The sequence below is a fragment of the Paenirhodobacter ferrireducens genome (assembly GCF_004022265.1).
In the GTDB taxonomy this organism is placed as follows: Bacteria; Pseudomonadota; Alphaproteobacteria; order Rhodobacterales; family Rhodobacteraceae; genus Rhodobacter; species Rhodobacter ferrireducens.
The window spans coordinates 1-54,028 of the sequence record NZ_SAVB01000019.1 but is presented as its reverse complement, the minus strand read 5'-3'; the positions used below and the strand labels follow the sequence as shown (position 1 = coordinate 54,028).

At 67.2% G+C, this 54,028-nt stretch carries 56 protein-coding genes and 4 pseudogenes (1 of these 60 cut by a window edge); 33 read left to right on the top strand and 27 right to left on the bottom strand.

From position 1 onward, the window contains the following. The 19 genes from mltG to cysE all read left to right on the top strand — a co-directional run. A protein-coding gene (mltG, locus tag EOW65_RS13665; protein WP_128150329.1) for an endolytic transglycosylase MltG crosses the window boundary here: on the top strand, nt 1–656 show its 3' portion. 511 nt of this gene lie to the left of the window's left edge; 656 of the gene's 1,167 nt are visible here — the last part of the coding sequence; its start codon lies off the left edge, out of view; its stop codon occupies nt 654–656. A gap of 199 nt (nt 657–855) precedes the next feature. Then, the gene (locus EOW65_RS20300) at nt 856–1,182 is read left to right on the top strand and encodes a hypothetical protein (RefSeq protein WP_240664686.1); all 327 of its coding nucleotides are present in this window, start codon (nt 856–858) and stop codon (nt 1,180–1,182) included. Further along, on the top strand, nt 1,175–2,476 hold the full coding sequence (locus EOW65_RS13655) for a DNA-packaging protein (protein WP_128150327.1): 1,302 nt from the start codon (nt 1,175–1,177) through the stop codon (nt 2,474–2,476). Before EOW65_RS20300 ends, EOW65_RS13655 begins: the two co-directional genes overlap by 8 nt. Before the next feature lie 170 nt (nt 2,477–2,646). Further along, the gene (locus tag EOW65_RS13650; protein ID WP_128150325.1) at nt 2,647–3,825 is read left to right on the top strand and encodes a phage portal protein; all 1,179 of its coding nucleotides are present in this window, start codon (nt 2,647–2,649) and stop codon (nt 3,823–3,825) included. Between the two features lies 1 nt (nt 3,826). Further along, nucleotides 3,827–4,060 (top strand): GTA head formation protein, RCAP_rcc01685 family, encoded by a 234-nt coding sequence (locus tag EOW65_RS13645; protein WP_128150323.1) that lies wholly within the window; start codon nt 3,827–3,829, stop codon nt 4,058–4,060. A 10-nt stretch (nt 4,061–4,070) separates the two neighbouring features. Then, on the top strand, nt 4,071–4,628 hold the full coding sequence (locus EOW65_RS13640) for an HK97 family phage prohead protease (RefSeq protein WP_128150321.1): 558 nt from the start codon (nt 4,071–4,073) through the stop codon (nt 4,626–4,628). Nucleotides 4,629–4,657: 29 nt separating this feature from the next. Next, complete coding sequence (locus EOW65_RS13635) at nt 4,658–5,854, top strand: phage major capsid protein (protein WP_128150319.1); 1,197 nt, start codon at nt 4,658–4,660, stop codon at nt 5,852–5,854. A 182-nt stretch (nt 5,855–6,036) separates the two neighbouring features. After that, entirely contained in the window at nt 6,037–6,630 is a 594-nt protein-coding gene (locus EOW65_RS13630; RefSeq protein WP_128150317.1) for a head-tail connector protein, read from the top strand. Beyond that, nucleotides 6,627–6,965, top strand: coding sequence for a head-tail adaptor protein (locus EOW65_RS13625; protein WP_128150315.1), 339 nt, complete (start codon nt 6,627–6,629; stop codon nt 6,963–6,965). The genes EOW65_RS13630 and EOW65_RS13625 overlap by 4 nt, the downstream gene beginning before the upstream one ends. After that, complete coding sequence (locus tag EOW65_RS13620) at nt 6,962–7,369, top strand: DUF3168 domain-containing protein (protein WP_128150313.1); 408 nt, start codon at nt 6,962–6,964, stop codon at nt 7,367–7,369. Before EOW65_RS13625 ends, EOW65_RS13620 begins: the two co-directional genes overlap by 4 nt. A gap of 45 nt (nt 7,370–7,414) precedes the next feature. Next, nucleotides 7,415–7,828 (top strand): phage major tail protein, TP901-1 family, encoded by a 414-nt coding sequence (locus EOW65_RS13615; protein WP_128150311.1) that lies wholly within the window; start codon nt 7,415–7,417, stop codon nt 7,826–7,828. Beyond that, a complete protein-coding gene (locus EOW65_RS13610; protein ID WP_128150309.1) occupies nt 7,828–8,148 on the top strand; it encodes a gene transfer agent family protein in 321 nt (106 codons plus the stop codon). The genes EOW65_RS13615 and EOW65_RS13610 overlap by 1 nt, the downstream gene beginning before the upstream one ends. Continuing rightward, nucleotides 8,145–8,375 (top strand): rcc01693 family protein, encoded by a 231-nt coding sequence (locus EOW65_RS13605; RefSeq protein WP_276319604.1) that lies wholly within the window; start codon nt 8,145–8,147, stop codon nt 8,373–8,375. The genes EOW65_RS13610 and EOW65_RS13605 overlap by 4 nt, the downstream gene beginning before the upstream one ends. After that, the gene (locus EOW65_RS13600; RefSeq protein ID WP_128150307.1) at nt 8,362–9,012 is read left to right on the top strand and encodes a phage tail tape measure protein; all 651 of its coding nucleotides are present in this window, start codon (nt 8,362–8,364) and stop codon (nt 9,010–9,012) included. The genes EOW65_RS13605 and EOW65_RS13600 overlap by 14 nt, the downstream gene beginning before the upstream one ends. Before the next feature lie 11 nt (nt 9,013–9,023). Next, on the top strand, nt 9,024–9,656 hold the full coding sequence (locus tag EOW65_RS13595) for a DUF2460 domain-containing protein (RefSeq protein ID WP_128150305.1): 633 nt from the start codon (nt 9,024–9,026) through the stop codon (nt 9,654–9,656). Then, a complete protein-coding gene (locus tag EOW65_RS13590; protein WP_128150303.1) occupies nt 9,656–10,546 on the top strand; it encodes a DUF2163 domain-containing protein in 891 nt (296 codons plus the stop codon). The genes EOW65_RS13595 and EOW65_RS13590 overlap by 1 nt, the downstream gene beginning before the upstream one ends. Next, nucleotides 10,543–10,998, top strand: coding sequence for a C40 family peptidase (locus EOW65_RS13585; protein WP_128150301.1), 456 nt, complete (start codon nt 10,543–10,545; stop codon nt 10,996–10,998). Before EOW65_RS13590 ends, EOW65_RS13585 begins: the two co-directional genes overlap by 4 nt. Next, on the top strand, nt 10,998–14,915 hold the full coding sequence (locus EOW65_RS13580; RefSeq protein ID WP_128150300.1) for a baseplate multidomain protein megatron: 3,918 nt from the start codon (nt 10,998–11,000) through the stop codon (nt 14,913–14,915). The genes EOW65_RS13585 and EOW65_RS13580 overlap by 1 nt, the downstream gene beginning before the upstream one ends. 87 nt (nt 14,916–15,002) lie before the next feature. Next, nucleotides 15,003–15,821: a serine O-acetyltransferase gene (cysE, locus tag EOW65_RS13575; RefSeq protein ID WP_128150297.1), complete on the top strand. Its 819-nt coding sequence runs from the start codon at nt 15,003–15,005 to the stop codon at nt 15,819–15,821. Nucleotides 15,822–15,862: 41 nt separating this feature from the next. Here the strand turns inward: cysE and EOW65_RS13570 are convergent, their stop codons facing one another. From EOW65_RS13570 to EOW65_RS13535, 8 genes are all read right to left on the bottom strand, one after another. Beyond that, nucleotides 15,863–16,198: a carboxymuconolactone decarboxylase family protein gene (locus tag EOW65_RS13570; RefSeq protein WP_128150295.1), complete on the bottom strand. Its 336-nt coding sequence runs from the start codon at nt 16,196–16,198 to the stop codon at nt 15,863–15,865. A 125-nt stretch (nt 16,199–16,323) separates the two neighbouring features. Beyond that, nucleotides 16,324–17,604 (bottom strand): pyruvate dehydrogenase complex dihydrolipoamide acetyltransferase, encoded by a 1,281-nt coding sequence (locus EOW65_RS13565; RefSeq protein WP_128150294.1) that lies wholly within the window; start codon nt 17,602–17,604, stop codon nt 16,324–16,326. Further along, nucleotides 17,594–17,965 carry a hypothetical protein gene (locus tag EOW65_RS13560; protein WP_128150292.1) on the bottom strand — a complete coding sequence of 124 codons (372 nt, stop codon included), beginning with the start codon at nt 17,963–17,965 and terminating at the stop codon, nt 17,594–17,596. Before EOW65_RS13560 ends, EOW65_RS13565 begins: the two co-directional genes overlap by 11 nt. A gap of 17 nt (nt 17,966–17,982) precedes the next feature. Beyond that, nucleotides 17,983–19,350 (bottom strand): pyruvate dehydrogenase complex E1 component subunit beta, encoded by a 1,368-nt coding sequence (locus tag EOW65_RS13555; RefSeq protein ID WP_128150290.1) that lies wholly within the window; start codon nt 19,348–19,350, stop codon nt 17,983–17,985. 12 nt (nt 19,351–19,362) lie between these two features. Continuing rightward, nucleotides 19,363–20,367 (bottom strand): pyruvate dehydrogenase (acetyl-transferring) E1 component subunit alpha, encoded by a 1,005-nt coding sequence (pdhA, locus tag EOW65_RS13550; protein ID WP_128150288.1) that lies wholly within the window; start codon nt 20,365–20,367, stop codon nt 19,363–19,365. Nucleotides 20,368–20,502: 135 nt separating this feature from the next. Beyond that, nucleotides 20,503–20,799, bottom strand: a complete 297-nt coding sequence (locus tag EOW65_RS13545) for an FtsB family cell division protein (RefSeq protein WP_128150286.1) — start codon at nt 20,797–20,799, stop codon at nt 20,503–20,505. A gap of 220 nt (nt 20,800–21,019) precedes the next feature. Beyond that, complete coding sequence (locus EOW65_RS13540; protein WP_128150284.1) at nt 21,020–21,910, bottom strand: fructose bisphosphate aldolase; 891 nt, start codon at nt 21,908–21,910, stop codon at nt 21,020–21,022. 136 nt (nt 21,911–22,046) lie between these two features. Beyond that, complete coding sequence (locus EOW65_RS13535) at nt 22,047–23,237, bottom strand: phosphoglycerate kinase (protein ID WP_128150283.1); 1,191 nt, start codon at nt 23,235–23,237, stop codon at nt 22,047–22,049. Between the two features lie 162 nt (nt 23,238–23,399). On the opposite strand from EOW65_RS13535, the gene EOW65_RS13530 reads away from it, so the two are divergent. After that, nucleotides 23,400–23,912 (top strand): peptidylprolyl isomerase, encoded by a 513-nt coding sequence (locus tag EOW65_RS13530; protein WP_121534173.1) that lies wholly within the window; start codon nt 23,400–23,402, stop codon nt 23,910–23,912. Beyond that, nucleotides 23,899–24,486 carry a peptidylprolyl isomerase gene (locus tag EOW65_RS13525; RefSeq protein ID WP_128150281.1) on the top strand — a complete coding sequence of 196 codons (588 nt, stop codon included), beginning with the start codon at nt 23,899–23,901 and terminating at the stop codon, nt 24,484–24,486. Before EOW65_RS13530 ends, EOW65_RS13525 begins: the two co-directional genes overlap by 14 nt. A gap of 138 nt (nt 24,487–24,624) precedes the next feature. Here EOW65_RS13525 and tyrS read toward each other — a convergent pair whose 3' ends face one another. After that, entirely contained in the window at nt 24,625–25,875 is a 1,251-nt protein-coding gene (tyrS, locus tag EOW65_RS13520) for a tyrosine--tRNA ligase (RefSeq protein WP_128150279.1), read from the bottom strand. Nucleotides 25,876–25,936: 61 nt separating this feature from the next. On the opposite strand from tyrS, the gene EOW65_RS13515 reads away from it, so the two are divergent. Both EOW65_RS13515 and EOW65_RS13510 read left to right on the top strand, forming a co-directional pair. After that, nucleotides 25,937–27,046, top strand: a complete 1,110-nt coding sequence (locus EOW65_RS13515) for an anhydro-N-acetylmuramic acid kinase (protein ID WP_128150277.1) — start codon at nt 25,937–25,939, stop codon at nt 27,044–27,046. Nucleotides 27,047–27,166: 120 nt separating this feature from the next. Beyond that, nucleotides 27,167–27,610, top strand: coding sequence for a DUF4405 domain-containing protein (locus EOW65_RS13510; RefSeq protein WP_128150275.1), 444 nt, complete (start codon nt 27,167–27,169; stop codon nt 27,608–27,610). Here the strand turns inward: EOW65_RS13510 and EOW65_RS13505 are convergent, their stop codons facing one another. From EOW65_RS13505 to EOW65_RS13480, 6 genes are all read right to left on the bottom strand, one after another. Next, a complete protein-coding gene (locus EOW65_RS13505; protein ID WP_128150273.1) occupies nt 27,611–28,039 on the bottom strand; it encodes a cupin domain-containing protein in 429 nt (142 codons plus the stop codon). It abuts the gene before it with no gap. A gap of 126 nt (nt 28,040–28,165) precedes the next feature. Further along, nucleotides 28,166–29,440: a phosphopyruvate hydratase gene (gene eno, locus EOW65_RS13500; protein WP_128150271.1), complete on the bottom strand. Its 1,275-nt coding sequence runs from the start codon at nt 29,438–29,440 to the stop codon at nt 28,166–28,168. A gap of 87 nt (nt 29,441–29,527) precedes the next feature. Then, complete coding sequence (locus EOW65_RS13495; protein WP_128150269.1) at nt 29,528–30,424, bottom strand: DMT family transporter; 897 nt, start codon at nt 30,422–30,424, stop codon at nt 29,528–29,530. A gap of 105 nt (nt 30,425–30,529) precedes the next feature. Then, nucleotides 30,530–31,231 carry an endonuclease/exonuclease/phosphatase family protein gene (locus tag EOW65_RS13490; RefSeq protein WP_128150267.1) on the bottom strand — a complete coding sequence of 234 codons (702 nt, stop codon included), beginning with the start codon at nt 31,229–31,231 and terminating at the stop codon, nt 30,530–30,532. 38 nt (nt 31,232–31,269) lie between these two features. Further along, entirely contained in the window at nt 31,270–32,697 is a 1,428-nt protein-coding gene (locus EOW65_RS13485; RefSeq protein ID WP_128150264.1) for a protein adenylyltransferase SelO, read from the bottom strand. A gap of 106 nt (nt 32,698–32,803) precedes the next feature. Beyond that, on the bottom strand, nt 32,804–33,739 hold the full coding sequence (locus tag EOW65_RS13480) for a nucleoside hydrolase (protein ID WP_128150262.1): 936 nt from the start codon (nt 33,737–33,739) through the stop codon (nt 32,804–32,806). 156 nt (nt 33,740–33,895) lie between these two features. Here EOW65_RS13480 and EOW65_RS13475 point away from each other — a divergent pair, with 156 nt between their 5' ends. Beyond that, entirely contained in the window at nt 33,896–34,675 is a 780-nt protein-coding gene (locus EOW65_RS13475; RefSeq protein WP_128150260.1) for a hypothetical protein, read from the top strand. Between the two features lie 51 nt (nt 34,676–34,726). Here EOW65_RS13475 and EOW65_RS13470 read toward each other — a convergent pair whose 3' ends face one another. Continuing rightward, a complete protein-coding gene (locus tag EOW65_RS13470) occupies nt 34,727–35,731 on the bottom strand; it encodes a Fe(3+) ABC transporter substrate-binding protein (RefSeq protein WP_128150258.1) in 1,005 nt (334 codons plus the stop codon). Nucleotides 35,732–35,903: 172 nt separating this feature from the next. Continuing rightward, nucleotides 35,904–37,760, bottom strand: coding sequence for an ABC-F family ATP-binding cassette domain-containing protein (locus tag EOW65_RS13465; RefSeq protein ID WP_128150444.1), 1,857 nt, complete (start codon nt 37,758–37,760; stop codon nt 35,904–35,906). 212 nt (nt 37,761–37,972) lie between these two features. Here EOW65_RS13465 and ndk point away from each other — a divergent pair, with 212 nt between their 5' ends. Further along, a complete protein-coding gene (ndk, locus tag EOW65_RS13460) occupies nt 37,973–38,395 on the top strand; it encodes a nucleoside-diphosphate kinase (RefSeq protein WP_121534187.1) in 423 nt (140 codons plus the stop codon). A 22-nt stretch (nt 38,396–38,417) separates the two neighbouring features. Here ndk and EOW65_RS13455 read toward each other — a convergent pair whose 3' ends face one another. From EOW65_RS13455 to EOW65_RS13440, 5 genes and pseudogenes are all read right to left on the bottom strand, one after another. After that, nucleotides 38,418–38,774 (bottom strand): TfoX/Sxy family DNA transformation protein, encoded by a 357-nt coding sequence (locus EOW65_RS13455; protein WP_128150256.1) that lies wholly within the window; start codon nt 38,772–38,774, stop codon nt 38,418–38,420. A gap of 125 nt (nt 38,775–38,899) precedes the next feature. Next, nucleotides 38,900–39,034: a hypothetical protein gene (locus tag EOW65_RS20400; protein WP_276319603.1), complete on the bottom strand. Its 135-nt coding sequence runs from the start codon at nt 39,032–39,034 to the stop codon at nt 38,900–38,902. Nucleotides 39,035–39,167: 133 nt separating this feature from the next. Continuing rightward, nucleotides 39,168–39,671 carry an RrF2 family transcriptional regulator gene (locus EOW65_RS13450; protein WP_128150254.1) on the bottom strand — a complete coding sequence of 168 codons (504 nt, stop codon included), beginning with the start codon at nt 39,669–39,671 and terminating at the stop codon, nt 39,168–39,170. 333 nt (nt 39,672–40,004) lie between these two features. Then, nucleotides 40,005–41,105, bottom strand: a complete 1,101-nt coding sequence (locus EOW65_RS13445; protein ID WP_128150252.1) for a hypothetical protein — start codon at nt 41,103–41,105, stop codon at nt 40,005–40,007. A gap of 64 nt (nt 41,106–41,169) precedes the next feature. Next, nucleotides 41,170–41,310: pseudogene (locus tag EOW65_RS13440) on the bottom strand (transposase); the annotation flags it as partial. Between the two features lie 96 nt (nt 41,311–41,406). Between EOW65_RS13440 and EOW65_RS20295 the strand changes: the two are divergent. From EOW65_RS20295 to EOW65_RS13435, 4 genes and pseudogenes are all read left to right on the top strand, one after another. Further along, nucleotides 41,407–41,865: pseudogene (locus EOW65_RS20295) on the top strand (IS3 family transposase); the annotation flags it as partial. Next, a pseudogene (locus EOW65_RS20290) lies at nt 41,864–41,984 on the top strand (IS3 family transposase); the annotation flags it as partial. The pseudogenes EOW65_RS20295 and EOW65_RS20290, both read left to right, overlap by 2 nt. Continuing rightward, nucleotides 41,980–42,081 (top strand): annotated as a pseudogene (locus EOW65_RS20490) (IS481 family transposase); the annotation flags it as partial. The pseudogenes EOW65_RS20290 and EOW65_RS20490, both read left to right, overlap by 5 nt. A 62-nt stretch (nt 42,082–42,143) precedes the next feature. Further along, nucleotides 42,144–42,665, top strand: a complete 522-nt coding sequence (locus EOW65_RS13435) for a Hint domain-containing protein (RefSeq protein ID WP_128150250.1) — start codon at nt 42,144–42,146, stop codon at nt 42,663–42,665. Here the strand turns inward: EOW65_RS13435 and EOW65_RS13430 are convergent. Both EOW65_RS13430 and EOW65_RS20280 read right to left on the bottom strand, forming a co-directional pair. Next, nucleotides 42,662–43,516, bottom strand: coding sequence for an NAD(P)H-hydrate dehydratase (locus EOW65_RS13430; protein WP_128150248.1), 855 nt, complete (start codon nt 43,514–43,516; stop codon nt 42,662–42,664). The genes EOW65_RS13435 and EOW65_RS13430 overlap by 4 nt on opposite strands. Nucleotides 43,517–43,577: 61 nt before the next feature. Next, entirely contained in the window at nt 43,578–44,213 is a 636-nt protein-coding gene (locus EOW65_RS20280) for an NAD(P)H-hydrate epimerase (RefSeq protein ID WP_164880101.1), read from the bottom strand. A 200-nt stretch (nt 44,214–44,413) separates the two neighbouring features. Between EOW65_RS20280 and EOW65_RS13420 the strand changes: the two genes are divergently transcribed. The 4 genes from EOW65_RS13420 (at nt 44,414) to EOW65_RS13405 (ending at nt 47,559) form a co-directional block, all read left to right on the top strand. Next, a complete protein-coding gene (locus EOW65_RS13420) occupies nt 44,414–44,752 on the top strand; it encodes a P-II family nitrogen regulator (RefSeq protein WP_113901462.1) in 339 nt (112 codons plus the stop codon). Between the two features lie 55 nt (nt 44,753–44,807). After that, nucleotides 44,808–46,217 carry a type I glutamate--ammonia ligase gene (gene glnA, locus EOW65_RS13415; RefSeq protein WP_128150244.1) on the top strand — a complete coding sequence of 470 codons (1,410 nt, stop codon included), beginning with the start codon at nt 44,808–44,810 and terminating at the stop codon, nt 46,215–46,217. Between the two features lie 108 nt (nt 46,218–46,325). After that, the gene (locus EOW65_RS13410; protein ID WP_128150242.1) at nt 46,326–46,850 is read left to right on the top strand and encodes a hypothetical protein; all 525 of its coding nucleotides are present in this window, start codon (nt 46,326–46,328) and stop codon (nt 46,848–46,850) included. Nucleotides 46,851–46,983: 133 nt separating this feature from the next. Continuing rightward, nucleotides 46,984–47,559, top strand: a complete 576-nt coding sequence (locus EOW65_RS13405) for a YceI family protein (RefSeq protein ID WP_121534667.1) — start codon at nt 46,984–46,986, stop codon at nt 47,557–47,559. Nucleotides 47,560–47,990: 431 nt separating this feature from the next. Here the strand turns inward: EOW65_RS13405 and EOW65_RS13400 are convergent, their stop codons facing one another. Genes EOW65_RS13400 through EOW65_RS13390 form a run of 3 tightly spaced genes read right to left on the bottom strand, consistent with a single transcriptional unit; the run spans nt 47,991 to nt 53,674 of the window. Continuing rightward, a complete protein-coding gene (locus tag EOW65_RS13400; RefSeq protein WP_128150240.1) occupies nt 47,991–50,885 on the bottom strand; it encodes a type I restriction endonuclease subunit R in 2,895 nt (964 codons plus the stop codon). 9 nt (nt 50,886–50,894) lie between these two features. Continuing rightward, the gene (locus EOW65_RS13395; RefSeq protein WP_128150238.1) at nt 50,895–52,109 is read right to left on the bottom strand and encodes a restriction endonuclease subunit S; all 1,215 of its coding nucleotides are present in this window, start codon (nt 52,107–52,109) and stop codon (nt 50,895–50,897) included. Continuing rightward, nucleotides 52,106–53,674 carry a type I restriction-modification system subunit M gene (locus EOW65_RS13390; protein ID WP_128150236.1) on the bottom strand — a complete coding sequence of 523 codons (1,569 nt, stop codon included), beginning with the start codon at nt 53,672–53,674 and terminating at the stop codon, nt 52,106–52,108. The genes EOW65_RS13395 and EOW65_RS13390 overlap by 4 nt, the downstream gene beginning before the upstream one ends. Between the last annotated feature and the right edge of the window lie 354 nt (nt 53,675–54,028).

Genomic DNA, 54,028 nt, shown 5'->3' with positions numbered 1-54,028 from the left:
CCGAGGGCGCGACCAGCTGGCAGATCGTCGAGGCGCTGAAATCGGCCGATTTCCTGCAGGGCGAGATCAAGACCGTCCCGGCCGAGGGCAGCCTTGCGCCCGAAAGCTATGAGATGAAGCGCGGCTCTGACCGCAATGCGCTGATTGCCGAGATGGAGAAACGCCAGGCGGCGATCATCGCGGCGGCCTGGGAAGGGCGTGCTTCGGGTCTTCCCTATTCGACGCCCGAAGAGGCGCTGGTGATGGCCTCGCTCGTCGAGAAGGAGACGGGCATCACCGAGGAGCGCACGCGCGTGGCGAGCGTCTTCGTCAACCGCATCGAGCAGGGAATGAAGCTGCAGACCGACCCGGCGGTGATCTATGGTGTGACCAAGGGGCAGGGTGTGCTGGGCCGGGGCTTGCGGCAAAGCGAGCTGCGCCGCGAGACGCCCTACAACACCTATGTCGTGGCGGGCCTGCCGCCGACGCCGATCTGCAACCCCGGTCGCGCGGCGATCGAGGCGGCGCTGCATCCCGATTCGACGCCTTATCTGTTCTTCGTGGCCGATGGCAGCGGCGGGCATGTGTTTTCCGAGACGCTCGAGGAGCACAACCGCAATGTCGCGAAGTGGCGCGCGCTGGAAAAGGCCGCGCCGGCCGATAGCACAAATAACTGATCTTTCAGCGAACCCCCCGGTTCTTCCGGGGGTTTCCTTTTGCCTGACGGGCGCAACCATGGATTTAGCGATTGACTTTGCGAACGCTCTGGGGTAGAGATTTGACATGCTAGGAGAAGTGGGCAAGCGCCGCGGGGAACCGTCGGCGCTTTTGCATTTCGCTCGTGCGGATCAGGCATGAGAGGCGGGTTCACGACAGATGGAAATGACCTTCTCGGGAGGGGCTCCGCCGGCAGTCGATCTGCTGACGGAGACCGAGCTTCTGTATCGGGAAATTGCCGGGGAACTGGCGCTGGCGATGCGAGGGGTTCGCCAGGGGGATCTGAAGGAGGCGAAGGTCGCCGCGCAGGCGGTGAAGGACCTTCGCGCTGCCTTTCAGATGGTGATGGATGAAAGGACACGCGTTGAAAAACTCCGCAAGCAGGTTGCCGGGGTCGTCGGAACCGGCGAGCTCGACTTCGACGCCGCCCGCGCTGAGATCGGGCGCCGCCTGGCTCGTCTCCGCGACGCAGGAGCAGGTGGATGACTTCCTGTCGGGGCTGGGCGATGGCGCGCTTCTGGCGCTGCCCTGGATCTTCGAGTTCTGGGCGCTGCCACACCAGCTGCCGCCGGCCGGCGCCTGGAAGAGCTGGGTGATTATGGGCGGGCGGGGTGCGGGCAAGACGCGCGCGGGCGCCGAATGGGTGCGCGCGCAGGTCGAGGGGGCGCGGCCCGCGGACCCCGGCCGCGCCAATCGGGTGGCGCTGGTGGGCGAGACCTTCGACCAGGTGCGCGATGTGATGATCTTCGGCGAGAGCGGCATTCTTGCCTGCTCGCCGCCCGACCGCCGGCCCGAGTGGGAGGCGGGGCGGCGCCGGCTGGTCTGGCCGAACGGGGCGACGGCACAGGCGTTTTCGGCGCATGAGCCCGAGGCGCTGCGCGGGCCGCAGTTCGACGCCGCCTGGGCCGACGAGCTCGCCAAGTGGAAGAAGGCGGAGGAGACCTGGGACATGCTGCAATTCGCGCTGCGGCTTGGCGATCATCCGCAGCAGGTCATCACCACCACGCCGCGCAACGTGGGCGTGCTGAAGGCGATCGTGCACAACCCCTCGACCGTCATCACCCATGCCCCGACCGAGGCGAACCGGGCCTATCTGGCGGCCTCCTTCCTCGAGGAGGTGCGGGGGCGCTATGCCGGCACGCGGCTTGGCCGGCAGGAGCTCGATGGCGTGCTGCTCGACGATGTCGAGGGCGCGCTGTGGAGCACTGCCGCGCTCGAGGCGGCGCGGGTCGAGGCGGCGCCGGCGCTTGACCGCATCGTCGTGGCCGTCGATCCGGCGGTGACCGCGGGGGCGGGGTCGGACGAATGCGGGATCATCGTCGCGGGTGTGGTCAGCACGGGGCCGGCGCAGGACTGGCGCGCCTATGTGCTCGAGGATTGCACGGCGCGGGGGCGGCCGACCGACTGGGCGCGGGCGGCGATCGCGGCGATGGAGAAATGGGGCGCCGAGCGGCTGGTGGCCGAGGTGAACCAGGGCGGCGATCTGGTCGAGAGCGTGCTTCGGCAGATCGACCCGCTGGTGCCGTTCAAGGCGCTGCGCGCCGCGCGGGGCAAGGCGGCGCGGGCCGAGCCGGTCGCCGCACTTTACGAGCAGGGCCGGGTCAAGCACCTGCGCGCCGGACGGCTGGGCGCGCTTGAGGATCAGCTGTGCCGGATGACGGTGCAGGGCTATCAGGGCCGCGGCTCGCCCGACCGGGCGGATGCGCTGGTCTGGGCGCTGACCGAGCTCATCATCGAGCCCTCGCTGCAGTGGCGACGGCCGCAGGTGCGCGGGCTCTGACCGCCTCTTTCGCCTTGCCTGAAATACCTCACGGGGGTGCGGGGGTGTGAAACCCCCGCCGCCGCCATCGACAGCAGCCGCACAGCAACCGTTCAGGGGCCGGGGTCATTCCCGGCCCCTTTTCCGACCGTGCCCGGGGCCCGGGCCCAGATGCAGACGAGGAGAACCGGATGGGGATCAACTTCTTTCGCCGACAGGCGCCGGAGGCGGCGCCCGAGCGCAAGGCCTCGGTCACCGGCCGGATCGCGGCGATGGCCACGGGGGCCGGCCGGCCGGTCTGGGGGCCGCGCGACACGAGCTCGCTGACCCGGCTCGGGTTTCTCGGCAACCCCGTGGGGTTCCGCTCGGTGCGGCTGATCGCCGAGGCGGCGGCGGCGGTGCCGCTGATCTGCCAGGACGCGGAGCGGCGCTATGAGGTGCATCCGGTGCTCGACCTGCTGCGGCGCCCGAATGCTGGCCAGGGGCGGGCCGAGCTCTTCGAGGCGCTGTTCGGCCAGCTGCTGCTGAGCGGGAACGGCTATCTGGAGGCGGTGGTCCCCGAGGCGGGGCTGCCGCGCGAGCTGCATGTTCTGCGTGCCGACCGGATGTCGGTGGTGCCCGGGGCGGATGGCTGGCCGGTGGCCTATGACTATGCCGTGGGCGGGCGGCGGCACCGCTTCGACATGACCGGCCATCCCGACCCGATCTGCCATATCCGCAGCTTTCACCCGCAGGACGACCATTACGGGCTGAGTCCGCTGCAAGCGGCGGCGGTGGCGATCGAGGTGCACAATGCCGCCTCCGGCTGGTCGAAGGCGCTTTTGGACAATGCCGCGCGGCCGTCGGGGGCGATCGTCTACAAGGGCACGGACGGTCAGGGGATGCTTTCGCCCGAGCAATACGACCGGCTGGTCTTCGAGATGGAGACGCATCATCAGGGCGCGCGCAATGCCGGGCGGCCGATGCTGCTCGAGGGCGGGCTCGACTGGAAGCCGATGGGGTTTTCGCCCTCGGACATGGAGTTCCACGAGACCAAGGCCGCGGCGGCGCGCGAGATCGCGGTGGCCTTCGGGGTGCCACCGATGCTGCTGGGCATCCCGGGCGACGCGACCTATGCGAATTATGCCGAGGCGAACCGGGCCTTTTACCGGCTGACGGTGCTGCCGCTGGCGACGCGGGTTGCGGCCGCGGTGGCGTGGTGGCTGTCGGGCTTTCTGGGCAGTGTGATCGAGCTGCGCCCGGACCTCGACCAGGTGCCGGCGCTCGCTGCTGAGCGCGATGCCCAGTGGAAGCGGATCGGCGAGGCGAGTTTCCTGACCGATGCCGAGAAGCGCGCCGCGCTTGGCCTGCCGCCGCTGGCGAAGGGCTGAGATGGCGACGGGCGGGTCGCGTTTCCTGAAGGAACCCTTCGAGGTCCACGAGCAGCGCTTCGAGGCGACCGAACGGATCATGGAGCTGCAGTTCGCGCAGGTCGAACGGCGGCTCGAGAAGATCGAGGCGATGATCCTCGGGCTCGAGAAACGGCTGTGGATGACAGTCTATGGCGTCGTCGCGGTGATCCTGACGCAGGCGGTGCTGGGCCTTTTGCAATACGCCCCCAGATGAGGAAGTCGACATGAATACAAAAGATTGCGGGCTGGAGCTGAAGTTCTGCGCGAGCGGGCAGGCGGTGACGGTGCGGGATGGCACGGCGATCGAGGGCTATGCGAGCCTCTTCGGTCTGCCCGATCAGGGCGGCGACGTGGTGGCGCCCGGCGCCTATGCCCGCTCGCTTGCCGCACAGAAGGCGCGGGGCGGCACGGTGAAGATGCTCTGGCAGCACGATCCGGGCCAGCCGATCGGCCTGTGGGAGGAGATCTTCGAGGATGCGCGCGGGCTTTACGTCAAGGGGCGGCTGCTGCCCGACGTGGCAAAGGCGCGCGAGGTGGCGGCGCTGATCGGTGCGGGGGCGATCGACGGGCTGTCGATCGGCTATCGCACGGTGCGCGCCGCGAAGGACGCGAAAGGCCAGCGGGTGCTGACCGATCTGGAGCTTTGGGAGGTGTCGCTTGTCACTTTCCCGATGCTTCGCGAGGCGCGGGTGGCGGCGAAGGGCGAGAGCCCCGAGGCCGCGATCTGGCGCGACCTGGCCGAGGCGCTGGAAGGTGCGGCGGCCGAGCTGGCCCGGCGCTGAGCCGGCCCCATCGCAAGAGAGGTGCAAGGATGACGACCGAGTTCAAGGCCCGGTCCGGGGCGGAGCCGTCCGCGGAGCCTGGTCCGGCCGCCGTGGTGAAGACTGCGCTGTCAGGTTTCCTGAAAGAGATCAAGGGCTTTCAGGGGGAAGTGGAGACGAGGATGCAACAACAGGAAGAGCGTTTGACCATGCTGCAGAGCAAGACCTTCACCGGGCGTCCCGCCCTTGCCGCCGCGGCCATCGAGGAAGCGCCGCACCAGAAGGCCTTTGCGGCCTATCTGCGCTCGGGCGATGACGACGGGCTGCGTGCGCTGAGCCTCGAGGGCAAGGCGCTGAACACTGCCGTGGCCGCCGAGGGTGGCTATCTCGTCGACCCGCAGACTTCGGAGACGATCCGCGGCGTGCTGCGCGCGACCGCCTCGATCCGCCAGGTGGCGACGGTGGTGAATGTCGAGGCGACCTCCTACGACGTGCTGGTCGACCGCAGCGAGCTCGGCTCGGGCTGGGCCACCGAGACCGTGACGCTGAGCGAGACCGCGACGCCGCAGATCGAGCGGATCTCGATCCCGCTGCACGAGCTTGCCGCGATGCCGAAGGCGAGCCAGCGGCTGCTCGACGATGCCGCCTTCGACATCGAGACCTGGCTGGCCAATCGCATCGCCGACCGCTTCGCCCGGGCCGAGGCGGCGGCCTTCGTCTCGGGCAATGGCGTCGACAAGCCGACCGGCTTCCTGACCCATTCCAAGGTGGCGAACGACGCCTGGGCCTGGGGCGCGCTTGGCTATGTCGCGACCGGGGCGGATGGCGATTTCGCTGCGGTGAACGCGGCCGATGCGATTGTCGATCTGGTCTATGCGCTCGAGGCGGACTACCGGGCGAACGCGAGCTTCGTGATGAATTCGAAGACCGCGGGTGCGGTGCGGAAGATGAAGGACGCCGACGGGCGCTTCCTGTGGACCGACGGGCTGGCGGCGGGGGAACCCGCGCGGTTGATGGGCTATCCGGTGCTGGTGGCCGAGGACATGCCCGACATCGCCGCGGGCGCCTATGCGCTGGCGTTCGGCGATTTCGCGAGCGGCTACACCATCGCCGAGCGGCCCGACCTGCGGGTCTTGCGCGATCCGTTCTCGGCCAAGCCGCATGTGCTCTTCTATGCCTCGAAGCGGGTCGGCGGCGATGTCAGCGACTTCGCCGCGATCAAGCTGCTGAAATTTGCCGTCTCGTGAGGGCGGTGAGGATGGCGGAGGCGGTGCCCTCCGCCTGAGCCGGGGCGACCCGGCCGGGCGGGTGCGGGCCGAGCGCCGCCGCCTAGCTGCTCCCTCCGTCCGAGCGACGGCGGGAGGCCCGCGCCCGAACGCCCCCCGCGCCGCGTGCGCGGGGGGCGGCCAGCGACTTTCGGAGAGATGCGATGATGCTGAAGGAACTGACGGCGGTGGCGCAGGCGGCGCTGCCGGTGGCGCAATTCCGCGACCACCTGCGGCTTGGCAGCGGCTTTGACGACACGGGTGCCGAGGATGCGGCGCTGGTGGCTTATCTGCGGGCGGCAATCGCGGCGATCGAGGGGCGGACGGCGAAGGTGCTTCTGGCGCATGACTTCCGTCTGGTGCTGCCGGGCTGGCGCGATGCCGAAAGCGTGCCCTTGCCGGTGGCGCCGGTGAGCGCGGTGGCCGGGGTGCGGCTGATCGACCGCGCGGGCACCGAGACGATGCTGTCCGCCACGCGCTGGCGGTTGGTCGAGGATCTGGCGCGGCCGCGGCTCGAGGCTGTGGGCGGGGCGCTGCCCGCGGTGCCGGTGGCGGGTACGGCCGAGATCGACTTCACCGCGGGCTTCGGGGGCTGGGCGGATCTGCCGGTCGATCTGGCGCAGGCGGTTTTTCTGCTCGCGGCGCAGTATTTCGAGCTGCGCCACGACGGCGCTGGCGAGGCGAGCGCGATGCCCTTCGGGGTGATGGCGCTGATCGAGCGCTGGCGCACGGTGCGGGTTCTGGGGGGGCGGGGATGAGCGTGCCGCGGTTGAACCGGCCGCTCGTTCTTGAGGCGCCGACCCGTGCCGAGGATGGCGCGGGCGGCTTTGTCGCGGGCTGGAGCCCGCTTGGCACGCTTTGGGCCGAGATGCGCGCGGGGACCGGGCAAGCGCGGGCGGGCGAGGCGCTGGCGCTTGGGGCAACGCCCTGGACGATCGTGGTGCGTGCGGCGCCCGCGGGATCGCCGCGCCGGCCCGAGGCCGGGCAGCGCTTTCGCGAGGGGGTGCGGATCTTCGCGATCCTGGCGGTTGCCGAGGCGGACCCGGGCGCGCGCTATCTGACCTGTTTTGCCCGAGAGGAGGTGGCGAGATGAGCTATGGCGTGGCGGCCGCGCTGCAGGGCGCGGTCTATCAGGCATTGTGCGACGACGCGGCGCTGGCGGCGCTTGTCGGCAGTGCGATCCATGACGCGGCGCCGAGTGGCACGCCCACGGGAACCTGGGTGAGCCTCGGCCCCGAGGAGGCGCGCGATGCCTCGGACAAGAGCGGCGGCGCGGCGCTGCATGACTTCATCGTCTCGGTCATCAGTGATGCGGCGGGCTTTGCCGGGGCGAAGGAGGCTGCGGCGGCGGTTTCGGACGTGCTGGTCGACGCGCCGCTTGTGCTCACGCGCGGGCGGCTGGTCGGGCTGTGGTTCCTGCGGGCGCGGGCGGCACGGGCGGCACAGGGGACGTTGCGGCGCATCGATCTGACCTTTCGCGCCCGGGTGGAGACCTGAGCGGGCCGTCCGGTCCGTGGTAATTTCAGCAATCGGAGAGAGAAAATGGCGGCACAGAACGGCAAGGACCTTCTGATCAAGCTCGACCTGACCGGGGCGGGCGCGTTCGAGACCATCGCGGGGCTGCGCGCGACGCGGATCAGCTTCAACGCCGAGACGGTCGACGTGACCTCGCTGGAAAGTCAGGGCGGCTGGCGTGAGCTTCTGGGCGGAGCGGGCGTGCGTTCGGCCGCGATCAGCGGCTCGGGCGTGTTTCGCGACGCGGCGACGGATGAGCGCGCGCGGCAGATCTTCTTCGACGGCGAGGCGCCGGACTTCCAGGTCATCATCCCGGATTTCGGCATCGTCGAGGGGCCGTTCATGATCGCCTCGATCGACTATGCGGGCAGTCATAATGGCGAGGCGACCTATGAGTTGAGCCTCGCCTCGGCCGGGGCGCTGAGCTTTACGGCGCTGTGATGGCGAACCCCTGGGCGGGAGAGGTCGAGGTCGTGCTCGACGGCGAGCGGCGGGTGGCGAAGCTGACGCTTGGGGCGCTGGCCGAGCTCGAGGCGGAGCTGGGCGGCGGCACGATGCTCGACCTTGTGCGGCGCTTCGAGAGCGGGGCGTTTTCCACCCGCGACGTGCTGGCGCTTGTGGTCGCGGGGCTGCGCGGCGGCGGTTGGGACGGGCGGACAGAGGATCTGCGCACGGTCGAGATCGGCGGCGGCCCGGTGGCCGCGGCGCGGATCGCGGCGGAGTTGCTTGCCCGCGCCTTCACCGTGCCGGGGGCATCGTGAGCGAGGGCGGGCTCGACTGGGCTGGGTTGATGCGGGCGGGGCTGCGCGGGCTCGGCCTGCGCCCGTACGAGTTTTGGGCGCTGACCCCGGCTGAGCTTGCGCTGATGCTGGGCGAGGGCGCGGCGCGGGCGCCGCTGACGCGGGCGGGGCTGGCGGCGCTTGCCGCGCGCTGGCCGGACGCGCCGGCAGGACCGAAACATCGGGAGGATGCAGATGGACGGGTTTGATGCGCTGAGTGCGCAGGCGGCCGATCTCGAGCGTAACCTTGGCGGGGCCGAGGCGGTGGCGGCGAGCTTTGGCGGCGAGCTTTTGCGGATGCGCGAAAGCATGGTCTTCACCGGGCGCGAGGTCTCGACCCTGTCGAGCAGCATCGGGCGCGGGCTGCGGCGCGCCTTCGACGGGCTGATCTTCGACGGGATGAAGCTGTCGGATGCGCTGAGCGAGGTGGCACAGACGATCTCGGCCAGCGCCTATTCGATTGCGATGCGGCCGGTGCAGAACGCGCTTGGCTCGGCGATTGCCGAGGGGGTGAACGGGCTGCTGAGCGGGCTTCTGCCCTTCGCGAATGGCGCGGCCTTCAGCCAGGGGCGGGTGATGCCCTTCGCCAAGGGCGGCGTGGTGAGCAGCCCCGTTTCCTTCCCGATGCGGGGTGGCGCCGGGCTGATGGGCGAGGCCGGGCCCGAGGCGATCTTGCCGCTCGCCCGCGGTGCGGACGGGCGGCTTGGCGTGCAGGCGGGCGGCGGGCGCACGGTCAACGTGGTGATGAACGTGACCACGCCCGATGTCGCGGGCTTTGCCCGCAGCCAGAGCCAGATCGCCGCGCAGATCAACCGGGCGCTCGCGCGCGGCAGCCGCAACAGCTGAGGGAGGGGAGGATGGCCTTTCACGAGATCCGTTTCCCCGCGAACCTGAGCTTCGGCTCGGTCGGCGGGCCCGAGCGGCGCACCGAGATCGTCACGCTGGCGAACGGCTTCGAGGAGCGCAACACCCCCTGGGCGCATTCGCGCCGGCGCTATGATGCGGGGGTGGGGCTGCGCAGCCTCGATGACGTCGAGCGGCTGATCGCCTTTTTCGAGGCGCGGGCCGGGCAGTTGCACGGCTTTCGCTGGAAGGACTGGGCCGATTACAAGAGTTGTCCGGCCTCGCGCGCGCCGCGGTTCGAGGACCAACTGATCGGCACCGGCGACGGGGTGACCACGGCCTTCGGGCTGAAGAAGACCTACAGCTCGGGCGGTGTCGACTATGTGCGGCCGATCACCAAGCCGGTGGCGGGGACGGTCGTCGTCGGGGTGCAGGGCGACAGCCAGGCCGAAGCGGTGCATTTCGAGATCGACACCGCCACCGGCATCGTCACCTTCTTCGACCCGCCGGCCGAGGGGGTGCGGGTGACCGCGGGCTTCGAGTTCGACGTGCCGGTGCGGTTCGACACCGACACGATCCAGGTCTCGGTGCAGTCGTTCCGGGCGGGCGACCTGCCGCAGGTGCCGGTGCTGGAGGTGCGGATCTGATGGCCTATTCCGAGGAGCTGAAGGCGCATCTTGCGGGCGGCGCGACGACGATGGCGCGGGCCTGGGCGATCGTGCGCCGGGACGGGCGGGTGCTGGGCTTCACCGATCACGACCGGCCGCTCGCCTTTGAGGGCATCACCTTCGAGCCCGGCAGTGGCATGACGGCGAAGGCGCTGGTGCAGGGCACGGGGCTTTCGGTCGACAACAGCGAGGGGGCTGGTGCGCTGAGTTCGGAGGCGATCACGGAGGGCGATCTGCTGGCCGGGCGCTATGACGGGGCCGAGGTGCGGGCCTGGATCGTCGACTGGGCGGATGTGGCGATCCGGGCCGAGACCTTTCGCGGCACGATCGGCGAGGTGACGCGGGGGGCGGGCGCCTTCAGTGCCGAGCTGCGCGGGCTGACCGAGGCGCTGTCGGCCGAGCGCGGGCGGATCTATCACCCGCGCTGTTCGGCGGTGCTGGGGGATGCGTTCTGCCGCTTCGATCTGGAGAGGAACGGCTACGGGCTCGAGATCGCCGCCGAGGAGGTCGAGGACGGGCGGGTGTTCCGCTTTGCCGCGGTCGCGGGCTTCGAGGACCGCTGGTTCGAGAAGGGGCGCTTTCGCGTGCTGAGCGGGGCGGCGGCGGGGCTTCTTGGCGTGATCAAGAACGACCGGGTTCAGGGCAGCGGTGCGCGGGTGGTCGAGCTGTGGCAGGGGCTGGGCGCCGAGGTCGCGGCGGGGGACCTTGTGCGGCTGGATGCGGGCTGCGACCGGCGTGCCGACACCTGTCGGCTGAAATTCGACAATTTCAGGAATTTCAGGGGATTTCCGCATCTTCCCGGCGGGGACTGGCTGCTGTCCTATCCGGTCGAGGGGGGCGGCAACGACGGTGGGAGCCTGTTCCGATGAGCGTGGGAGAGCGGGCGGTTCTGATCGCGCGGCGCTGGATCGGCACGCCCTATCTGCATCAGGCCTCGGTCGAGGGGGCGGGCAGCGATTGCCTTGGCCTTTTGCGCGGGATCTGGCGCGAGCTTTACGGGGGCGAGCCGGAACCTGTGCCGCCCTATACGCCCGACTGGTCGGAGCCTGTGCGCGAGGAGCGGCTTTGGGCTGCGGCGCGGCGGCATCTGATCGCGGTCTCGGAAGAGGCGGGCAGCCTGCCCGAGCTGCCGGGAGAGGTGATCCTGTTCCGGCTGCGCGCGGGCGGCGTGGCCAAGCATCTGGGCATCGCGGCCAGGGGCGGGGCGGGGGCGAGCTTCGTGCATGCCTACAGCGGCCACGGGGTGATCGAGAGCCCGCTGTCGCGCCCCTGGGCGCGGCGGATCGTGGCGCGGTTTCAGTTTTCTGAGGGAGGCCTCTGATGGCGACACTGTTGCTTTCCGCGGCGGGCGGGCTGGTCGGGGCGGGGTTCGGCGGCACGATTGCCGGCCTGTCGGGCGCGGTGATCGGGCGGGCGATCGGAGCGACGCTCGGACAGGTGATCGACCAGCGGCTGCTGGGGATCGGATCGCAGCGGGTGGAGACCGGGCGGGTCGATCGGCTGCGGCTGTCGAGTGCGGGCGAGGGAGAGCCGGTCGGTCGGGTCTGGGGGCGGATGCGGGTTGCCGGACAGGTGATCTGGGCCACCCGCTTCTTCGAGACGAAGGCAACGAAGAAACGCGGCAAGGGCGCGCCGAAGGTCACATCGACCAGCTACAGCTATTCGGTGAGCCTGGCGATTGCGTTGTGTGAGGGCGAGATCCTGCGCGTGGGCCGGGTCTGGGCGGACGGGATCGAGATCGAGCCGGGCAACCTGTCCATGCGCGTCAACAATGGTTCCGAGGATCAGCTGCCCGATCCGAAGATCGAGGCGGTGGAGGGGACGGGAGAGGCACCGGCCTATCGTGGCATCGCCTATGTCGTCTTCGAGGATCTGGAGCTGTCGCCCTATGGCAACCGGGTGCCGCAGTTCTCCTTCGAGGTGGTGCGGCCGGCGCAGGGCGCTTTGATCGACACGGTGCCCGATCTTGTGCGGGGGCTGCGGGCGGTGGCGATGATCCCGGGCACCGGCGAATATGCACTGGCGACGACGCCCGTCTATCAGAAAGCGGGCACCGGGGCGGGTGCGGTGACCGAGGTGGTCAACCAGAACGCGCCGGGTGGGGGCACTGATTTTTCGCAGGCGCTGACCGCGCTCGACGAGGAATTGCCGGGCTGCGAGGCGGTCTCGCTGGTCGTGTCCTGGTTCGGCAGCGACCTGCGCTGCGGCGACTGTGCGGTGCGTCCGAAGGTCGCCGATGCCTCGGTCGAGGGGACGGCGATGCGCTGGCAGGTCTCGGGCGCCTTCCGCGCCGATGTCGAGGTGGTGCCGCGCACCGATGACGCGTCGATCTATGGCGGCACTCCGGCCGATGCCGCGGTGATCGAGGCGATCGTGGCCTTGCGGGCGGCGGGCAAGGCAGTGACCTTCTATCCCTTCATCCTGATGGATCAGACCGCGGGTAACACGCTGCAAAACCCCTGGGATGGGGCCGAGAGCCAGCCGGTCCTGCCCTGGCGCGGGCGGATCACCCTGTCGGTCGCGCCGGGGCGCGCGGGTAGCCCGGATCGCAGCCTTGCCGCCGAGGCAGAGGTGGCGGCCTTCTTCGGCGCTGCGCAGCCCGGCGATTTCGTCCCGGGCACCGGCACGGTCGAGTATACGGGGCCGGCGGAATGGTCGATGCGCCGCTTCATCCTGCATTATGCGCATCTGTGCGCGATGGCGGGCGGGGTCGAGGCCTTCTGCATCGGCACCGAGATGGTGGCGCTGAACCAGATCCGCGGGGCGGGAGACAGCTTCCCGGCGGTGGCCGCCTTTCGCACGCTCGCCGCCGAGGTGCGGGCGATCCTCGGGCCTGGCTGCAAGATCAGCTATGCCGCCGACTGGTCGGAATATGCGGGTTATGCCCCGGGCAATGGCGACCGCTATTTTCACCTCGATCCGCTCTGGGCCGACGAGAATGTGGATTTCATCGGCATCGACAATTACATGCCGTTGTCGGACTGGCGCGACGGCGAGGCGCATCTCGATGCCCATTGGGGCGCGATCTATGCGCTTGACTACCTGAAGGCCAATGTTGCCGGTGGCGAGGGGTTCGACTGGTATTATGCCGCCGACGAGCACCGTGCGGCGCAGATCCGGACGCCGATCACCGATGGTGCGCATGACGAGCCCTGGATCTGGCGGGTGAAGGATATTCGCGGCTGGTGGGAAAACGCCCATCACGAGCGGGTGGACGGCCTGCGCAGCGCCACGGCGACCGCCTGGGTGCCGGGCTCGAAACCTGTCTGGTTCACCGAGATGGGCTGTGCCGCGATCGACAAGGGCACGAACCAGCCCAACAAGTTCCTCGACCCGAAAAGTTCGGAATCGCGCCTGCCCCATTTCTCGGACGGGCGTCGCGACGAGCTGATCCAGATGCAATACCTGCGCGCCATGGTCAGCTATTGGGGCGAGGCGGCGCACAACCCGGTCTCTGAGCTTTACGGCGGGCCGATGGTCAACATGCGCCGCGCCCATGTTTGGGCCTGGGACAGCCGACCATATCCGGCCTTTCCGGGACGCGCCGATCTTTGGGCCGATGCCGAGAATTACGCGCGCGGGCACTGGATTTCCGGCCGCGCGGTGGCGCAGCCGCTGGCAAATGTGGTGGCCGAGATCTGCGAAAGCGCAGGGGTGAGGGCGATCGACGTCGGCGGGCTTTACGGGCTTGTGCGCGGTTTTGCACCGGGGGGCGGCGAAAGCGGGCGGGCGATGCTGCAGTCGCTGATGCTCGCCTATGGCTTCGAGGCGCTTGAGCGCGACGGGCGGCTTGTGTTCCGGATGCGCGACGGGCGGGTGGCGGCCGAGCTTGACCACGATGCGTTGGCCCTCGGCGAGGAGAGCGACGCGGTGATCGAGACGAGACGTGCGCCCGAGGCCGAGATGGCGGGGCGGGTGCGGCTGACCTATGTCGAGGCGGATGGCGGTTTCGAGGTTGCGGTGGCCGAGGCGCTGTTTCCCGACGAGGAGGATGGCGCGGTCTCGGGATCGGAGCTGTCGCTCGCGCTCACCCGGGCACAGGCACAGGGGCTTGCCGAGCGCTGGCTTGCCGAGGCGCGGGTGGCGCGCGACGGGGCGCGGTTTTCGCTGCCGCCCTCGCTCGGCCATCTGGGCGCGGGGGACGTCGTGGCGCTCGAGACGCCCGAGGGGGCGCGGCGTTACCGGCTCGACCGGCTGGAACAGGCGGGCGCGATTGCGGTTGAGGCGGTGCGGGTGGAGCCCGCGATCTATCAGCCCTCGGACGAGGTTGAGGAGCGGGTGGTTCCGCGTCCCTTCGCTGCGCCCGTGCCGGTGACGCCGGTCTTTCTCGACCTGCCGCTGATGACGGGGATGGAAGATCCTCAGGCTCCGCATCTGGCGGTGACCGCGACGCCCTGGCCCGGCACCGTTGCCGTCTATTCCTCGATCGAGGACGAGGGCTATGCGCTCAACACGACGCTTTCCGCGCGTGCGGTGATCGGCGAGACGTTGAGCGCGCTGCCCGCGGCAGGACCGGGGCTGTGGGACCGGGGGGCGCCCTTGCGGGTGCGGATGGTCGGCGGCGATCTCGAGTCGGTCAGTGTCGCGCGGCTGCTGTCCGGTGCGAACCTGCTGGCGATCGGCGATGGCAGCGCCGAGGGTTGGGAGCTTTTGCAGTTCGCCACGGCGATGCCGGTTCTGACCAATACCTGGGACCTGTCGCTGCGGTTGCGCGGGAAGCTCGGCACCGATGCGCTGATGCCCGAGGTCTGGCCCGCCGGCAGCTCGGTGGTGCTGCTGGACGAGGCGCCCGAACAGATCCAGCTCGCCGCCTCGGCCCGGGGGCTGGCGCGGCACTACCGGATCGGATCGGCGCGGCGCGGCTATGACGACCCGTCCTATGTGCACGAGGTGCTGGCCTTTCGCGGCGCGGGGCTGCGCCCGCTCAGCCCGTGCCATCTGCGCGCGGGGCGCGGGGGGGCGGGCTGGGATCTGAGCTGGGTGCGCCGCACCCGGATCGACGGCGACAGCTGGGACGGCTACGAGGTGCCGCTGGGTGAGGCCTCGGAACTGTATCTGGTGCGGGTGATCGAGGGCACGACCGTGCGCCGGGAGGCCACGGTGAGCACGCCGGCCTGGAGCTACAGCCTGGCGCAGGCGGTGGCGGACGGGATCACGGGGCCCTTTGCCATCGAGGTGATGCAGATCTCGGATGTGTTCGGCCCCGGGCTTTCGGCGCGGATCGTGCTTGCGCCCTGACGCTGCGGGCTTTTCTCCGGGCCGGCCTTCCCCTATGTGTGGTCGGGCCTATGTGATAGGCTTGCCCGAAAGCGAAGGAGCTTGGTCATGGCGGAAATGCGCGCGAAGGTGACGGCGGTCGATCCGGTCTGGACCCGGATCTGCGACGAGGCGCGGGATGCCGTGCGCGACGAGCCGCTTCTGGGCGCGCTGATCCACGCGGGGCTTCTGCATCACCCGACGATGGAACGGGCGCTTGCCTATCGCTTTTCGCTGAAGCTTGCCTCGGGCGAGATGAGCGAGCAGATCCTGCGCGAGATCGCCGACGAGGCCTATGGCGCAGACCCGGGGCTGGGCGGTGCGGCGCGCGCCGATCTGGTGGCGGTCTATGACCGTGACCCGGCCTGCCACCGCTTCCTGCAGCCGATCCTGTTCTTCAAGGGCTATCAGGCGCTTCAGGCCTATCGGATTTCGCATTGGCTGTGGCGGCAGGGGCGGCGCGACATGTCCTATTTCGTGCAGATGCGCACCTCCGAAATGTTCGGCGTCGACATCCATCCGGCGGCCCGGATCGGCAAGGGCGTGATGATCGACCACGCCCATTCGATCGTGATCGGCGAGACCGCTGTGGTGGGTGACAATGTCTCGATGCTCCATTCGGTGACGCTTGGCGGCACCGGCAAGGAGGAGGAGGACCGCCACCCGAAGATCGGCAACGGCGTGCTGATCGGCGCGGGGGCGAAGGTGCTGGGCAACATCCGCATCGGCGACAACAGCCGCATCGCTGCGGGCTCGGTGGTGCTGAACGACGTGCCCTGCTGCAAGACCGTCGCCGGCGTGCCGGCGAAGATCGTCGGTGAGGCCGGCTGCGACCAGCCCGCGGTGCGGATGGATCAGCAGCTGAAGAACTGCAACTGCGAGGGCTGAGGCCCAGGAGCGAGGCCGGGCGACGCCCGGCCCCTCGGATCTCAGGCAGACAGTTGGTCATAGGCCTCGAGCGCCTTGACCCCGTACATCAGCGACGGCCCGCCGCCCATCAGCACGCTGACGTTCACCGTTTCCTCGATCTCGGCCCGGTTCGCGCCCGCCGCGATGCAGGCCTGCACATGCAGCCCGATGCAATAGCTGCATTGCCGGGCGATGCCGATGGCCAGCGCGATCAGCTCCTTTTCCTTGGTCGAGAGCGCGCCCGGCGCAAGCGAGGCGCCATGCAGCGCGCCGAAGCCCTGATACGAGGCTTCCTGGCACTTCGCGTAATCCCCCATCTCGGCCTTGATGGTCGCAATTTCCGCTTTCCAGTCCATGACGTTTCCTTTCCGAAGGAGTGCATCCAAATGCAACCCTAGCGGCCGGGATCGTGGTGCGCCTTGAGGCAAAACAAAAAGCCCCCCGGAAACGGGGGGCCTTTCGTCATTTCTGGGTGCGGGGCTCAGGCCAGCATCGCGATCGGGTTCTCGAGGTTCTCGACGATCGCCGCCAAGAGTTGCGAGCCAAGCGCCCCGTCGATCACCCGGTGATCGACCGACAGCGTCATCGACATCATCGTCGCCACCTCGATCTCGCCCGTGTCCGTCACCACCGGCTTGCGCACGCCCGCACCGACGGCCAGGATCGCACCATGCGGCGGGTTGATCACCGCGTCGAAATTCTCGATCCCGAACATGCCGAGATTCGAGATCGCGAAGCTGCCGCCCTGGTATTCCTGCGGCGCGAGCTTGCGGTCGCGGGCGCGTTTCGCCAGGTCCTTCATCTGCTCCGACAGTTTCGAGAGCGACGTCGCCTCGGCGTCGAACAGCACCGGGGTGAAGAGCCCGCCCTCGATCGCCACGGCCACCGCGACATCCGAGGCCTTCATCTTCAGGATCCGGTCGCCCGCCCAGACGGCATTCGCATCCGGCACCGCCTGCAGCGCCAGCGCGCAGGCCTTGATGATGAAGTCGTTGACCGACAGCTTCACGCCCCGGCCCTCGAGCTTCTTGTTCAGCTCCGAACGGAAGGCGAGCAGGTCGTCGATCCGTGCGGCACGGCGCAGGTAGAAATGCGGGATCGTCTGCTTCGCCTCGGTCAGGCGCGCGGCGATGGTGCGGCGCATGCCGTCGAGCGTGACCTCCTCATAGGCGCGGCCCTCGTAGAGCTTCGCCACCGCGCCCGCCGAGACGGCCGGCGCCGCCGGGGCAGGGGCCGCCGGGGCTGCAGCCGGGGCCGGGGCCTTGGGCGCGGCGGTTGCGGCCTCGACATCGGCCTTGACGATCCGTCCGTGCGGGCCCGAGCCCGAAAGGGTCGCAAGGTCAAGGCCCTTGTCGGCGGCGATGCGGCGGGCGAGCGGCGAGGCGAAGATGCGCTTGCCGGTCGCGAGCGGCGCCGCCGGAGCAGGTGCCGCCACCGGGGCAGGGGCCGCGGCCGGAGCCGCTGCCACCGGCGCGGCGGCCGGAGCGGCCTTCGCCGCGGGCAGCGCATCGGCGCTTTCGCCCTCTTCCAGCAGCACGGCGATCGGGGTGTTCACCTTCACGCCGGCCGTGCCCTCGGCCACGAGGATCTTGCCGAGGATGCCTTCATCCACGGCCTCGAATTCCATCGTCGCCTTGTCGGTCTCGATCTCGGCGAGGATGTCGCCCGACTTGACCGCGTCGCCTTCCTTCTTCAGCCATTTGGCCAGAGTGCCTTCCTCCATCGTCGGAGAAAGCGCGGGCATCAGGATTTCAGTTGCCATTGGAGGATCCTCCCGTTTTGGCGCAATCCGAAGCGGGGTGGTAGCGCCAGCAATAGTTTTCGATTTCATTCAGCCGCCCATCGCGAAAGTCGAACACGATCTGGCCCGGGCCTTGCCACGCGACGATCTGATCGCCGTTGTCGAAGCTCTCGATGGATGATGCGGCGAGCATATCCGCTATTTCGGCCCGGGAGGTACCGGCGAGCTCGTGCAAGGCGATCCGGCGCAGCAGATCGCTCTCGCTCTGCGCACCGTTGATGACGCTGTGCAGATCTGTCGCCAAAAGGCTCTGGTCCAGTTCCCCGATCCCGCGTGTGAGCAAAAACGCTCCCCCTGCGCCCAGCAAAAGCCCGCCGAACATGTACCCCCAACTCGCCATCAGCGGTAGCAGACAGACTTCGCCGCCGCGACGACATCGTCCGACGTCGCGAGCGCCAGTTTCTCGAGGTTCGCCGCATAGGGCATCGGCACATCCTTGCCGGTCACGTTGATCACCGGCGCGTCGAGATAGTCGAAGGCGCGCTCCATGATCACCGCCGACAGGTGGTTGCCGATCGCACCGACGGGCCAGCCCTCTTCCACGGTGACGCAGCGGTTGGTCTTCATCACCGAAGCCAGCACCGTGTCGTAATCAAGCGGACGCAGCGTGCGCAGGTCGATCACCTCGGCCGCGATCCCCTCGGCAGCGAGCTTCTCGGCCGCCTCGAGCGTGTGGCTCATGCCGATGCCGAAGCTGACGAGTGTGACATCCGTGCCCTCGCGCCAGATCCGCGCCTTGCCGAAGGGGATGGTGAAGTCCTCGAGGTCGGGCACCTCGAAGCTGCGGCCATACATGATCTCGTTCTCGAGGAAGACGACCGGGTTCGGATCGCGGATCGCGGTCTTCAGCAGGCCCTTCGCATCGGCCGCCGAGTAGGGCATCACCACCTTGAGGCCCGGGATCATCGCATACCAGGCGGCATAGTCCTGGCTGTGCTGGGCGCCGACGCGCGCGGCCGCGCCGTTCGGGCCGCGGAACACGATCGGGCAGCCCATCTGGCCGCCGGACATGTAGAGCGTCTTCGCCGCCGAGTTGATGATGTGGTCGACCGCCTGCATAGCGAAGTTGAAGGTCATGAACTCGACGATCGGGCGCAACCCGCCCATGGCCGCGCCCACGGCGATGCCGGTGAAGCCGTATTCGGTGATCGGCGTGTCGATCACCCGCTTCTCGCCGAACTCGTCCAGAAGCCCCTGGCTGATCTTGTAGGCGCCCTGGTATTCCGCGACTTCCTCGCCCATCAGATAGACGTTCTCGTCGGCGCGCATCTCTTCGGCCATCGCCTCGCGCAGCGCCTCGCGCACCGTCATCGTCTTCATCGGCGTGCCTTCGGGCCAGTCGGCCGAGGCCTTCGAGACCGGCGCCGCGGGCGCCTCGGCGGGCGCAGCGGCCACGGCCGCGACCGGGGCAGGGGCGGCGGCTGCCGGGGCGGCGGCGCTTTGCACCGCGTCGGCCGCGCTTTCGCCGTCCTCGGCCAGCACCGCGATCGGGGTGTTCACCTTCACGCCGGCCGTGCCCTCGGGTACCAGGATCTTCGCGATCGTGCCCTCGTCCACCGCCTCGAATTCCATCGTCGCCTTGTCGGTCTCGATCTCGGCGAGGATCTGGCCGGAGGTGACGGTGTCACCCTCCTTGACCAGCCATTTCGCAAGCGTGCCCTCTTCCATCGTCGGAGAGAGCGCGGGCATCAGGATGTCGGTTGCCATTGTCAGTCTCCCTCAGGCGTAGATGTCGGTCCAGAGCTCGCTCAGCGCGGGCTCGGGGCTTTCCTTGGAGAATTCGGCGGCGTCGCTGACGGTCGCCTTGATCTCCTTGTCGATCGCCTTCAGGTCATCTTCGGTCGCATGCCCGCCCGAGATCAGCAACTCGCGCACGTGCTCGATCGCGTCGCGCTCCTCGCGGATCTTCTGCACCTCTTCGCGGGTGCGGTATTTCGCCGGGTCCGACATCGAGTGGCCGCGATAGCGATAGGTCATCATCTCGAGGATGTAGGGGCCGTTGCCGGCGCGGCAGTGCGCCACCGCCTTCTCGCCCGCCGCCTTCACCGCCAGCACGTCCATGCCGTCGACCTGTTCGCCCGGGATGCCGAAGGCCACGCCGCGGCCAAAAAGCGTCGTCGACTTGGTCGAGCGCTTGACTGAGGTGCCCATGGCATATTGGTTGTTCTCGATCACGAAGACCACCGGCAGGCTCCACAGCTCGGCCATGTTGTAGGTCTCGTAGACCTGGCCCTGGTTCGCCGCGCCGTCGCCGAAATAGGCGAAGGTGACGTTGTCATTGCCCTTGTACTTGTCCGAGAAGGCCAGCCCCGCGCCGATCGGCACCTGCGCGCCGACGATGCCGTGGCCGCCGTAGAAGTGCTTCTCCTTCGAGAACATGTGCATCGAGCCGCCCTTGCCGCGGCTGTAGCCGCCCTCGCGCCCGGTCAGCTCGGCCATCACGCCCTTCGGGTCCATGCCGCAGGCCAGCATGTGGCCGTGGTCGCGGTACGAGGTGACGCGCTTGTCGCCCTCCTTCGCCGCCGCCTCGAGCCCGACGACGACCGCCTCCTGGCCGATGTAGAGATGGCAGAACCCGCCGATCAGCCCCATGCCATAGAGCTGGCCCGCCTTCTCCTCGAACCGGCGGATCAGCAGCATTTCGCGGTAATATTTCAGAAGATCGTCCTTCGAGACATTGGCGCCGTCTACCGCGGCCGTCTCGGGGGTCTTGCGAGTTGCCATCCGGCTTCCTCCCCTGCGCAGAAAATAGTTCAACGTTAAACCATTTCATACAGCAAGGCGGATGGGGATGCAATCGCACATGCGTCAGCCCGGCCCGCAGGCGGGTGCATGGCAGTGCTCGGAAAAGGGGGAGGTTCAGCGGATGACGATCTCGTCGCGGCGCACGGTGCCCAGCACCTCACGCGCGCGTTCGTCGAGAAGGTCGAGGTCGAGATAATCGTCCGACAGCCGATGCGTCAGGTTGGCCATCCGCTCGGCCTCGGCGCGCAAGGCGTCGCGCTCGGTGGTCATCTGGTCGATCTCGGCGTCGATCTGCACCCGGCGGAAGATGCCGTAGGAGCCCTGCACCGCGGCAAAGGTGAAATAGAGGCCGAGCACGACGGCGATCGAGAAGAAGATGAAAGGCCCGACGGCGGGGCGTTTGTGAAACATGCTGCTGCCTCTGTCCCCCGGGGTGCCCCGGCGCATCCGCCTCTTGTCGGGCGATCCATCAATCATGCCACAGCCGCTGCCGATTGTGAATCCCCGAAAGGTGGGGAAAGGCTTGCTTTTTCTGACCTGTCTGGCCGGGTGCGGCGAAAACGAAACGGGCTCCCAAAAGGGAGCCCGGCCGGTGCCGCGGGGCGACACGACGTGTTGCCGCAGGCAGAGATCAGGCGATCGAGGCCTTGTAGATGCTGTCGATCGCCGCGCCGAGCGCCGCATCGAATTCCGCATCCGACTGCTGCGCGCTCAGCCCCTCGGTCAGCGCACGGCTGAACGAGGCAATCATGCCGTCGTTCTGCGCGAGGATCCGGTTCGCCTCGTCGCGCGGATAGCCGCCCGACAGTGCCACGACCTTCAGCACCTTCGGGTGATCGACCAGCGGCTTGTAGAAGTTCGGGATCGTCGGCAGGCTCAGCTTCAGCATCACCGTCTTGCCGTCCTCGAGCCCCTCGAGCTGTTCGAGGATCGCCTCAAGCAGGATCGCCTCGGCATCGGCCTTGTCGGCGATCGAGATCGTCACTTCCGGCTCGATGATCGGCATCAGACCGTGCGCGATGACGGTCTTGCCCAGTTCGAACTGCTGCGCCACGACCTCACGGATGCCCTCGACATTCGCCGCCGAGATCACCGAGCGTTCCTTGGTGCCGAAGATGCCGGCAGCGGCGGCGCGGTCGAGCAGCGCCTCGAGCCCCGGGATCGGCTTCAGCATCTGGCAGCCCTTGGCCTCGGCCTCGAGCCCCTTATCGATCTTCAGGAAGGGCACGACGCCGCGCTTTTCCCACAGGAAGGTGGCGGTCGGCAGACCGTCGATGGTGCGGTCCATGGTCTGTTCGAACAGGATCGCGCCGATCACCTTCTCGCCGGTGAAGGCGGGCGACTTGATGATCCGCGAGCGCATCGCGTGGATCATGTCGTACATCTCGGTCTCGTTCGAATAGGCGTCCTCGTCCACGCCATAGAGTTTCAGCGCCTTCGGCGTCGAGCCGCCCGACTGGTCGAGCGCGGCGATGAAACCCTGCCCCTTCTTCATCTGTTCGAGCATTTTCGCGTTCGCCATCATGGTCTCCATGCAAGCTGGTTGCGCCGGTCCCCCGGCCTTGGTCCCCGGATAACCCCTTGTCCCCCTTCGCGCAATTCTGAGAACGCTAACAGGGGCCCAGACAGGGGAAGGGCGGCCCGAAGGCCGCCCCCTGTCATTTCATCAGTGCCGCAACGCCGGGCAGTTCCTTGCCTTCCATCCATTCGAGGAAGGCCCCGCCGGCGGTCGAGATATAGCTGAAATCGGCGGCGACGCCGGCCTTGTTCAGTGCCGCGACGGTGTCGCCGCCACCCGCGACCGACACCAGCGCGCCGGCCTTGGTCAGCTCGGCGGCCTTTTTCGCCGCTGCATTCGTCGCGGTGTCGAAGGGCGCGATCTCGAAGGCGCCGAGCGGGCCGTTCCAGATCAGCGTCTTCGAGGCCTCGAAGACCTTGCAGATTTCCTCGACCGCCTTCGGGCCGGCATCGAGGATCATCGCATCGGCGGGGCAGGCATCGGCCGCCACCACCTCGTTCTCGGCGCCCGCCTTGAACTCGCGCGCCACCACCACGTCGGCGGGCAACACCACGCGGCAGCCGGCATCGGAGGCCTTGGCGAGAATCGCCTTCGCGGTCTCGGCCATATCATGCTCGGCGAGCGACTTGCCCACGTCGATGCCCTGTGCGACGAGGAAGGTGTTCGCCATGCCGCCGCCGATCACCAGATATTCGACCTTGCTCACCAGATTGCCGAGCAGGTCGAGCTTGGTCGAGACCTTGGCACCGCCGACCACCGCCGTCACCGGCCGCACCGGGGTGCCGAGCGCCGCCTCGAGCGCCTTCAGCTCGGCCTCCATCAGCCGGCCCGCAGCCGAGGGCAGGATATGCGCCACGCCCTCGGTCGAACTGTGCGCACGGTGCGCGGCCGAGAAGGCATCGTTCACATAGACCTGGCCAAGCGCCGCCATCGCCGCGCTGAGTTCGGGGTCGTTCTTCTCCTCGCCGGCATGGAAGCGGGTGTTCTCGAGCAGCACCACCTCGCCCGGCTGCATCGCGGCCACGGCCTTCTTCGCCGGCGTGCCGATGCAGTCCTCGGCGAAGATTACATGCACGCCAAGCGCCTTTTCCAGTGACGGCACAAGCGGGCGCAGGCTCATCTCCGGCACGACCTGTCCCTTCGGGCGGCCGAAATGGGCCAGAAGCACCGGCTTGCCGCCCTTGGCGAGGATGTCCTTCACCGTGGGCACGATCTTCTCGATCCGCGTCGCATCGGTCACCACACCGTTCTCGACCGGCACGTTGATATCGACGCGCACCAGCACGACCTTGCCCGCAAGGTCGATCTCGTCGAGGGTTTTCCAGGCCATTTCACTCTCCTCATTGCGCGACCGGCGAAGGACCATCCGCCGATGCTGCTCACGCAAACTTGCCCCGCCGTGACGGGGCCGTCAACGGCCTCTGGCGCTTTGCTCTTTTCTTGGGCGGGGCTCCTGCGTAAGGTCGCGCCAAACATTCGAGGAGGACCAGCGATGGCCGAGATCAAAGACCCCGAAAACACCATCATCATGACGCTCAAGGATGGCGATGTCGTGATCGAGCTGATGCCCGAGATCGCGCCGAAGCACGCCGAGCGGATGAAGCAGCTTGCCCGCGACGGCGCCTATGACAACGTCGCCTTCCACCGCGTCATCGAGGGCTTCATGGCGCAGACCGGCGATGTCGAGAACGCCAACATGGAAAAGGACTACAACCCCCGCCGCGCCGGCACGGGTGGCTCGCAGTATCCGGACCTGCCCGCCGAATTCTCGCGCATCCCGCATGATCGCGGCACGCTCGGCGCCGCGCGCTCGATGAACCCGAACTCGGCCAACTCGCAGTTCTTCATCAACTTCTCCGACAACCACTTCCTGAACGGTCAGTACACCGTCTATGGCCGGGTGATCTCGGGGATGGAATTCGTCGACAAGATCATGCGCGGCGAGCCGCCGGCGAACCCCGACCGGATGATCAAGGTGAAGGTCGCCGCCGATGCTGACGCGTAAGCTCTTCCTTGCCGGGGCGTTCTGCCTCGGCGCCACCGTGGCGCTCGCTCAGGACGGCACCACCGTTCCCGACGGCCCGGGCCCGAATCTGGTGCTCGAGATCGGCGGCTCGGTCAGCGGCAAGGTGGTGATCGACCTGCTGCCCGACGTCGCGCCGAAGCATGTCGAGCGGATCGTCAGGCTGGCGAACGAACACGCCTATGACGACGTGGTCTTCCACCGGGTGATCGACGGCTTCATGGCGCAGACCGGCGACGTGCAGTTCGGCAAGCGCGGCGCGGACACCTCGATGGCGGGGATGGGCGGCTCGAAATACCCGGATCTTCCGGCGGAATTCTCGAACCGCTCCTTCACCCGCGGCATGGTCGGCATGGCGCGCTCGGCGAACCCGGATTCGGCGAATTCGCAGTTCTTCGTGATGTTCGCCCCGGCGCCGCATCTGGATGGCCAATACACGATCGTCGGTCATGTCGTCTCCGGCATGGAGGTGATCGACCGGCTGAAGAAGGGCAATCCGGCGCAGAACGGCCTCGTCGAGGACCCGGACTACATCGTCTCGGCGACGATCGAGTGAGGCCGGGCGGGGGCGCTGCCCCCGCACCCCCGAGGTATTTGTGGCAAGATGAAAGAGAAAGGGCGCTCCGATCGGGGCGCCCTTGGTTTTTCCGGGTCGAGATAGGCCGGGGGCCGGGGCGGCGCTCCCGGGCTGTCCTCAGGCAAGCGTGACGAGGGCGTGGCGCTTCTTGCCCGCGCTCAGCTTCACCGGCTCGGCGAGATCGGCGGCGTGGAACATCCGCCCCGCATCGACGCAGGTCTCGTCGTTGACCTTCAGCCCGCCTTCGGAAATCAGCCGCTTGCCGTCCTTGCCGGTCTTCGCGAGCCCCGTGCGCAGCACGAGCTGCGCAAGGCTGATGCCGTCGGCGACCTCGGCGGCGTTGAGGGCCAGCGTCGGCAGATCCTCGCCCACGCCGCCCTTCTCGAAGACCTCGCGCGCGGTGGCCTCGGCCGCGGCAGCCGCCTCGGCGCCATGGAGCAGCGTCGTCACCTCGTTCGCGAGGATGATCTTCGCGCCGTTGATCTCGGCCCCGCCAAGCGCGCCGAGCCGCTCGCAGTCCTCGACCGGCAGGTCGGTGTAGAGCTTGAGGAACCGCCCCACATCCGCGTCGGTGGTGTTGCGCCAGAACTGCCAGAATTCGTAAGGCGAGAGCATCTGGTCATTCAGCCAGATCGCACCGCCCTGCGACTTGCCCATCTTGCGCCCGTCCGAGGTGGTCAGAAGCGGCGTCGTCAGGCCGAAGATCTCGCGGTCGAGCACCCGGCGCGTCAGGTCGATGCCGTTGACGATATTGCCCCACTGGTCAGAGCCGCCCATCTGCAGCAGACAGCCATAGCGGCGGTTCAGCTCGAGGAAGTCATAGGCCTGCAGGATCATGTAGTTGAATTCGAGGAAGCTGAGCGACTGCTCGCGATCGAGCCGCGACTTCACCGATTCGAACGACAGCATCCGGTTCACCGAGAAGTGCCGCCCGATGTCGCGCAGGAAATCAAGATAGTTCAGGCTGTCGAGCCACTCGGCGTTGTTGCGCATCATCGCGCCGTTCGCCTCGTCGCGGTAGTCGAGGTAGCGCGCGAAGACGCGCTGCATGCCGGCGATGTTCTCGTCGATCTTCTCGGGCGTCAGCAGCGGCCGCTCTTCCGAGCGGAAGGAGGGGTCGCCCACCTTGGTGGTGCCGCCGCCCATCAGCGTGATCGGCTTGTTGCCGGTCTTCTGGAACCAGCGCAGCAGCATGATGTTGAGCAGATGGCCCACGTGCAGCGACGCCGCGGTGGCGTCATAGCCGATATAGGCGGTGACCATCCCCTTCGTCAGTGCCGCGTCGAGTTCCTGGAGATCGGTGCAATCCGCCAGGAAGCCACGCTCGATGATGATGCGGAGGAAGTCCGATCGGGGATGGTAGGTCATCGTGCTTGTCCCTATTCTACACGTCCTGCCGTATATCCGGCAGGCAGCCAAAGGGGAAGCCATGTTGAAGCCGGGGCCGGTCTGGGCGGCGGGAACGATGTCGGGAACCTCGCTCGACGGGGTCGATGCGGCGATGGTGCTGACCGACGGTGTGCGCATTCTCGATTTCGGCCGCACCGAGTATCGCCCCTATTCCGAGACCGAGCAGGAGGTGCTGCGCGCGGCCCTTGGCCTGTGGCCGGGCGAGCCCGGGGTGGAGGCCGCGGCCGAGGTCGTCGAGACCGCGCATGCCGAGCTCTTGGCGGGCATGGTCGACGCCCGGGTGATCGGATTTCACGGCCAGACGCTCGCGCATGACCCGCAGGGGATCGGCGGGGTGCGGCGCACGCATCAGGCGGGCTCGGGGCGGGTGCTGTCCGAGGTGCTGGGCCGGCCGGTGGTGTGGGATTTCCGCTCGACGGATGTCGAACTCGGCGGGCAGGGCGCGCCGCTCGTTCCGTTTTTCCATTTCGCCGCGGCGCAATGGGCGGGGCTGTCGGCGCCGGTCGCGTTTCTGAATCTGGGCGGCGTGGCCAATGTCACCTGGCTTGACCCGCGCGCGGCGGGGCCCGAGGTGGCGGGGGCGCTTCTTGCCTTCGACACCGGCCCGGCGAATGCGCCGATCAACGATCTTGTCCATGCCCGGCTTGGCGGGGCGCGCGACGAGGGCGGTGCGCTCGCGCTTGCGGGCCGCGCCGATATGGATCTGGTCGAGCGATTCCTCGCCCATCCGTTCTTTCTGCGTATCCCGCCGAAGTCTCTGGATCGCAACGAATTTCCAGATCTTCTGAAATCTGTGGATGGCCTTTCCGACGCCGATGCCGCGGCAACGCTCACCGCGGCGGCGGCGGCCGCCGTCGCCCGCGGCTTCGAGCATTTCCCCGAACCGCCCGCGGCGCTTTATGTCGCCGGCGGCGGCCGGATGAACGCGGCGCTGATGGTCGAGCTGGCCCGGCGGCTGAATTGCCCCGTCGCCCCGGTCGAGGATCTCGGCCTCGATGGCGACATGCTCGAGGCGCAGGCCTTCGCCTATCTCGCGGTGCGGGTGGCGCGCGGTCTGCCGACCTCGGGACCGAGTACCACGGGGGTCGCGGCGCTGGTCGGCGGCGGCCAGCTCAGCGCGCCGAGCTGAGTGCCGGCGCCGGGAGTGTTGCCCCGACGCGGCAATTCTCCGATCCGCGTTGATCTGGCGCATCGCGCGCCGCGCCGATCCGTGGCAGACTTGCTTTCACCCAATTCGGGAGGATGTGCGATGCAGGATGGCTCCGATCCTTGCCCTACGCCGGCCGCCCGCGCCGCGGCACGTTTCTCCGTGCGTGCCGCGGCGGTCTTTCTGGTGGGGCTGGCGTTTCTGGCGATGGTGCTGTCGGGTGTGGTGCTGGTCATCGCGCCTTCGGGGCGGATTGCCGGCACGCTCGACTGGTCCGTTCTCGGCTTGTCGCGGCCCGGATGGGAGCGGTTGCACCTGACGACGGGGCTGCTCTTCCTCGGTGCGGGGCTGTGGCACATCGTGCTGCATTGGCCGGTGATCGCGCATCTGCTGTGGTCGGCCGCGGCACGCAGCCTGTGCCACCGGCGCGAGCTGGCCCTGGCCGTGGCGGGGCTCGCCCTCGTGATCGCGGTTTCGGCGCTTGACTGGCCGCCGGCAAGCTGGCTCGAGACCCTGTCGCGCTGGTTCCGCCGCGAGGTCTGGTGATCAGCGCCCGATCTCGAAGCCGGGCGGGGCAAGCTCGAAGCCCTCGAAGCGAAAGCCCGGGCTGACGGTGCAGCCAACGAGCGTCCAGGCTCCGGTCGAGCGCGCCGCCTGCCAGTGGCCGGCGGGCACGATGCGCTGCGGCGCCTCGCCCGCAAGCACGTCGGGGCCAAGGCGGGTGTCGCGCGCAGGGCCGGTGTCTTCGGCCGCGATCGACAGGATCAGTGGCGCTCCGGCGTGGAAATGCCAGATCTCGGCCGCATCGACCCGGTGCCAGTGGCTGCGCTCGCCGGCGCGCAGCAGGAACAGGATCGCTGTACCCGCGGCGCGCGCCTGCGGCCCCGCCTCGGCGATCCAGGTCTGCCGGTACCAGCCCCCCTCGGGATGGGGTGCCAGCCCGAGCGCTGCGATGATCCGCTCTGCCTCGTCCATGCCGTCCTCCTGCCTTTCCCTGGTCGAAATACTCCCGCCGGAGGCGAGAAAGTCAAAGAAAACCCCGCCGGAAGCGTATGCCGCCGGCGGGGATGCGTATTTTTCCAAGGAAAAGCGGAAGGCCGCTTACTTCAGGATCGAGCGGCCGGCGTATTCGGCGGTTTCGCCCAGCATTTCCTCGATACGGATCAGCTGGTTGTATTTTGCGAGCCGGTCGGAGCGGGCGAGCGAGCCGGTCTTGATCTGGCCGCAGTTGGTGGCGACGGCGAGGTCGGCGATGGTCGCGTCCTCGGTCTCGCCCGAGCGGTGCGACATCACGTTGGTGTAGCCTGCGCGATGCGCCATGTCGACGGCGGCGAGGGTCTCGGTGAGCGAGCCGATCTGGTTCACCTTGACCAGCATCGAGTTCGCGACGCCGGCCTTGATGCCGCGGGCAAGGCGCTCGGGGTTGGTCACGAAGAGGTCGTCGCCGACCAGCTGCACCTTCTTGCCGAGCGTGTCGGTGAGCAGCTTCCAGCCCTCCCAGTCGTCCTCGGCGCAGCCGTCCTCGATCGAGATGATCGGGTAGTCGTTCACCAGCTTTTCAAGCCAGGCGACGTTCTCGGCCGAGCTCAGGCTCAGGCCTTCGCCCTTCATCTCGTATTTGCCGCCCTTGTAATATTCGGTCGAGGCGCAATCCATCGCCAGATAGATGTCCTCGCCGGGCTTGTAGCCGGCCTTCTCGATCGACTTCAGCACGAAATCGAGCGCGTCACGGGTCGAGGCGAGCATCGGCGCAAAGCCGCCCTCGTCGCCAAGACCGGTCGACAGACCCGCTGCCGAAAGCTCCTTCTTCAGCGTGTGGAACACTTCCGAGCCCATCCGCACCGCGTCACGGATGTTGCCGGCCGAGACCGGCATGATCATGAATTCCTGCACGTCGATCGGGTTGTCGGCATGCTCGCCGCCGTTGATGATGTTCATCATCGGCACCGGCAGGATGCGCGCCGAGGTGCCGCCGACATAGCGGTAGAGCGGCTGCATGGTGAAATCGGCCGCGGCCTTGGCGCAGGCGAGCGAGACGCCGAGGATGGCGTTCGCGCCGAGCCGGCCCTTGTTGGGCGTGCCGTCGAGCTCGATCATCATGGTGTCGATGGCGACCTGTTCGGTCACGTCCTCGCCGACGAGGTTCTCGGCGATCTCGCCGTTCACCGCCATCACGGCTTCCAGAACGCCCTTGCCCATGTAGCGCGCCTTGTCGCCGTCGCGGCGTTCGACCGCCTCGTGCGCGCCGGTCGAGGCGCCCGAGGGAACCGCGGCGCGGCCCATCGTGCCGTCTTCGAGGATCACGTCGACCTCGACGGTCGGGTTGCCGCGGCTGTCGAGAATCTCGCGCGCGTGGATGTCGATGATCGTGCTCATGTCGGTGCCCTCACTGGGTGGCTGAAGTCGGCTTCTCTATAGCCCGCGCCGGCGCGTCCGAAAAGCGCCGAGTGGGTGAATTCGGCGTCACCGCGGCATGTTAGCGACGAAAGCGGCGTTTGCGCGCCGGCGCGCCGCCTCGCGCCAGAGCGTGTAAAGCCCCGAGGCCACGATCACCGCGCCGCCGATCAGCGTGGCCGGGCCCGGCGGTTCGCGGAACACCACCCAGCCGATCGCCACGGCAAAGATCAGCCGGGTGTAGCGGAAGGGGGTGATGAAGGACATCTCGCCGATCCGCACCGAGGCGATCAGCATGTAATAGGCGGCGGCGCCGAACAGGGTCGCGCCGACGATCATCGCCCAGTGCAGCGCGCTCATCGCCACGAGGGCATCGCCCAGCACCCACAGCATGATCGGCCCCGCCGGCACGATCGCGGCAAAGCCCCAGGTGGCGAGTTGCAGCGAGGTGACGCCGCGCCCGATGCGCCGGGTGATGAGGTCGCGCGCCGAGATCCAGATCACCGAGATCACCGACAGAAGCGACAGCACGGAAAAGCCCGTGGTGCCGGGCTGGATCACGATCATCACCCCGGCGAAGCCCGTGCCGATCGCCAGCCAGCGTCGCCAGCCGACCGTCTCCTTCAGGAACAGCGCCGCGCCCAGCGTGACTGCGAGCGGCGCCGCCTGCTGGATCGCCGAGGCCTGGGCGAGGGGGGTGAAGGCGATGGCGCTGATGTAGAACATCGTCGCGACGAACTCGGACAGGCTGCGCCAGATCACCGGGCCGGTCAGCAGGCGGCGGGTGAAGGGGTTTTCCCCGCGGGCAAGCGCCGCCGCCGCGAAGATCGCGGCGCCAAGCGCGCCGAGCACGATCATCATCTGGCCGACCGGCAGTTCCGCCGTCAGCCGTTTCATGAACATGTCCTCGAGCGCGAAGCCGAGCATTGCGCCCACCATCAGCAGGCTGCCGCGAAGGTTTTCCATTGAGAGTTCCCACTTCGGCGGAGCCGTCCGCCTGCCGCCCCTGTGCCGCAACCGCCGCCGGCCGTCCAGCGCGCGATTGTGTGGCGCACAATCGCGCCGCGTCACTCAGACCTGCAACCCCTCGACATCGGCCCAGATCGGCAGGTGATCCGAGGCGCGCCGGGCGAGCGGGCTGTCGAACACCCCCATCCGCAGCACCCGCAGCCCCGGCGTCGTCACCAGCCGGTCGAGCCGGCCGAGCGGCGCGCGCGAGGGGTAGGTGGCGCCCGGCGCATGGATGTCGAGGCCGGTCAGCGCCTCGAAGCCGCGCTTCGACGACCATTCGTTGAAATCGCCGATGGCAAGTGCGGGGCCGGGCCCGTCGCGGCCGAGCTCGCGCGCGATGCGGGCCCATTGCGCGCGCCGGTCGGTGCGGCGCAGGCCCAGATGCGCGGCGATCAGCACGAAGGGATCGGCACCGCTGCGGGCAAGCGTCAGGCGCAGCGCGCCGCGCGGTTCGAGCCCCGGCAGCGCGATCCCCTCGGTCTCGAGGATCCGGGTGCCGCGGCGCACCAGCACCGTCTGGCCGTGCCAGCCAAGGCTTTCCGGCCCGGTGCGCGGCAGATCGGCGGGGCGGAAATCGGTCTCGGCCTCGATGAGCTTCGCGGGCAGCGCCGCGGGCCGCTCGCCCAGCCGAAGGTCCACCTCCTGCAGCGCCACGACATCGGCCGAGAGCGCGTTGATCACGCTCAGCACCCGCTCCGGGTCGCGCTGCCCGTCGGTGCCGACGCATTTGTGCGTGTTGTAGGAGGCGATGCGCAGGCTCATGCGAAATCTTTGTCTGGCAATGGGTTGATCGGTGACGTTCAGGTGCCGCAGAAGGTCCGGTGCACGATCTCGTGGGGCCGCGGCGCGGCTTCGAGATCGGCATATTCCGGGGGCGCGGCGAAGGGATCGGCCAGCGCCGCCGACAGCCGCGTGAAGGGGGAAAGGTCGCCCTCGACCGCCGCCACGATCGCCTCCTCGATGCGGTGATTGCGCGGAATGCGCACCGGGTTCGCCGCCGCCATCACCGCCTGCGGATCGGCCTCGCGCGCCAGCCGCGCCTGCCAGTCGGGCGCCCAGGTGTCGAAAGCGAGCGGCTCGGCGAATTCGGAGCGCGCGGTGCCGGTGACGAGGCCGCGGAAGCTGCGGGTGAAATCGGCGCGCTCGCTCGCCATCCGGCCCAGCAGCGACTCGATCAGCGGCTGATCCTCGGGCGTTGCGGCGGCCAGACCGATCTTGCGGCCGAAGCGCGCCAGCCATTCGGCCTGATAGAGCGGCACGAAACCGTTCACCGCCTCGGTCGCGGCCTCGATCGCCGCCTCGCGCGCGCCCATCAGCGGCAGCAGGCAGGTGGCGAGTTGCGCCAGATTCCACACCGCGATCTGCGGCTGGTTGGCATAGGCATAGCGGCCATACTGGTCGATCGAGGAGAACACCGTCGAGGGGTGATAGGCATCCATGAAGGCGCAGGGGCCATAATCGATCGTCTCGCCCGAGACCGCCATGTTGTCGGTGTTCATCACGCCGTGGATGAAGCCGAGCGCCATCCAGGCGGCGATCAGCCGCGCCTGCGCCGCGACGACCGCGCGCAGCAACTCAAGCGGCCCCCGGACCTCGGGATAATGCCGCGCGATCACCTGATCGGCGAGCAGCGAGAGGCCCTCGGTATCGCCGCGCGCGGCGAAATACTGGAAGGTGCCGACGCGGATATGGCTCGCCGCTACGCGGGTCAGCACCGCACCCGGCCGCCCCATCGCATCGCGCACCACGACCTCGCCGGTCGCCACCGCGGCGAGCGCCCGCGTCGTCGGCACGCCAAGCGCCGCCATCGCCTCGCTCACCAGATATTCGCGCAGCACCGGGCCGAGCCAGGCCCGCCCGTCGCCGCGCCGCGAGAAGGGCGTCTGCCCGGCGCCCTTCAGTTGCAGATCAAAGCGCGCCCCGTCCGGCGCCACGATCTCGCCCAGAAGCACCGCGCGGCCATCGCCAAGGGTCGGCACCCAGCCCCCGAACTGATGCCCGGCATAGGCCTGGGCAAGCGGCGCGGCCCCCGCGGGCACGGCATTGCCCGCAAGCATCGCGACGCCCTCGGGCGTGGCCAGCGCCTCGGGGGCAAGGCCAAGGCGCAAGGCAAGATCGCGGTTCAGCGCCAGCAGCGCCGGCGCGCGCACCGGCGCCGGGTCGAGCCGCGCGAAGAAACGCTCGGGCAGGCGGGCATAGGAATTGTCGAAGGGCAGGGTCATCGTCATCCCTCTGATCTGCGCCGCCGCCCGCCGGGGTCAAGCCCCGCGCGCGCGGAGTTGAAGGCGACGGCCGCCTTTCGCTGGCAAAAGATGCCCGCCGGAGGCGCCGCGCTCACAGCCGCGCCAGCCTCTCGGTGAGCAGGGCATAGAAGCCCTCGGCATTCGCGCGGCCGACGAAATAGGCGTTCGGTTCGCGGTCGGTCACCCGCCACCAGTCGGCGACGGTCATCCCCATCGTCAGCTCGGACACGGTCTCGATCTCGACATTGATGTGGCGCCCCTCGAAAAGGCCCGGCTCCAGCAGATAGGCGATGACACAGGGGTCGTGCAGCGGTGCGCCTTCCGAGCCGTATTTCTCCATGTCGAAGCGCTCGAAGAAATCGGTCCAGCTTGCCACCGCATGGCCCACCGGCGTGCCAAGCCCGCGAAACGCCTCGATCCGGGCGCGATTGGTCAGCACCTGATGCGTGGCATCGAGCGGCAGAACCACCAGGGGCACACCGGAATGAAACACGATTTCCGCGGCTTGCGGGTCGACGTGAATGTTGAACTCGGCGGCGGGGGTGGTGTTGCCCACCTCGAAATAGGCGCCGCCCATCAGCACGATCTCGGCGATCTTCGGGGCGATGTCGGGCGCCTTTTGCAGCGCCGTCGCGATGTTCGTCAGCGGCCCGAGCGGGCATAGCGTGACCGTGCCCGCAGGTTCGCGCCGCAGCGTCTCGATCAGGAAATCGACGGCATGGCCCGGCTGCAGCGCCATTGCGGGCTCGGGCAGCGCGATGCCGTCGAGCCCGGTCTTGCCATGCACATATTCGGCGGTGACGAGCGGACGCACCAACGGCCGGTCGCAGCCCGCAAAGACCTTGATGTCGCCGCGCCCCGCCAGCTCGCACACCACCCGCGCGTTCTTCGCGGTCAGCGGCAAGGGCACATTGCCCGCGACGCAGGTGATGCCCAGCACCTCGAGCTCGGGGCTTGCCAGCGCCAGCAGGATGGCGACGGCGTCGTCCTGGCCGGGGTCGGTGTCGATGATGATCTTGCGGGGCATGGCAGTCTCCTTCGGCGGGCAGAGTGTCGCAGGGCGCGGCCGAAGTCCATCGTCCGCCGCCCCGCCCGGGCCCAATCTTCGCCACATTCAATGGTTAACGATGAGTCATACGGCGCCGGTTTCCGGCCCGGACCCAGAAAAAGAGCAGGCAGGCAGATGCGGACGAACGATCATCATGTGTTTCTCTCGATGCCGGGCACCGGGGCTCTTGGGGCCACCTTGGCGCGCAGCCTGGCCGAGGGGCAGGACGCGCTCACCGCGGCCGGGCTCGGCCGGGCGGTGCTCGGGCCGGTGGCCTCGGGGCGGGTGCATGTCGACGAGACGATCTGCGGTCGTGCCGCCGCGGGGATGGAGAATTTCTTCCCTCTGGCCGAGGCACGCGCCTTCGCCTTCGCCCGCAAGATCCGCGGCCCGGTCGGCCGGCTGGTGCTGCCGATGCTGCCGCTCGATGCCCTCTATCCGAAGCTCTGGCGGGCGCAGGCCGCGCGTCGCGAGATGCCGGCCTTCGACGCGCTTGCCCCGCATCTGCTGGCCGAGCCGCGCGGCTGGTTCGATCTGGTGTCAGAGCTGATCGCGACGCTTGCACCGCGCGAAACCATCCTGCTGGTCGACCCGACGCCGGCCGAGGCGCTGGCGGCGCTGTTGCCCGAGGCGGGGCTTGTCGCGCCGGTCGCGGTCGAACCCGAGCTGCCCGACACCGCGCTTGCGATGCTGCAGCGGCTGCACCGCAGCGGCATCACCTTGCCGGCACGGCAGCTGTCGCGCCTGGTCGCCTTCCATCTGCGTCAGCCGCAGCCCGCGCCGATCGCTGCCTTCTCGGAACTTGACGCGGCGCGCCTGCGCCGGCAGTTCGCGGCCGATCTCGACCAGCTCACCGGGCTGCCCTGCGTGCGCGTCGGCGCCGCGCCGCAGCCGGTGGTTCTTGCCGCTGAGTGAGCCCGGAACAGGAAAAGGCCCCGCCGAAGCGGGGCCTTTGAGTTCAGTCGGTTAGCCGTCGAAGTTCACGCTTTCGATGAGCTTCAGCGCCGTCGGGCGCAGCTTCGCCACCTCGACGAGGCCAAGCGCGTCCGGGGTGAACTCGCCCCAGCTTTCGACCAGCGCCGAGCGCGGCACGCCGGGCTTCACCGGGAATTCGTTGTTGGTCTCGGCATAGATCCGCTGCGCCTCGTCCGAGGCGAGGAATTCCATCAGCTTCAGCGCCGCCGCCTTGTTCGGGGCCGCCTTGGTCATCGCCACGCCCGAGATGTTCATATGCGTGCCGCCGCCCTCGAACACCGGGAAGACGATGCGCACCGCGGCGGCATAGTCCTTCTCGACCGGGTCGGCGACCATCTGCCCCATGTAATAGGTATTGCCGAGCGAGATGTCGCATTCGCCGGCCCAGATCGACTTCACCTGGCTGCGGTCGTTGCCCTCGGGCTTCTTCGCGAGATTGGCCTTCACGCCCTCGAGCCAGCTGCGCGTCGCCTCTTCGCCATGATGGGCGAGATAGGCCGCGGTCAGCGCGACGTTGTAATCGGCGGTGAAGGGGCGGGTGCAGATCCGGCCCTTCCACTTCGGATCGGCGAGATCCTCATAGCTCGTCACCTCGCCGTCCTTCACCCGGTCGCGGCTCGCGTAGACGATGCGGGCGCGGGTGGTCAGGCCGAACCACTGGTGGCCCGGGTCGCGGAACTCGGCCGGGATCGCGGCGTCGAGCGCCGGATCCTCGACCGGCTGGGTGACGCCGGCATCGACCACCTGCATCAGCCGCGCGATGTCGACGGTCATCACCAGATCGGCGGGCGAGCGCGCGCCCTCGGCCACCAGCCGCTCGACCATGCCCTTGTCGACGAAGGCGACGTTGACGTCGATGCCGGTTTCCTTGGTGAAGGCGTCGAAGAGCGGCTGCACCAGCTCGGGCTGACGGTGGGAATAGACGTTGACCTCCTCGGCAAGCGCCGGGGTGGCGGCGAGCGCCGTGGTCAGGGCCAGAAGGATGCGCGCGGTCATGGGTGACTCCTTTGGTCAGGTTTGGCGCCGGTTTAGGGCAACAGGTGCCCCCGGGTCAATACCTGAGTGAAGAAATCAGAAATCCGGCGCGGAATGGCGACGGCAGAGGGGGCGCTGCCCCCGCGGCTGCGCCGCCCCCCGAGGTCTTTGGGGCAAGATGAATGGCAGGGGCTCAGCCGGCCGCGACGGCGGTCTCGAGCGCTTCGAGGGCCTCCATCCACAGCTCCTCAGCGCGGGTCATCGCGTCGCGCGCCTCGGCATGCTTGCGCAGCCACTTGTCACGCTCGGCTGCGCGGGAGGCGTCGTAAAGCTCTGGGTCTGACAGCTTTTCGTCCAGCTTTTCAATCATTTCCGCAAGCTTGTTCACGCGCTCCTCACATTTGCGCGCCTCCGCGCGCAGGGCAAGGATGGCGTCGCGCGAGGGACGCACGGGCTTGTCCTTCGGCTTCGGCGCGGGCTTGTCCGCCGGATCGCCCGCCAGCAGCTCGGCGCGGTATTGCTCGAGATCGCCGCCATAGGGGGCGACGGCGCCGCCCTTCACCAGCCACAGCCGGTCCGCGGCCAGGCTGAGCAGGTGCATGTCATGGCTGACCAGAACCACCGCGCCCGAATAGGCGGTCAGCGCCTCGACCAGCGCCTCGCGGCTTTCGATGTCGAGGTGGTTCGTCGGTTCGTCGAGGATCAGCAGATGCGGCGCGTCGATCGTGGCCAGCAGCAGCGACAGACGCGCCTTCTGCCCGCCCGAGAGCTTGCGCACGATGGTCTCGGCCTGATCGGCGAAAAGGCCGAAGCCCGCTAGGCGCGCGCGCAGCTTCGTCTGCGGTTCCTCGGGGTGGAGCCGCTGCAGATGGGTGAGCGGCGTCGCGTCGAGGTCGAGCTCGTCGACCTGATGCTGGGCGAAATAGCCGATGCGCAGTTTCGACGAGCGGGTGATCGACCCTTCGGAGGCCTGAAGCTTGCCGGCGAGCAGCTTGGACAGGGTGGATTTCCCCTCGCCATTGCGCCCCAGAAGGGCGATCCGGTCGTCCTGGTCGATGCGCAGAGAGAGCCGGCGCAGCACCGGCTTGCCGTCATAGCCGACGGCCGCGCCCTCCATCGCGATGATCGGCGGGTTCAGCGTCTCGGGCGCGGGGAAGGAGAAGGCGACCTTCGCCGCCTCTTCGGGCGCGGTGATCGGCTCCATCTTCTCGAGCATCTTGACCCGGGCCTGGGCCTGCGCGGCCTTGGTGGCCTTCGCCTTGAAGCGGTCGACGAAGCTTTGCAGATGGGCGCGGCGGGCGTCCTGCTTCTTCGCCTCGGCCATCAGGGCGGCACGGGCGGCGGCGCGCTGGCGGGCGAACTGGTCGTAGGGGCCCTGCCACAGCGTCAGCTTGCGGTTCTCGAGATGCAGGATCGAGCCGACGGCGCGGTTCAGAAGTTCCCGGTCGTGGCTGATGATGATCACCGTATGCGGGTATTTCACCAGATAGCTTTCGAGCCAGAGCGCGCCCTCGAGGTCGAGGTAGTTGGTCGGCTCGTCGAGCAGCAGCAGGTCGGGCTGGGCGAAGAGCACGCCCGCCAGCGCCACGCGCATCCGCCAGCCACCGGAGAAATCCGAGCAGGGGCGACGCTGCGCCTCGGTGTCGAAGCCGAGCCCCTTCAGGATCGCCGAGGCGCGGCCTTCGGCCGACCAGGCGTCGATGTCGGCCAGCCGGGTCTGGATCTCGGCGATGCGGTGCGGATCGGTGGCGTGGGCGGCCTCCTCCATCAGCGCGGCGCGCTCGGTATCGGCAGCGAGCACGGTGTCGATGAGCGAGGTCGCCGACGAGGGCACCTCCTGCGCCACACCGCCGATGCGGGCCTGCGACGGCAGGCTGATCTCGCCGCTTTCCAGCGCGAGCTCGCCCCGGATCAGGCGGAAGAGCGTGGTCTTGCCCGCGCCGTTCGCGCCGACGAGGCCGACCTTGTGGCCGTCGGGGATGGTGGCAGAGGCGCCCTCGAACAGCGGGCGGCCCTCGACGGAATAGGAGATGGTGTCGATCTTCAGCATGGCCGAGCCATGCCCGAGCGGCGCGCGCGCGTCAACGGGGGCGCGGGGGCGGCTTGCGCGAAATGGTATGGCTGTCATGCAGATATCGCGTTTTGCCGTGATACCTGCCCGAAAGACGGGGTTTTCTTCGCCGATTCCCCATGCTAGCAGGCGCCAGACCAAAACCTGACCGGGCGGACAGCCCCCGGTCCCCTCCCAGAAAGGCTTCTTTCATGGCCATCGAACGCACCCTCAGCATCATCAAACCCGATGCGACCCGCCGCAACCTGACCGGCAAGATCAATGCCAAGTTCGAGGAAGCGGGCCTGCGCATCGTCGCGCAGAAGCGCATCCGTCTGTCGCTCGAGCAGGCCGGCAAGTTCTACGAAGTGCACAAGGACCGTCCGTTCTACGGCGAGCTGTGCGAATTCATGGCGTCGGAGCCGGTCGTCGTGCAGGTGCTCGAGGGCGAAGGCGCGATCGCGAAGAACCGCGAAGTGATGGGCGCCACCAACCCGGCGAACGCCGCCGACGGCACCATCCGCAAGGAATTCGCGCTGTCGATGGGCGAGAACTCGGTGCACGGCTCGGACGCGCCGGAAACCGCCGCGGTCGAGATCGCCTACTTCTTCTCGGGCCTCGAACTGGTCGGCTGAGCCGGATCCGGTTCGCGGCGCCTCAGCGCCGCAGCCCCACGCCAATCTCGTCAAGGGCCGCTTCCAGCCGGAGGCGGCCCTTGTCCTGTCCGGCGCTGCCTGCTGCGGGGGCGCGGGCCGCGGCCTTGATCGCGTCGAAGCGGATCCGCAGCGCGTCCTTCTCGGCGCCGCGGCAATCGTTCCAAGGGCGGCCCTGCAACGCCATCACCAGCGCGTAATATCCGATGAAATGGGGCGGGTTGCCGGCCACCAGCCAGGCCGAATAGGCGGCGTCGGCACCGATCTCGATCAGCGTCTCGGCATCTGGGATGCCGGCGCGCGCGAAGCCCTCCGCGGTCGCGGGGCCGATGCCGGCGATGTCGGTGAGGGGGCGGGGCATGGCGGGCTCCTGCGCAAGATGGCGCAGTCTCGCCGAAGGGGCGCCGGGGCACAAGCCATCTCGGGCAGGGGCTGGCGTGAGGGGCGGGCGCGGGCACCGGTCCTGCGCGCGCCCGGGTCAGGCGGTCAGATCGCCGCCCAGTCGGTGATCTTCACCGGTGCGCCCTGCTGCACGGCCGGGGTCGACTGGGCCTGTTGCTGCGGGGCGGGTTGCGCGGACGGGGCGGGCTGGGCCGCGCCCGACTGTTGCGTGGTCTGCATCTCATGCCTCATGGAACGCCGTCATGCCTCGACATGAGGCAGTTTGAAAACGGCGAGACGTTGGCGGGAGGTAGGCTGGAGCGACCATTCGGTCAAGCGAAGTTGCGCGTTCCGCTGCCGCCTCGCGAGGATGTTACAGCCCGGCCACGGCCTCGTCGGGGCCTGAGTCCTGCGGCTGGCCGCACAGCGAGATCGTGCGCTCGGAGGGCAGGCTGAGCAGCCGCTCGAGCGCGGCATTGTCGACCACGAGATCGGCGAGCGTGCAGCTGTCGAGCGAGGCATAGAAGGCCTCGAGCGCCTTGCCGAGGGCCACGCGGAACAGGCAGGCCTCGCTCAGCGGGCAGGTGTTCGCGGCGGCGTCGAAACATTCGGCGAAGGGCAGGGTGGCCTCGAAGGCGCGCAGCACCTCGCCGACGCCGATCTCGGCCATCGGCCGTGCCAGCCGCAGCCCGCCCGACCGGCCGCGCTGCGTCTCGATGAAGCCGCGCTGCGCGAGGGTGTTGACGACCTGCGCGAGGTGGTTTTCCGAGGCGTTGCAGGCGGTGGCGATCTCGTGCTTGCGCACGATCCGGCCGGGATTGACCGCACAGCACATCAGCGTGCGCATGGCCAGGTTGGTTCGCGTCGTCAGTCTCATGGCAAGGCCCTCTGTTCAGCATCCCATAGGCGAAACCGGGCCGGCGCGATTTGACCCAGATCAGATATCCGCGATGCATGATTTTTCAGGGGGGAGAGGCGAGGGGACGCGCTTGCCGCGGCGCCAAGGGGGGGAGCGGCCCGTGAGGTTGCGGTTGCACTTGCATAAACCGGCGGCTGCCGCCGTTCGCTGCCCTCCATGGGGAATGATGCGATGCGCAGTTTGTGGACATCGCTTCTCGCCAGCGGGCTCCGCCCCGCCAGGCGTTCGTGGGTCCTTTCGAAGCCAGGCCGCCCGTTGCGTGGCATAGCGGCATTGTCGAATCGGCCAGGCCTAGGGTTTGGGCACCGCGCCCAGCGCGGCACCGCCTTGGACCGACAGCAACGTGATCCCCTCGGGCGTCAGGCCGAAGCCCGCCGATTTGCCGTGAAAATAGAGCTCATCGCCGGGCATTGCCCGTTTGGCGATCTCGACCGGCATGTGGCACAGGTCGAAGCGGCGCCCGGTCGCGGGGTCGAGCTCGATCACCACCTTCGCGCCGCAGAACCTGAGGCCCGACCGCGGCTTTGCGGAGACCACCCGATAAGACCGGGTCTCGGGTTTCGCGTCGAGCACGGCATTGGCAAGGATCGGCAGGCCGCGCTCGGGAAGGGCGATGCAGATAAGCCCGTTGATCACGACGAACACCAGCACCAAAGGCCCCTTCGCCCGGAGATGATCGATCAACGTCCGGCCATTTGTGATCGGCTGTGTCGCGATCAGGAGGCAAAGCGGCAGAGACGCCAGAAGAGCGCTCAAAGGCAGATATTTGCGGTTTGCCTCGATGATCTCTGGATCGGGAATGACACGGCCAAGCAGGAACGCATAGGCTGCGAAAAGGCCGAGCAGAAGGGTTGCGAAAGACACGATCCGGAGCGCGCCGCGCAGGACCGGAGGCAGGTAAGCGGGCCCGTTGACGATCTGTGGCCTGGGCACCACGACCCGGGGCGGCGCTTTCACACCCTTGGGGTAGGCGAGACCGGGATAGATGAAGACGACGCAGAAGAGGACGGCGAAGATCAGCGTCATCGGGAAAAGCGCATCGCGCGGCAGGAAGCCGAACAGCAGAGCTTCCGGCCTCTTCTGCGCGACGGCAGAGCCGAGCAGAAGGGTAAGCAGCACGAGACTGGCGCCGAAACGGATCGGACCGCGCAGGTGGGGCCTTGCGCTGAGCTCGACGAACTGGCGCAACATCCCCGACATCACGAATATCAGACAGGCCAGAAAGGCCGCAAGCACCATCGCGCCGACGATCAGAGCCTTGGACAGATCGCCGTGCAGGACGTGAAAAATGGCGGCCCGAACACCCGCCCAGGCGATTCCGAACAGCGCAAGCCCGCTGACTGCCGAGACCGTCGCGGTGAGAAGGGAAATGTATTTTTTTGCGTTAAGCATTGAGAAACTCTCAGCGGCCCTGCGACGCCTAGCCTCTAGGGACCATACTCATTGAATTTCATAGTCAGAACAAGACGGTTGCGGCGAGGAGGATGGCGGATAAGACGGTCTGTGTGCAACGGCCGTATCGCGTGGTGACACGCCTCCAGTCCTTCGACCGCCCGAACATGATCTCAATGCGGCTGCGCCGTTTGTAGCGGCGCTGTTGCCGAAGTCTGAGGTGGCTGCAGAAATCTGAACAGCCGGGATAAGTGGATTTTCCGCGCAACAGTGGCATGATGCTGCAAGCGAGGCGAAGAGCATGGCAAGACGACCGCGCCGGAACCACAGCCCGGCTTTCAAGGCGAAAGTGGCGATGGCCGCGATCAAGGGCGAGAGTGAGGGGGAGCGTGGCCCCAATGGGGCCGCGTGAGCCCCCGAAGGCTGATCGAGCTGGCACAGGATTTTGACGCTCACCCGAACCAGATCAAGCGCGGGGCGCGATCCGCGGCTTGACGGCGCGACCGGGGGGGGGGCGGCGAAGCCCCGAAGGCAGAGGCCGCCCCCGTGATCGACGTGAAGCCCCTGCACGCGAAGACTGGAGAGCTGACGCTGGAGAACGATTTTTGTCCGGCGCGCTCGGCAAGGCGGGTCTGTTGCCGAGCGGAAAAAGATGATCGATCCTGCCGCACAGCTGAGCGTCAGGCGCCAGAGCATCGTTCTGGGGATCAGCCGGGGCAGCGTTTATCACAAGCCCCGCCCGGTGACGGCCGCGACCCTGGTTCACACGGCGTGTCCTGGCATGGCGGGGGTCGATGACGCTGGAGGCGGGTTTTTGCACTGAGGCTGTCGAGGAAGCACAGGCGCGACACGGCGCCCGAGATCTTCAATACGGATCAACGGGCTCACACCCTAGGAATACATCTGCAAGATCTGGACATCCGAGCCCGGCAGATTCATCCTAAACCCGATCTACCAGATGCAGGGACTGAACACCTCGTCCCGAAACAAAGCCGAAAACGGCGCGTCTTCAAAGGCACAACGAGCAGGACAGACCCGATGGACAGGCCCCATTCGGGACGGCAGTTGCAGGGGGCGCCCGCGCCCGGCAGCCGTTCCGCCATAGTTTTCGCCCCTCATCCTGGCGTCGGCGCCAGTCTTGCCGGCATTGCGCTCGGCACCCGGGTGGCGACGCTCGACGGGCTTTTGCCGGTCGAATATCTCGGTCCGGGCGACCGGGTCATCACCCGCTCGGGCGTGTGTCGGCTGCGCGCCGCGACGGCGATGCCGGCGCGGCGCGGGCTCGTGCAGATCTCCCCCGGCGCGCTCGGCCATGATCGGCCCGAACGTGCGCTGTTGCTGGGCGAGGGCACGCAGGTGCTGCTCCGCGACTGGCGGGCCGAGGCGCTCTTTGGCCGCAAGGAGGCACTGGTCGAGGTCTCGCGGCTGATCGACGGGCAGTTCATCGCCCGTGAGGGCGCCGAGAAGGTGCGCCTGTTCGCCCTGCATTTCGACGCGGCCGAGGTCATCTATGCCGACGGCGTCGAGATCGGCTGCGCGCCGCTCGTCGCTATGGTCTAAAGCAGGATCGCGCGGAACACCTTCGGCAGCTCGTCGGGCAGATCCTCGGCGATCAGGCCGGGGCCGAAGCTGCGCGCCGCCTCGACATGCAGCCAGGCGCCGGTGCAGGCTGCCTCGTAGGCGGAGAACCCGCGCGCGAGCAGGCCGGTGAGGATGCCGGCCAGCACATCGCCCGCGCCCGCGGTGGCGAGCCAGGGGGCGGCGCGCGCGCCGGTGGCCAGATGCAGCGCCGCCTCGCCGCTGGGCGCCGCGATCGCCGTTTCGGCGCCTTTCAGCAGCACCGTGCAGCCCGCCCGGTCGGCTGCCGCGCGCGTGGCCTCGACCCGGGTCAGAACCCCGGCGGCAAGCGCCTTGGCGAGGTCGGGGAAGAGCCGGGCGAACTCGCCCAGATGCGGGGTCAGCACCACGTTCTCATGCAGCTGGGCAAAGAGCTGGCCGGGCTCGGCGGCAAAGGCGCTGAGCGCATCGGCGTCGAGCACGGTCGCGCGTTTCGCCCAAAGGGCGGCGGGCACCATCTCCTGCGCGCGCGGCAGGCCAAGCCCCGGACCCAGCAGAAGCGCGTTCAGCCGCGGGTCCTGCAGCTTGCCGCGCAGGCTGTAGCCGTCGGGCAGGGCGGCCAGCATCACCGCGGTCAGCTGGGCGGCGTTCTCCGACACCGCGGCCTGTGGCGGCAGCAGCGTGACGAGCCCCGCGCCGACCCGCAGCGCGGCGCGCGCGGCCAGCCGCGCCGCCCCGCCGTGGCCGACGCCGCCCGCCAGCACCAGCGCATGGCCATGGCCGTATTTGTGGGCCTCGACAGGCTTGCGCAGCGCGGCGCGCATCTCTTCGGTCAGGGTGATGTGGCGGATCATGTCGGGACTCCGGCGATGGCTCGCGCGCAGGGGCGGGCAGGGAAGGTGAGGAAAGGGTGAATCACAGTCCGATGTCCACGGTCGTGACGGCAAGGCCTGCGGCGCGCAGGGAAGGGTGCACGGGTTTCTCGAGGTGGAAGGTGACCACAAGATCGCAGGCCGGGACGACCTGCGGAGGGGCGTCGGCAGCAAGACCGGAGGGGATGTCGATCGCGACGCGTTTCCACCCCTCGGGATGCGCGGCGACGATCTGCCCGGCGGTCGCCAGCATCTGGGCCGCGGCGGCAGGCAGCGGCGGGCGAAAGCCGAGGCCATAGAGAGCGTCGATCACCACCCCGGCACGGCACTCCGTCCAGTCACCGGCTGCAAGCGCCGCTGCGGGCAGGGCATGCGCTGTGGGGGCGGCGCTCCAGGCCTCGGCATTCGTCCGGGCATCGGGCGGCAGCCGCTCGGGTGTGCCCAGGAGATAGGTCGCGACGCGCCAGCCGCGGGCGGCCAGCCGCCGCGCCACGACAAAACCGTCACCGCCGTTGTTGCCCGGCCCGCACAGGACCACGGCGCAGGGCGGCGCGGCCGCGGCCGCAAGTGCCGGCCAGGTCTCGAGGATCGCCGCCACCACCCCTGCGCCCGCCCGCTCCATCAGTGCAAGGCCGCTGACCCGTCCGGCCTCGATTGCCGCCCGTTCGACGGCGCGCATTTGGGCAGATGTCAGAATTTCTGCCATAATCCCCTCGAACTGTTTTCTTTTCGCCGCTATAATGCGCCACATGCACAAAAACTGTGCGACGCATTGTGAATTGCCGGACGGCTCGACCCGGCTCCAGCCTAGCCGATTGCGAGCCCGGCTGGAAAGTGGTCAGTGAGGTTCGGCTAGACCTGAAGGGGGGAGTCGGCGGTATGAAAAAGGTTGAGGCGATCATTAAGCCCTTCAAGCTCGATGAAGTGAAGGAAGCGCTTCAGGAAGCCGGGATCCAGGGGCTTTCGGTGATCGAGGTGAAGGGGTTCGGCCGGCAGAAGGGCCATACCGAGCTCTATCGCGGCGCCGAATATGTCGTGGATTTCCTGCCCAAGGTGAAGATCGAGATGGTGCTGCCCGACGAGATGGTCGAGGCTGCCGTCGAGGCGATCATCTCTGCGGCCCGCACCGAGAAGATCGGCGATGGCAAGATCTTCATCTCCCCCGTGGAACAGGCGATCCGCATCCGCACCGGTGAAACCGGCGACGACGCGGTCTGAAAATTCAGGGCCGTTGGCCCGGATACCCAATGCTCAAAGGAAAGGGTTATTTGCAATGAGCGCAGTCAAGAAAGCTCTCGAACTGATGAAGGCGGAGGAAGTCGAATACGTCGACGTCCGCTTCACCGACCCGCGCGGCAAGCTGCAGCACGTGACGCTGGTGGCCGACCTCGTCGACGAGGACTTCTTCGAGGAAGGCTTCATGTTCGACGGCTCGTCGATCGCCGGCTGGAAGTCGATCGACCAGTCCGACATGAAGCTGATCCCCGATGCGGCCTCGGTCTACATCGACCCCTTCTATGCCGAAAAGACCATGTGCGTGCATTGCGACGTGGTCGAGCCGGACACCGGCGAGGCCTATGAGCGCTGCCCGCGTCAGGTTGCCCACAAGGCCGAAGCCTATCTGAAGTCTTCGGGCATCGGTGATGCCGCCTACTTCGGCCCGGAAGCCGAATTCTTCATCTTCGACGACGTGCGCTACTCGGTCACTCCGGCCAAGGTCGGCTACGAGATCGACGCCGAGGCTGCTGCCTGGAACACCGATACCCTGATCGAGACCGGCAACCTCGCGCATCGCGCCGGCCACAAGGGCGGCTACTTCCCGGTGAACCCGGTCGACGAAGCCCAGGACCTGCGTGGCGAGATGCTCTCGACCATGAAGCGCATGGGCATGAAGGTCGACAAGCACCACCACGAGGTCGCGACCTGCCAGCACGAGCTGGGCATGATCTTCGGTGGTCTGGTCGAACAGGCCGACAACATCCAGAAGTACAAATACGTGATCCACAACGTGGCCCACGCCTACGGCAAGACCGTGACCTTCATGCCGAAGCCGATGAAGGGCGACAACGGTTCGGGCATGCACGTGAACATGTCGATCTGGAAGGACGGCAAGCCGCTCTTCGCCGGCGACAAATATGCCGATCTGTCGCAGGAAGCGCTGTACTTCATCGGTGGCATCCTGAAGCACGCGAAGACGCTGAACGCCTTCACCAACCCGTCGACGAACTCGTACAAGCGTCTGATCCCGGGCTTCGAAGCCCCGGTGCTGCGCGCCTATTCGGCCCGCAACCGCTCGGGCTGCGTCCGTATTCCGTGGACCGAATCGCCGAAGGCCAAGCGCGTCGAAGCCCGGTTCCCCGATCCGGCGGCCAACCCCTATCTCGCCTTCGCGGCGCTGATGATGGCCGGCCTCGACGGCATCAAGAACAAGATCGACCCGGGCCCGGCCTCGGACAAGGACCTCTACGACCTGCCGCCGGAAGAACTGGCCGCGATCCCGACCGTCTGCGGCTCGCTGCGTGAGGCTCTGGAAGCGCTGGAAGCCGATCACGACTTCCTGCTCGCCGGCGACGTGTTCACCAAGGGCCTGATCGAGGGCTACACCGCGCTCAAGTGGGAAGAAGTCTACGCCTACGAGCACACGCCCCACCCGATCGAGTACCAGATGTACTACTCCTGCTGATCCCGTCCGGGACAGCGAGAGAAAGGGCGCCCCTCGGGGCGCCCTTTTGCGTTGCGCCTTTCCTGCATCTCGGGTCTCATCCCGGTCATTTCCGGCATGAGGCATATGATGTTTTCCCATTTCATTCGTGGTTTCGCGGTGGCGCTGATGCTGCTCGGGGCGCTGCCACAAGCGGGGCACGCAGGCGGGCGGCGAGGGCAGGCGACCGTCGGCGACTATCTCGTCGGCTGGCTCACGCTGCCCCGCCCGGCGGGCGAGCGCGCGGATGTGCTGCTGTTCACCTTCGTCTGGAAAGACCCGGTGCCCTCGAGGGGCGTCAGCGAGGCCGACTGGGCCTTCGAGGCGCAGCGGCAGGGCACGGATGTCTATACGCTCAAGCAGATCATGGGGCGCGAGGTCTATCGCCCGGCGCGCGGCGGCGTGGCGATCTGCACGGCGAGCGCGGTCGCGAAGGGGCTGTGCGGGCGCAAGCTCGGGCTGAGCGAGGCGAAGCGCGCCGAGATCGCGGCCTCGGTGCTGCGCGTCGACGGCCGCTGCACCGCCGCGCCCTTCGATCCGGCCTTCAACCGGCGGATGTCGAATGCGGTCGGAGCGGTCGATCAGATCGTGGTGTTGCGCGCGAGCTGTCGGTGAAAGGGCGGGAAATCGCCTATTCCGCCCCGGTTATGAGCGGCTGCGCACAGATTCTGTTTGGATCTGTGGAATTGAGCCGACCCTGCCGCGGCGGCATCTTGGTGCCATCCCATGCAACACGGAGTCCTCCCGCATGAAATCGCTTCTTCTCGCCGCCGGCCTCGCCCTCGGCCTTGCCACCGTCGCTGTCGCCGAGCCGGTCGAATATGACCTCGACCCGAGCCACAGCCAGATCGTCTTCCACTACAGCCACCTCGGCTTCTCGACCACCACCGGCATGTTCTCGGGCTTCAACGGCAAGATCATGTTCGACGCCGAGAAACCGGCCGACAGCTCGGTTGCCGTCAGCTTCCCGGCGAAGTCGCTGTTCACCGGCTGGGACGAGCGCACCGCGCATTTCCTGACCGAGGACTTCTTCGGCGCCGACAAGAACCCCGACATCACCTTCAAGTCGACCTCGATCGAGGTGACCGGCGAGAAGACCGGCAAGATCACCGGCGATCTGACGATGAACGGCATCACCAAGCCGGTCGTGCTGGACGCCACGATGACCCAGATGGGCGAACACCCGATGATGAAGAAGCCGTGGGTCGGCTTCGAGGCCACCACGACGGTCAAGCGCACCGATTTCGACATGGGCATGTATGCGCCCTATGTCGGCGACGACGTGACCATCGCGATCTCGATCGAGGCCGCGAAGGCCGAGTAATCGCTTCGGGGCGGCATCGGAAACGGCCGTGGGGGAGACCCCGCGGCCGTTTTCGTTTTCCGCAGCCAGCCTGACTGTGGTCGCGAGGCTTGGCGGTGCCGGGGCGCGGGGCACGGCTGCTGGAGCTTGCTGAAGGCGGGGCCGAGTCGCGCTGAGGCGGGGCGGGCGAAGATCCGCTTGCGGTGATGCGATCTGCGCCGGCGGCACGCCTGTCCGGAATGCTCCGGCCACCGCGCGAAATTCCGCGCGCGCTTTTCCGCGCCCTGCCACAACGCCCCAAGATGCCGGGGACCCGTTACGGGAACTTACTGATATATCAGGAGAAAGTGGCGGAGAGATAGTCTGGGAAATAAATAACGTAAATTATTGAATTTATTTAAATTAATTTATATAAAAAATTATCGTACCACACTTCGTACCACATAAGAGCATCAGTCCTCGTCGATCTCGCCCATGTCCTCGTCGAAGGTTTCCAGGAAGTCGGCCAGCCGGGAGATGATCCTCTCCGCTGTTGCCTTGCGTTTCAGAATGCCCGGCGCCTCCTCCATGATGGCGACGATTTCGTCGGTCATGGGCCGCTTGCCGGAGAACTGGTAGGCTTCCAGCAGGGCGGTGAAACCTGCGGGATCCAACCTTTCCTCGCTACAAATCACCCCGAAGGCGGCTTCCCGCTTTTGGGCCCAATAGTCGCAGAAGCCCTCGCGCACCTGATCGGCGTTCTTCATTGTCGGCAGGTAGCTCGCAATGAATTCTTCGATCAGTTCACGCTTGCTGCGCAGCCGCGGTTCAGAGTTGAGCAGATCCAGAACGGTCTTGGTCTTCTTTGCCGCGTCGTCATCGTCTTCGGTATCGTCACGCGACGCTGCGACCGAGGCCAGCAGCGCGAGGATATAGGCCACGTTGATATTGTCGCGCCGGATCAGTTCCAGCTCGAAATCAACTTCGTCGAGGATCGATGCCTTCGGATCGTCCGGGCTCGCCTCCTTCATCCGGTCGTAGACGTCCAGGTACTTGCTCTTGAAATCTTCGAACCGCTGCGGGTCGAGCATCAGGTCGCCGTCGTTGAATTCGGTGAAACTGGTCAGCACGTTGCGGATCCGGATCAGCTCGCGAAAAGCGCGCACGAAGGCGAGGATGTCGTCTTCGGATTCCAGCCTGTCCACCGCCGCGGGCGAGGGCACGATCTTCAGCAGCTCCATCGCCGCCTCGTTGAAGCGATCGACATAATCCTGATAGGGCGCGACCAGGATCGTCTCGTCGGCGTCCTTGTTGGAAAACAGCGCAATCGCCTCGTCGACCTTTTCCTTCAGGTTGCGGAAGCAGACGATATTGCCCTGCGACTTCTTCGAGCCGAGCGTCCGGTTGGTGCGCGAAAACGCCTGGATCAGCCCGTGATAGCGCAGGTTTTTGTCGACGTAGAGCGTGTTGCAGGTCTTCGCATCGAAGCCGGTGAGGAACATGTTCACCACCAGCAGGATGTCGATCCCCTCTCCGGGCACGAAATCCTTGCGGTCACGGGCCTTCATACGCTTCGCCAGCGCCTTGTAATAGACGTAGAAGGCGTTGCCGTCCTTCACGCTGTTGCCGGTGCCGAACATCGCGTTGTAATCGGACACATAAGCCGCCAGCTTGTCGCGGCTGTGCTGGGTTGCCGGATTAACCGGGCCGCCGGTCACGTCGGGCTCCCCGATCAGCCCGTTGGCGTCCTCGTCTTCCTCGTTGGCGGCGAAGGTGAAAATTGTCGCCACCTTCAGATTGTGCGCACCGGCGGCCTTCTTGCGAGCGAAAGCGTCATAGGTTCGCGTCAGAGCCTCGACCGAACTGCAACACATGATCGCCGAAAAATCGCGATTGTGGGTCTTGCGGTCGTGATTCTCGATGATCCAGTCAACCACGCCGTCCATCCGCTTCTTGCTCTCGAAGAATTCCTTGAGGTCGAGCCCGGTCACTTCCTCGTCGGTCAGCTCGGCGCCGTCCTTGCCCCGCAGCTTGCCCCAATATTCGACCGAAAAGCGCAGCACGTTCTCGTCGCGGATCGCGTCGGTGATGACGTAGCGGTGCAGGCAGTCACTGAACAGCTTTGCCGTCGTAAGGTTTCCGATCGCGTTCTCCTTGAGGATCGGCGTGCCGGTGAAACCGAACATCTGCGCCTTCGAGAAGAACGCCACGATATTCTTGTGCGTATCGCCGAACTGGCTGCGGTGGCATTCGTCGAAGACGAAGACGATCCGCTGGTCCCTCAATTCTTCCATCGCAGCCGCATGGCGTTCGCGGGTGATCGCGGTGTTCAGCTTCTGGATCGTGGTGACGACCAGCTTCACCTCGGGGTCGGCCAGCTGGCGCACCAGCGCGGCGGTGTTGTCCGTCCCGTCGACCGAGCCGGGCGAGAAGAAGTTGAATTCCCGCGTGGTCTGGTAATCGAGATCGGCGCGGTCCACCACGAACACGACCTTGGCCACCTTCGGGTTCTCGACGATCACCTGACTCGCCTTGAAACTGGTCAGCGTCTTGCCCGAGCCGGTGGTGTGCCAGATATAGCCGTTCTTGCGCCCCTTCATCACCCGGTCGAGGATCCGCTCGACCGCGTAATACTGATAGGACCGCAGCACCATCAGCACCTGGTCGCTTTCGTGCAGCACCACATATTTGGCGATCATCTTCGAGACGAAGCATTTCTCCAGAAAAGCGTCGGCAAAGGCCTCCAGCCGCGTGATCGGCGCGTTTTCCTCATCGGCCCAGAAGAAGGTCTGCTTGAAATCCTGATGCCGGTTGTTGGCGAAATACTTGGTGTTCACCCCGTTCGAGATCACGAAAATCTGCACGTATTGGAACAGCGCGCTTTCGGCCCAGAAGCTGTGCCGGTGATAGCGGTTGATCTGGTTGAAGGCTTCCTTCAGCTCGACCCCGCGCCGCTTCAGCTCGATCTGCACCAGCGGCAACCCGTTCACCAAGAGCGTCACGTCGTAGCGGGTCTTGTAGCTGCCTTCCTGCACCACCTGATGGGTGACCTGATAGCGGTTGCGGCACCATTCCCGGCCGTTGAAGAACTGCACGTAGACGGTCGAGCCATCGTCGCGGGTCAGCGCCATCCGGTCGCGCAGGGTTTTCGCCTTGTCGAAGGTGGAGCCCTTGGACAGGTGGTTCAGCACAGCCCGGAATTCGCCGTCCGAGAATTGCAGCCCGTTATGCGCCTGCAACTGCGCCCGCAGGTTGGCCTGTAGCGCCGCGGCATCCGGGATCTCGACCTTGGCCCAGCCAAGGTCACCCAGCCGCTCGATCAGCGCGGCCTCGAGCTGGGCTTCGGATTGCACGGGGCTGGAGGTCATGGGCTTACCTTAAACGAAGAGCTTTTGCAGGAGGCCCTTCTTGAAGGCCTCCAGTTCGGAAATCTTGCGGGCGGTGGCGTCGATCTTGGCATCCAGCACCGAGAGCGCGGCGGCGATCTTGCGTTGTTCGTCGGGGTGGGGAATTTCGACGGTAAGCGATTGCAGTTGCGAAGGATACAGGTGGACGACCGAAACCCCTTGTCCAAGATTGGCGATCTCTCGGCGACGCGCGTTGTTCAGATAATAGGCGAGAAAGTCGCCATCTACAGACGAGCGCAGAACATTTATGTCACCGCCAAGCGCAACCCCTCCGAGCTCGACGCAACAGGCTCGCGCCATATCCATGCGATCCTCCCCGGAGGCGGGAATGATGACGTCGCCGGGCTTGCTCAGAAATAGCGTCTTGGGGTCTTCGTTGGTTCTGGAAATGACCTCAGAAATCCGCTCGTGATAGTGCGTGTAGATCTCTCCGTAGCGAATGCAGGGCAACGCACCATCTTCTAAGATATCGGCCTTCGAGATACCTTTGCCTTTGAAAAAGCGTGCCACATTCCCCAGCCGCCGCTCCTGCCAAGCCGGGAAGGCGCTGCCGTCGTCGCGCCTGAAGCGCAGCTCGCGCGAGAACAGGCGCTGCATCAGCCCGCGCTTGTAATCCGTGAGCGCCCCTTTCTTCTCCTTGAGAAGCACGATCTTGCGCGACGCCGTGTCGAGGAAGCCCGCGATTTTCCGTTGTTCGTCACGAGACGGAATACGCGCCTTGAGCTTCATGAATGCATCTTGGCCGAGCGTCTTGTTGCGACCCGCCCCACCCGGAGATGCCATCTCAAGAAGAGCCTTACCTCGCGGTGTCAGCAGCAACTCGCGGATGAAGTGCAGATCGCTCTGTCCATTCTTCGCCGAGAACATCGGAAACCGATGCGAAGCAATGAAGCCCTCTTCGCCCTCGGAAGTCAGCGCGACAGCCTGTTCCCAGGCAAAGACGATGTTCAGAACAAGCGTATCCGGGATGACCTCAAACACGCGCTTGTCGCCCAACTCGCGCCCAGATACTGGATCCTTGTGAAAAACTCCACGGCCGTGAGAACGAACGCCAATTTCGCGGTATTCCGCGTCGGGATCGACTGCGATAGGCTTGCTTTCGCGTTCAAGCAGGCTCGAAAAAGGCTTTGTCTGCCACTCCCCCGCAAACCCCGGAAAGCGCAGCTCTGGCACCGCCCCGCTCACAGCGGCGCCTCCAGCCCCAGCTCGGCGCAGAACGCCGCCAGTTCCTTGTCGATGTCCTGCATCTCGACGTTTATCGCCGCCACCCGGGCGCTGACCGCCTCCAGATCCACCCGCGCCTCGGGCTCGAACGTGTCGACATAGCGCGGGATGTTCAGGTTGAATTCGTTCTCCTCGATCTCGGCGCGGCTGGCGCGATGGACAAAGCGCGGCTCTTCGGCCCGGTCGCGATAGGCCGCGACGATCCGCGCCACGTCGCCCGTGCCCAGCGTGTTCTGGTTCTTGCCCTTCTCGAAACAGGTCGAGGCATCGACGAAGAGCACGTCGTCCGCCTCCTTGCATTTCTTGCACACCAGGATGCAGGTCGGAATGCCAGTGCCATAGAAGATGTTCGCCGGCAGTCCGATCACCGCGTCAAGCCAGTTGCGCTCGATCAGGAATTTGCGAATATCGCCCTCTGCGCCACCGCGGAACAACACCCCATGCGGCAGGATTACTGCCATGGTGCCGTCCTCGTCCAGATGATGCAGCATATGCTGGACGAAGGCGAAATCGGCCTTGGACGCCGGGGCGATCCGGCCGAACTCGGCAAAGCGGTCGTCGCTCTCGAAGATCTTCGCCGCCGACCATTTCGCCGAGAACGGCGGGTTGGCCACGATCGCCTCGAAGGTCCGGCCGATGTGCTGGGGATGTTCGAGCGTGTCTTCCTGCGCGATGTCGAAGGAGGAATAATGCACCCCGTGCAGGATCATATTCATCCGCGCGAGGTTGTAGGTGGTGCGGTTCAGCTCCTGCCCGAAGAAATCACCGACCGTCTTGTTGGCGTTGGAATAGTTCAGCTCGCGCGCGACCCGCAGCAGCAGGGAGGCCGAGCCGCAGGTCGGATCATAGACCGAGCGCAGGCGTTTCTTGCCGGTAGTGACGATCTTCGCCAGCACGGTCGAAACCTGCTGCGGCGTGTAGAACTCGCCCGCCTTCTTGCCCGCGCCAGAGGCGAACTTGCCGATCAAGTATTCATAGGCGTCGCCCAGCACGTCGGAGTCGGTATTGCCGAGCTGGAAGTCGATCGCGTCGAGATGGCCAAGCACTTTCGAGATCAGCGCGTTGCGCGCCTCATTCGTGCGCCCGAGCTTCGAGGAGTTGAGGTCGAGGTCTTCGAAGAGGTTGATGAAATCCTCCTCGGACTCGTTGCCCATGGTAGATTTCTGGATGTTGTCGAGCGTGTCGGCGAGGTCTTGCAGGATGAACCCGCCCGGCTGCGCGCCGCGCTGCGCCACCGCCGAGAACAGCTCGGACGGCGAGAGGTAGTAGCCCAAGGCCTCGACACAGGCGTCCTTGACGGCGGCCAGCACGTCGGCCTGCGCGGTCTCGTCCAGCGTGGCGAAGGTCAGTCCCTCGGGTTTCAGCAGCTCCTGGTCGACATAGAGGTGCAGACGCTCCGAAAGGTATTTGTAAAAGATGAAGCCCAGGATGTAGTCGCGGAACTCATCCGCATCCATCCGCCCCCGCAGCTCGTTAGCGATGTCCCAGAGCTTCTGCTCCAGCTTCTTTTTCTGTTCGTCGGTCACATCGAATTCCTGTTTCGGCTGCCGTCACGGGCATTCGCAGCCTTCAATAACGCTTTTTGACGAGTTTCTGGGAGAAAGGTAAGACGGTCAGGGCAAATTTCGCCAGAGATCTCGCCTGTCCTTTCAGCTTGTATCTCAATCGAGGTGCCCATTGCACAACGCGGATAGTTTAGGTGGTCAGACCATGCCTGCCGCGAACCTCGCGGCGTTATGTCGGCGTGGCCCCCTGAGCTACTCCCGATCCCTTGGACAGTTTCCGGGATGATTTAAGCTACTCTCTGCGCCTGCTGGTCGGTTTCGATCTGGTTGAAGTAGACCACGGCGGGCGGCTTTCCGCCATGGGCGGCGTGGGGC

Coding starts and splice junctions, on each gene's coding strand:
- EOW65_RS13530 (WP_121534173.1), top strand. CDS start 23,400: ATGGCCGAGATCAAAGACCCCGAAAACACCATCATCATGACGCTCAAG.
- EOW65_RS13570 (WP_128150295.1), bottom strand. CDS start 16,198: ATGGACTGGAAAGCGGAAATTGCGACCATCAAGGCCGAGATGGGGGAT.
- EOW65_RS13510 (WP_128150275.1), top strand. CDS start 27,167: ATGCAGGATGGCTCCGATCCTTGCCCTACGCCGGCCGCCCGCGCCGCG.
- EOW65_RS13560 (WP_128150292.1), bottom strand. CDS start 17,965: ATGTTCGGCGGGCTTTTGCTGGGCGCAGGGGGAGCGTTTTTGCTCACA.
- EOW65_RS13595 (WP_128150305.1), top strand. CDS start 9,024: ATGGCCTTTCACGAGATCCGTTTCCCCGCGAACCTGAGCTTCGGCTCG.
- pdhA (WP_128150288.1), bottom strand. CDS start 20,367: ATGGCAACTCGCAAGACCCCCGAGACGGCCGCGGTAGACGGCGCCAAT.
- EOW65_RS13630 (WP_128150317.1), top strand. CDS start 6,037: ATGATGCTGAAGGAACTGACGGCGGTGGCGCAGGCGGCGCTGCCGGTG.
- EOW65_RS13475 (WP_128150260.1), top strand. CDS start 33,896: ATGCGGACGAACGATCATCATGTGTTTCTCTCGATGCCGGGCACCGGG.
- EOW65_RS20300 (WP_240664686.1), top strand. CDS start 856: ATGGAAATGACCTTCTCGGGAGGGGCTCCGCCGGCAGTCGATCTGCTG.
- EOW65_RS13650 (WP_128150325.1), top strand. CDS start 2,647: ATGGGGATCAACTTCTTTCGCCGACAGGCGCCGGAGGCGGCGCCCGAG.
- EOW65_RS13420 (WP_113901462.1), top strand. CDS start 44,414: ATGAAAAAGGTTGAGGCGATCATTAAGCCCTTCAAGCTCGATGAAGTG.
- EOW65_RS13495 (WP_128150269.1), bottom strand. CDS start 30,424: ATGGAAAACCTTCGCGGCAGCCTGCTGATGGTGGGCGCAATGCTCGGC.
- EOW65_RS13435 (WP_128150250.1), top strand. CDS start 42,144: ATGGACAGGCCCCATTCGGGACGGCAGTTGCAGGGGGCGCCCGCGCCC.
- EOW65_RS13405 (WP_121534667.1), top strand. CDS start 46,984: ATGAAATCGCTTCTTCTCGCCGCCGGCCTCGCCCTCGGCCTTGCCACC.
- EOW65_RS13485 (WP_128150264.1), bottom strand. CDS start 32,697: ATGACGATGACCCTGCCCTTCGACAATTCCTATGCCCGCCTGCCCGAG.
- EOW65_RS13470 (WP_128150258.1), bottom strand. CDS start 35,731: ATGACCGCGCGCATCCTTCTGGCCCTGACCACGGCGCTCGCCGCCACC.
- EOW65_RS13525 (WP_128150281.1), top strand. CDS start 23,899: ATGCTGACGCGTAAGCTCTTCCTTGCCGGGGCGTTCTGCCTCGGCGCC.
- eno (WP_128150271.1), bottom strand. CDS start 29,440: ATGAGCACGATCATCGACATCCACGCGCGCGAGATTCTCGACAGCCGC.
- EOW65_RS13455 (WP_128150256.1), bottom strand. CDS start 38,774: ATGCCCCGCCCCCTCACCGACATCGCCGGCATCGGCCCCGCGACCGCG.
- ndk (WP_121534187.1), top strand. CDS start 37,973: ATGGCCATCGAACGCACCCTCAGCATCATCAAACCCGATGCGACCCGC.
- EOW65_RS13590 (WP_128150303.1), top strand. CDS start 9,656: ATGGCCTATTCCGAGGAGCTGAAGGCGCATCTTGCGGGCGGCGCGACG.
- EOW65_RS13450 (WP_128150254.1), bottom strand. CDS start 39,671: ATGAGACTGACGACGCGAACCAACCTGGCCATGCGCACGCTGATGTGC.
- EOW65_RS13445 (WP_128150252.1), bottom strand. CDS start 41,105: ATGCTTAACGCAAAAAAATACATTTCCCTTCTCACCGCGACGGTCTCG.
- EOW65_RS20400 (WP_276319603.1), bottom strand. CDS start 39,034: ATGCAGACCACGCAACAGTCGGGCGCGGCCCAGCCCGCCCCGTCCGCG.
- EOW65_RS13505 (WP_128150273.1), bottom strand. CDS start 28,039: ATGGACGAGGCAGAGCGGATCATCGCAGCGCTCGGGCTGGCACCCCAT.
- EOW65_RS13635 (WP_128150319.1), top strand. CDS start 4,658: ATGACGACCGAGTTCAAGGCCCGGTCCGGGGCGGAGCCGTCCGCGGAG.
- EOW65_RS20280 (WP_164880101.1), bottom strand. CDS start 44,213: ATGCGCGCCGTCGAACGGGCGGCAATCGAGGCCGGACGGGTCAGCGGC.
- EOW65_RS13555 (WP_128150290.1), bottom strand. CDS start 19,350: ATGGCAACCGACATCCTGATGCCCGCGCTCTCTCCGACGATGGAAGAG.
- glnA (WP_128150244.1), top strand. CDS start 44,808: ATGAGCGCAGTCAAGAAAGCTCTCGAACTGATGAAGGCGGAGGAAGTC.
- EOW65_RS13645 (WP_128150323.1), top strand. CDS start 3,827: ATGGCGACGGGCGGGTCGCGTTTCCTGAAGGAACCCTTCGAGGTCCAC.
- EOW65_RS13545 (WP_128150286.1), bottom strand. CDS start 20,799: ATGTTTCACAAACGCCCCGCCGTCGGGCCTTTCATCTTCTTCTCGATC.
- EOW65_RS13400 (WP_128150240.1), bottom strand. CDS start 50,885: ATGACCTCCAGCCCCGTGCAATCCGAAGCCCAGCTCGAGGCCGCGCTG.
- EOW65_RS13580 (WP_128150300.1), top strand. CDS start 10,998: ATGGCGACACTGTTGCTTTCCGCGGCGGGCGGGCTGGTCGGGGCGGGG.
- EOW65_RS13615 (WP_128150311.1), top strand. CDS start 7,415: ATGGCGGCACAGAACGGCAAGGACCTTCTGATCAAGCTCGACCTGACC.
- EOW65_RS13620 (WP_128150313.1), top strand. CDS start 6,962: ATGAGCTATGGCGTGGCGGCCGCGCTGCAGGGCGCGGTCTATCAGGCA.
- EOW65_RS13535 (WP_128150283.1), bottom strand. CDS start 23,237: ATGGCCTGGAAAACCCTCGACGAGATCGACCTTGCGGGCAAGGTCGTG.
- EOW65_RS13600 (WP_128150307.1), top strand. CDS start 8,362: ATGGACGGGTTTGATGCGCTGAGTGCGCAGGCGGCCGATCTCGAGCGT.
- EOW65_RS13480 (WP_128150262.1), bottom strand. CDS start 33,739: ATGCCCCGCAAGATCATCATCGACACCGACCCCGGCCAGGACGACGCC.
- EOW65_RS13610 (WP_128150309.1), top strand. CDS start 7,828: ATGGCGAACCCCTGGGCGGGAGAGGTCGAGGTCGTGCTCGACGGCGAG.
- cysE (WP_128150297.1), top strand. CDS start 15,003: ATGGCGGAAATGCGCGCGAAGGTGACGGCGGTCGATCCGGTCTGGACC.
- tyrS (WP_128150279.1), bottom strand. CDS start 25,875: ATGACCTACCATCCCCGATCGGACTTCCTCCGCATCATCATCGAGCGT.
- EOW65_RS13540 (WP_128150284.1), bottom strand. CDS start 21,910: ATGGCGAACGCGAAAATGCTCGAACAGATGAAGAAGGGGCAGGGTTTC.
- EOW65_RS13410 (WP_128150242.1), top strand. CDS start 46,326: ATGTTTTCCCATTTCATTCGTGGTTTCGCGGTGGCGCTGATGCTGCTC.
- EOW65_RS13465 (WP_128150444.1), bottom strand. CDS start 37,760: ATGCTGAAGATCGACACCATCTCCTATTCCGTCGAGGGCCGCCCGCTG.
- EOW65_RS13430 (WP_128150248.1), bottom strand. CDS start 43,516: ATGATCCGCCACATCACCCTGACCGAAGAGATGCGCGCCGCGCTGCGC.
- EOW65_RS13515 (WP_128150277.1), top strand. CDS start 25,937: ATGTTGAAGCCGGGGCCGGTCTGGGCGGCGGGAACGATGTCGGGAACC.
- EOW65_RS13640 (WP_128150321.1), top strand. CDS start 4,071: ATGAATACAAAAGATTGCGGGCTGGAGCTGAAGTTCTGCGCGAGCGGG.
- EOW65_RS13625 (WP_128150315.1), top strand. CDS start 6,627: ATGAGCGTGCCGCGGTTGAACCGGCCGCTCGTTCTTGAGGCGCCGACC.
- EOW65_RS13490 (WP_128150267.1), bottom strand. CDS start 31,231: ATGAGCCTGCGCATCGCCTCCTACAACACGCACAAATGCGTCGGCACC.
- EOW65_RS13585 (WP_128150301.1), top strand. CDS start 10,543: ATGAGCGTGGGAGAGCGGGCGGTTCTGATCGCGCGGCGCTGGATCGGC.
- EOW65_RS13565 (WP_128150294.1), bottom strand. CDS start 17,604: ATGGCAACTGAAATCCTGATGCCCGCGCTTTCTCCGACGATGGAGGAA.